Source organism: Halapricum sp. CBA1109, from assembly GCF_009741825.1.
In the GTDB taxonomy this organism is placed as follows: Archaea; Halobacteriota; Halobacteria; order Halobacteriales; family Haloarculaceae; genus Halapricum.
The window spans coordinates 1-44854 of sequence record NZ_WPCA01000007.1 but is presented as its reverse complement, the minus strand read 5'-3'; the positions used below and the strand labels follow the sequence as shown (position 1 = coordinate 44854).

At 65.6% G+C, this 44854-nt stretch carries 29 protein-coding genes and 4 pseudogenes; 17 read left to right on the top strand and 16 right to left on the bottom strand.

All coding sequences use genetic code 11. From position 1 onward, the window contains the following. Positions 1-231: 231 nt before the first annotated feature. The 8 genes from GJ629_RS01830 to GJ629_RS01795 all read right to left on the bottom strand — a co-directional run bounded on the left by GJ629_RS01830 (position 232) and on the right by GJ629_RS01795 (position 10593). On the bottom strand, positions 232-582 hold the full coding sequence (locus GJ629_RS01830; protein WP_157511482.1) for a MarR family transcriptional regulator: 351 nt from the start codon (positions 580-582) through the stop codon (positions 232-234). Positions 583-607: 25 nt separating this feature from the next. Beyond that, positions 608-1348, bottom strand: coding sequence for an NRDE family protein (locus tag GJ629_RS01825; protein WP_370515751.1), 741 nt, complete (start codon positions 1346-1348; stop codon positions 608-610). A 32-nt stretch (positions 1349-1380) separates the two neighbouring features. Next, positions 1381-2412 (bottom strand): FAD-binding oxidoreductase, encoded by a 1032-nt coding sequence (locus tag GJ629_RS01820; RefSeq protein WP_231754435.1) that lies wholly within the window; start codon positions 2410-2412, stop codon positions 1381-1383. Positions 2413-2594: 182 nt separating this feature from the next. Further along, positions 2595-5066, bottom strand: coding sequence for a DNA gyrase subunit A (gyrA, locus tag GJ629_RS01815; RefSeq protein ID WP_157511480.1), 2472 nt, complete (start codon positions 5064-5066; stop codon positions 2595-2597). Next, positions 5063-6976, bottom strand: coding sequence for a DNA topoisomerase (ATP-hydrolyzing) subunit B (gene gyrB / locus GJ629_RS01810; protein ID WP_157511479.1), 1914 nt, complete (start codon positions 6974-6976; stop codon positions 5063-5065). Before gyrB ends, gyrA begins: the two co-directional genes overlap by 4 nt. 131 nt (positions 6977-7107) lie before the next feature. Next, a complete protein-coding gene (locus GJ629_RS01805; protein WP_157511478.1) occupies positions 7108-8193 on the bottom strand; it encodes a sugar ABC transporter permease in 1086 nt (361 codons plus the stop codon). Continuing rightward, a complete protein-coding gene (locus GJ629_RS01800) occupies positions 8190-9239 on the bottom strand; it encodes a carbohydrate ABC transporter permease (protein ID WP_157511477.1) in 1050 nt (349 codons plus the stop codon). Before GJ629_RS01800 ends, GJ629_RS01805 begins: the two co-directional genes overlap by 4 nt. 61 nt (positions 9240-9300) lie before the next feature. After that, entirely contained in the window at positions 9301-10593 is a 1293-nt protein-coding gene (locus GJ629_RS01795) for an extracellular solute-binding protein (protein ID WP_197428380.1), read from the bottom strand. 304 nt (positions 10594-10897) lie between these two features. On the opposite strand from GJ629_RS01795, the gene GJ629_RS01790 reads away from it, so the two are divergent. Further along, on the top strand, positions 10898-12100 hold the full coding sequence (locus GJ629_RS01790) for an ABC transporter ATP-binding protein (protein WP_157511476.1): 1203 nt from the start codon (positions 10898-10900) through the stop codon (positions 12098-12100). Between the two features lie 4 nt (positions 12101-12104). Here GJ629_RS01790 and GJ629_RS01785 read toward each other — a convergent pair. The 3 genes and pseudogenes from GJ629_RS01785 to glgP form a co-directional block, all read right to left on the bottom strand. Beyond that, positions 12105-14134, bottom strand: a pseudogene (locus GJ629_RS01785) (glucan 1,4-alpha-glucosidase). 129 nt (positions 14135-14263) lie between these two features. Next, positions 14264-14425: a hypothetical protein gene (locus tag GJ629_RS15955; RefSeq protein ID WP_197428379.1), complete on the bottom strand. Its 162-nt coding sequence runs from the start codon at positions 14423-14425 to the stop codon at positions 14264-14266. Then, positions 14404-15960, bottom strand: coding sequence for an alpha-glucan family phosphorylase (glgP, locus tag GJ629_RS01780; protein WP_197428377.1), 1557 nt, complete (start codon positions 15958-15960; stop codon positions 14404-14406). The genes GJ629_RS15955 and glgP overlap by 22 nt, the downstream gene beginning before the upstream one ends. A gap of 356 nt (positions 15961-16316) precedes the next feature. Between glgP and GJ629_RS01775 the strand changes: the two genes are divergently transcribed. Continuing rightward, positions 16317-18206, top strand: coding sequence for an alpha-amylase family glycosyl hydrolase (locus tag GJ629_RS01775; RefSeq protein WP_157511475.1), 1890 nt, complete (start codon positions 16317-16319; stop codon positions 18204-18206). 58 nt (positions 18207-18264) lie between these two features. Here the strand turns inward: GJ629_RS01775 and malQ are convergent. Next, positions 18265-19757: pseudogene (gene malQ, locus GJ629_RS01770) on the bottom strand (4-alpha-glucanotransferase). Positions 19758-19972: 215 nt separating this feature from the next. Between malQ and GJ629_RS01765 the strand changes: the two are divergent. The 7 genes and pseudogenes from GJ629_RS01765 to GJ629_RS01735 all read left to right on the top strand — a co-directional run bounded on the left by GJ629_RS01765 (position 19973) and on the right by GJ629_RS01735 (position 31701). Continuing rightward, the gene (locus GJ629_RS01765) at positions 19973-21034 is read left to right on the top strand and encodes a TrmB family transcriptional regulator sugar-binding domain-containing protein (protein WP_157511474.1); all 1062 of its coding nucleotides are present in this window, start codon (positions 19973-19975) and stop codon (positions 21032-21034) included. Between the two features lie 170 nt (positions 21035-21204). Continuing rightward, entirely contained in the window at positions 21205-22533 is a 1329-nt protein-coding gene (locus GJ629_RS01760) for an amidohydrolase family protein (protein WP_157511473.1), read from the top strand. Positions 22534-22607: 74 nt separating this feature from the next. After that, positions 22608-25021, top strand: a pseudogene (locus tag GJ629_RS01755) (DNA topoisomerase VI subunit B). Further along, entirely contained in the window at positions 25018-26115 is a 1098-nt protein-coding gene (locus GJ629_RS01750) for a DNA topoisomerase IV subunit A (RefSeq protein ID WP_157511472.1), read from the top strand. Before GJ629_RS01755 ends, GJ629_RS01750 begins: the two are co-directional and overlap by 4 nt. A gap of 74 nt (positions 26116-26189) precedes the next feature. Continuing rightward, complete coding sequence (locus GJ629_RS01745; RefSeq protein WP_157511471.1) at positions 26190-27941, top strand: type II/IV secretion system ATPase subunit; 1752 nt, start codon at positions 26190-26192, stop codon at positions 27939-27941. Continuing rightward, on the top strand, positions 27938-29890 hold the full coding sequence (locus tag GJ629_RS01740; RefSeq protein WP_157511470.1) for a type II secretion system F family protein: 1953 nt from the start codon (positions 27938-27940) through the stop codon (positions 29888-29890). Before GJ629_RS01745 ends, GJ629_RS01740 begins: the two co-directional genes overlap by 4 nt. Beyond that, the gene (locus GJ629_RS01735; RefSeq protein ID WP_157511469.1) at positions 29887-31701 is read left to right on the top strand and encodes a PKD domain-containing protein; all 1815 of its coding nucleotides are present in this window, start codon (positions 29887-29889) and stop codon (positions 31699-31701) included. The genes GJ629_RS01740 and GJ629_RS01735 overlap by 4 nt, the downstream gene beginning before the upstream one ends. A gap of 9 nt (positions 31702-31710) precedes the next feature. Here GJ629_RS01735 and GJ629_RS01730 read toward each other — a convergent pair whose 3' ends face one another. Genes GJ629_RS01730 through GJ629_RS01720 form a run of 3 tightly spaced genes read right to left on the bottom strand, consistent with a single transcriptional unit; the run spans position 31711 to position 36704 of the window. After that, complete coding sequence (locus tag GJ629_RS01730) at positions 31711-32460, bottom strand: MBL fold metallo-hydrolase (protein WP_157511468.1); 750 nt, start codon at positions 32458-32460, stop codon at positions 31711-31713. Positions 32461-32497: 37 nt separating this feature from the next. Further along, entirely contained in the window at positions 32498-35077 is a 2580-nt protein-coding gene (locus GJ629_RS01725; protein ID WP_157511467.1) for a type II secretion system F family protein, read from the bottom strand. A gap of 1 nt (position 35078) precedes the next feature. Beyond that, positions 35079-36704, bottom strand: coding sequence for a type II/IV secretion system ATPase subunit (locus GJ629_RS01720; protein WP_157511466.1), 1626 nt, complete (start codon positions 36702-36704; stop codon positions 35079-35081). A 761-nt stretch (positions 36705-37465) separates the two neighbouring features. Here GJ629_RS01720 and GJ629_RS01715 point away from each other — a divergent pair. Further along, positions 37466-37891 carry a DUF5793 family protein gene (locus GJ629_RS01715; RefSeq protein WP_157511465.1) on the top strand — a complete coding sequence of 142 codons (426 nt, stop codon included), beginning with the start codon at positions 37466-37468 and terminating at the stop codon, positions 37889-37891. Here GJ629_RS01715 and GJ629_RS01710 read toward each other — a convergent pair whose 3' ends face one another. Continuing rightward, entirely contained in the window at positions 37892-38638 is a 747-nt protein-coding gene (locus tag GJ629_RS01710; RefSeq protein ID WP_157511464.1) for an NAD-dependent protein deacylase, read from the bottom strand. A gap of 171 nt (positions 38639-38809) precedes the next feature. Here GJ629_RS01710 and GJ629_RS01705 point away from each other — a divergent pair, with 171 nt between their 5' ends. From GJ629_RS01705 to GJ629_RS01675, 7 genes and pseudogenes are all read left to right on the top strand, one after another. After that, entirely contained in the window at positions 38810-39007 is a 198-nt protein-coding gene (locus GJ629_RS01705) for a hypothetical protein (RefSeq protein WP_157511463.1), read from the top strand. 180 nt (positions 39008-39187) lie between these two features. Next, positions 39188-40342, top strand: a complete 1155-nt coding sequence (sucC, locus tag GJ629_RS01700) for an ADP-forming succinate--CoA ligase subunit beta (RefSeq protein ID WP_157511462.1) — start codon at positions 39188-39190, stop codon at positions 40340-40342. Positions 40343-40421: 79 nt separating this feature from the next. Further along, positions 40422-41294 carry a succinate--CoA ligase subunit alpha gene (gene sucD, locus GJ629_RS01695; RefSeq protein WP_157511461.1) on the top strand — a complete coding sequence of 291 codons (873 nt, stop codon included), beginning with the start codon at positions 40422-40424 and terminating at the stop codon, positions 41292-41294. A gap of 60 nt (positions 41295-41354) precedes the next feature. Beyond that, positions 41355-42740, top strand: coding sequence for a hybrid sensor histidine kinase/response regulator (locus GJ629_RS01690; RefSeq protein WP_157511460.1), 1386 nt, complete (start codon positions 41355-41357; stop codon positions 42738-42740). A gap of 107 nt (positions 42741-42847) precedes the next feature. After that, on the top strand, positions 42848-43081 hold the full coding sequence (locus GJ629_RS01685; protein WP_157511459.1) for a transcriptional regulator: 234 nt from the start codon (positions 42848-42850) through the stop codon (positions 43079-43081). Between the two features lie 115 nt (positions 43082-43196). Continuing rightward, complete coding sequence (locus GJ629_RS01680) at positions 43197-44108, top strand: ABC transporter ATP-binding protein (protein ID WP_157511458.1); 912 nt, start codon at positions 43197-43199, stop codon at positions 44106-44108. Between the two features lie 2 nt (positions 44109-44110). After that, positions 44111-44854: pseudogene (locus GJ629_RS01675) on the top strand (PrsW family intramembrane metalloprotease); the annotation flags it as partial.

Sequence of the window (44854 nt, the reverse complement as noted above, 5' to 3'; positions counted from 1 at the left end):
GCGGCGGCCCCGGCGGCCCCGGCCCGGGCGGCCGCGGCCGCGAGGAAGGCGGCGAGGACAACGAGGAAGTCGTCCGCGAACTCCGAAAGCTCCGGGACGAGGTCCACGACCTCCGGCGGTCGGTCGACCGCGTCGCCGACGCACTGGAAGACTGACGCGCGGCGCCGTCTTCTCACTCGCGTTCGTTCGAGTACTCCACTCAGTGCCGTCTACCCGCGAAAAACAGCCGCGTTACTCCTGATAGGCGAGGTTCATAACCCACTGCGTGAACGTGTCGCTGTGTGGGTCGACCTCCTCGTCGCCGATGTACGGCGAGAGCTGATCCCCGGCCATCAGAAGCGAGAAGTCCAGATCCTTGGCGGTCGGGGAGAGGTAGTAGGTGTTGTGCCCCTCGTAGACCGTCTCCTCGCGGTCGATCATCTCCTTTTCGACCAGCGACTCGACGATGCGGCTCCCCTTGCGGGAACTGACGTCCAGTTCCTTCCAGAACTCGCTCTGGTGGATGCCGCCGCTCTCGCGGACGAGGGCCAGTCCGCGCAACTCGTCCTCCGAGAGGTCCTCCTCGGACGGTGTCGCACTCATACACTCCCCTCGCAGTCGCACTCGCTTAAATTTGGCTCTCGACGGGCCGGTAGGCCGTCTCGCAGGGCGGCCCGTCCGCGAACCGATAGCTCGCCCCCTCGGACCCTATCGAGAGCAGCGACGACGACCGCGTCCCGAAGCCCTCGCCGTGGATACAGACGCCGTAGGAGTGGTCGCTAAGTGCCGCTCCCGCACGGTCGAGCCACGCGCCCGCCGACTCGCCGGGGTCGGGCGCCAGCGCCGCCCGGAGCGTATCGAGGTTCGCCGCCTGCTCTTCGGCGTGTTCCCGGCGCCGTCGTGGAATCGCGTACTGTCCGTCCGCCCCGGTGTTGCCGACGACGTGGACGCCGGGGTCGAGATTCCGTATCCGAACGCCGCCGTCGTACTCCACGAACAGCGCTGCTGTCGGGTCCGCGACGACGAGGTTGAACGCCTCGTAGGTCCGCCGGTCGAGTTCCTCCTCGACGTGGCGGACGGCCGCCTCGGCGCTCTGGTAGCGTAGCGCGTCCCTGACCAGCAACCCACGCGAGCGCTCGCCCGGCAGGTCGCTGTCGGTCCAGCGGTTCGTGACGGCGACGACCACGTCGGCCTCGTTGTATCCGATCCACGTCCCGCCGGCCTCGCCGTCCGTCGGCGCGAGTACCCGCGGGTCCGAGTCGACGATAGACGGTGGCTCGCTGGGTCGGTCGAGGGCCTCGTCGCGGTTGGCCGCGACGGCGACTGGCGTGTCCGGGAACGCCTGCCACGCGAAGACGATAGTACACACGTCCTCCAGTAGGTGCTCCGCGGGCCTAAACCCTACCCGAACCCCTCGTACTGCATCTCGGCGTCCTCGAATCCGACGGCCCGCCCGGCTCTGACCAGCACCCGCACCATCGCGCTCATTCCGCAGGCGTACAGTTCGGACTCGGCGGGGTCGATGCGCGCGTCGACATCCTGCCGCGGCCGCGCCGACCGGTAGGCCGACAGCGACGACGGCAACTCGACGTCCGCGATGGCGTCCGACTCTATGTACGCCAACAACACCTGCTGGACGTAGTTGGTCTCGCCGTCCCACTCCGTCAGCAGTCGCTCGCGGCTCAGCGTCGGGACGTAGTGGAAGTGGTCGTACTCGCGGTCGTAGGCCCTGAACTGCGCGTCGTACGGCAGGTCGTCCTCCCAGCCACATCCCAAAAATAGCCAGATGTCCCGCGGGTCGCCGTCGACGGTGTCCCACCCCTGCTCGAAGGTGTAGTCGATCATACTCTTGAACGGCGCGACGCCCGTCGAGGTGGCGAGAAAGACCATATCCTTCTCCGAGGGGTCGTCCAGCACCATCTCGCCGTTCGGGCCGCGGACGACTACCGAGTCCCCCGACTTCGAGTGGACGAACAGTTCGCTCGTCAGTCGCCCGCCGGGGACCCGCCGGATGCACAGTTCGAGTTCGTCCTCGCTGGGGGAGTTCGCGATGGAGTACGCCCGCGGTGTCCCGTGAGCCCGCAGCGTTACGTACTGCCCCGGAACGAAGTCGATGGGCGGGTCGACGGCGACCCGAACCCGGGTCAGGGAGGGGTACGGTCGCTCGAATCGCTCGGCCAGCGTCCGGATGGCGTCGATGCGCTCTTGACTGGCGTCGGCCTCTCTGAGTCGCTCGTAGAGCCGTCCCCACTCGTAGTCCGCCCCCGAGTCGACGGCCCTCAGCCACGACGGGTCGCCGACCGACCGGGACAACTGGTCGCGGACGGCGGCGAGTATCTCGTCGTTGCGGCTCTCGTCCATCGCTTCGACCAGCGTGACCGTCCCGTCGTCGGTCACCAACCGCATCGACTCGGCGCGTTCGTGCTGGCTCATATGCCGCGACACGTCCATACTCCCGCTTGGACGGCACCCGTGGTAGTGTTTCCCGTCGGTCACTCCGTCGTCCCGTCAGCCGGGAGTACGTCCACGCTGGCGACGCCATCCCACTTTTTCCCGGGGTTCGCTCCGCTCACCCCGGCCAAAACGTGGGGAAAACCGCACCGCACGCGGGACCGTCAGTCCGCGGTACCGCTGTCCGAGGGAAGCACGTCCACGCTGGCGACGCTGTCGCCCTCCTCGACTGTCATGATGACGACGCCCTTGGTGTTGCGGCCGACCGTCGAGATATCCGCGACCGGACAGCGCATAATCTGGCCCCGGTCGCTCATCACGACGATGTGGTCGTCCTCGGAGACGGCCTTGACGGACCTGACTGGGCCGTTGCGCTCGTCGGTCTTGATGTCGATCAGTCCCTTGCCGTAGCGGGACTGGCGGCGATACTCCGAGAGGGGCGTCCGCTTGCCGTAGCCGTTGGCGGTGACGGTCAACAGCGACCGCTCGTCGTCGTCGCTGGTCGCCACCAGTCCCGCGACCGCGTCGCCGTCCTGTAGGTCGATGCCGCGGACGCCGCGCGCACTCCGGCCCATCTGTCGGACCTCGTCCTCGTCGAAGCGGATGGTCATCCCGCCCTCGGTGGCGACGACGAGGTCCATACTCCCGTCGGTCACCTCGACGTCGACGAGTTCGTCGTTGTCTTCGAGTTTCGCGGCGATGATCCCCGTCGAGAGGATGTTCTCGAACTCGGCGGCACACGTCCGCTTGACGTAGCCGTGCCGGGTGACCATCGTGATACACTCCTCGGCGTCGAGGTCGTCCGTCGGGACGACGGCCGTCAGTTGCTCGCCGTCGTCCAGATCGAGCAGGTTCACCGCCGACTTCCCGCGGGCGGTGCGGGACATCTCCGGTATCTCGTAGGTCTTGAGCCGGTAGACCTGCCCCCGGTTGGTGAAACACAGGAGGTAGTCGTGGGTGTTGGCCCGGAAGACCGTCGTGATCCGGTCCTCGTCTTTGGGGTCGCCGCCGATGATCCCCTTGCCGCCCCGTCGCTGGGGGTCGAACTGTGCGGCCGGCATCCGCTTGATGTAGTCGTCGGCGGTCATCGCCACGACCACGTCCTCCTCGGGGATGAGGTCCTCGCGGGTGACCGTCCCCTCGTCCTCGAGGATGGAGGTCTTGCGGTCGTCGCCGTAGGTCTCGGCGATGTCCCGGAGTTCGTCTTTGATGACCGAGAGCAACTCCGACTCGCTGTCGAGGATGGTCTCTAATCGCTCTATCTCGGCCTGAACCGACTCGTACTCGGACTCTATCTCGGCGGCCTCCATCGAGGTCAGCGACCCCAGTTGCATCCGGACGATGTGGTCGGCCTGATCGACCGAGAAGCCGTAGGCCTCCCGTAGTGCCTCTTTCGCGCCGTCGCGGTCCTCGGCGTCGCGGATCAACTCCACCACGTCCTCGGCGTTCTCCAGCGCTTTCAGCCGACCTTCGAGGATGTGTGCGCGGTCCTCGGCCTCCGCGAGGTCGTACTCAGAGCGCCGCCGGACGACCTCCTTTCGGTGGTCGATGTACTCCGCCAAGGTCTCTTTCAGCGTCAGCACCTGTGGCTGGCCGTCGACCAGCGCGAGGTTGATCATCCCGAAGGTCGATTCGAGGTGGTGTTCGAGCAGTTGGTTTTTGACCACCTCGACGTTCGCGCCGCGTTTGCACTCGACGACGACGCGGACGCCGTTGCGGTCTGACTCGTCGCGGAGGTCCGCGACGCCCTCGATGATCCCCTCGTTGACGTCGTCGGCGATTCGCTCGACGACGCGTGCCTTGTTCTCCTGATAGGGGAGTTCGGTGACGACGATGCGGTCGCCGCCGCTCTCGCGTTCCTCGACTTCGAACTCCGCGCGGACGGTCAGGCGACCCCGGCCGGTGGCGTAGGCCGAGTAGATAGCGTCCTTGCCGACGACGTTCGCGCCCGTCGGGAAGTCCGGTCCCTTGATGTACTCCATCAGGTCGGCCACCTCGGCGTCGGGGTTGTCGATGAGGTGGACCGTCGCGTCGATGACCTCCTGTAAGTTGTGCGGCGGAATCTTCGTCGACATCCCGACGGCGATACCGGTCGAGCCGTTGACCAGCAGGTTCGGGAACGACGATGGGAGGACCTCCGGTTCCGTCAAGCGGTCGTCGTAGTTCGGCGAGAAGTCGACCGTGTCCTTCCCGATGTCGGCCAGCAACTCCTCGGCGATGGGGCTCATTCGGGCCTCCGTGTATCGCATCGCCGCCGCCGGGTCGCCGTCCATCGATCCGAAGTTCCCCTGTCCGTCGACGAGGGGGTACCGCATCGAGAACTCTTGTGCCATCCCGACGAGGGTGTCGTAGATGGCGCTGTCGCCGTGGGGGTGGTAATCCCCCATCGTCTCCCCGACGATGGAGGAGGACTTCCGGTGGGACGACCCCGAGGAGACGCCCATCTCGTGCATCGCGTAGAGGATACGCCGGTGGACGGGTTTGAGGCCGTCGCGGACGTCCGGCAGCGCCCGGCCCGCGATGACGCTCATCGCGTAGTCGATGTAGCTCTGCTCCATCTCGTCCTCGATGCGGACCCGTTCGACGCGTGCGGCCACATCCTCGTCGGGCCCCGGGTCGGGTACGTCCGAACTCATATGTCCACCCACTCCGCTTCGGGGCTGTTCTCCTTGATGAACTCCTTGCGCGGTTCGACGGCGTCACCCATCAACACCGAGAACATCTTGTCGGCCGCGGCGGCGTCTTCGATGGTGATCTGTTTGAGAAACCGGTTCTCCGGGTCCATCGTCGTGTCCCATAGCTGCTGGGGGTTCATCTCACCGAGGCCCTTGAACCGCTGGACCTGACTCGGGTTGCCGTTGCACTTCTCGGCGACTATCTCGTCGCGTTCGGCGTCGGTCATCGCGTCGTAGGTGTTGCCGTTGTAGCGAATCCGGTACAGCGGCGGCCGCGCGGCGTAGATGTGGCCGCCCTCAAGCAGCGGCCGCATATGTCGATAGAAGAAGGTTAGCAGCAGCGTCCTGATGTGTGCGCCGTCGACGTCGGCGTCGGTGGCGAATATCACCTTCCCGTACCGGAGGTCGTCGACGTCGAACTCGTCGCCGACGCCCGTCCCCAGCGCCGTGATGATGTTCCTGATCTGGTCGTTCTCGAGGATGCGGTCGAGGCGGTGTTTCTCGACGTTGAGTATCTTCCCGCGGATGGGTAACACTGCCTGAAAGTCCGGATTCCGGGCCTGCTTTGCGCTCCCGCCGGCGCTGTCCCCCTCCGCGATGAACAGCTCGGCCCTGTCGGGGTCTTTGGTCTGGCAGTCGGCCAGTTTTCCCGGTAGTGCTGTCGACTCCAGAGCGCTCTTGCGGCGGGTCAACTCCTCGGCCTTCTTGGCTGCCTTCCGGGCCTTTGCGGCCTCGACGGCCTTGGCGACGATGGCCTCGGCCGTATCGGGGTGTTCCTCGAAGTACGTCCCCAGATGCTCGTGGACGGCCGACTCGACGATGCCTCGGACCTCGCTGTTGCCGAGTTTCGTCTTCGTCTGGCCCTCGAACTGCGGGTCGGGGTGTTTGACCGAGATGACGGCCGTCAGCCCCTCCCGGATGTCCTCGCCTTTCAGCGTGTCGTCTAAGTCTTTCAGGAGGCTGTTGTCGGTCGCGTAGTCGTTGACGATGCGCGTCAGCGCCGTCTTGAATCCCCGTGAGGTGTGTCCCACCTCGCGGGTGTTGATGTTGTTGGCGAAGGCGTGGATCGACCCCTGTAGTTCGTCCGTCGCCTGCATCGCCACTTCGACGTGGATGTCCTCCTCGGCGTCCTCGAAGTACACCACGTCGCGGTGGAGTGGTTCTTTCGTCTCGTTGAGGTACTCGACGAACTCCTTGATCCCGCCCTCGTAGTAGAACCGCTGGTCGGCGTCGTCGCGTTCGTCCTCGATGATGATTTCGACCCCGGAGTTCAGGAACGCCAACTCCCGGAGCCGTCCCTCGAGCGTCGAGAACTCGAAGTCCGTCGTCTCGAAGATGCCGGTGTCTGGCCAGAACCGAATCTCGGTCCCGGTGTCCTCGCCGGGACCGAGGTCACCGACCCGTTGTAGTTCGCCCTGTGGCTCGCCGGCCTCGTAGGACTGTTCGAAGACGCCGCCGTCGCGCCGGACCGTCACGTCCAGCCGTTCCGATAGCGCGTTGACCACGGAGACGCCGACGCCGTGGAGGCCGCCCGAGACCTGATAGGACTTGTTGTCGAACTTCCCGCCGGCGTGGAGGACGGTCATCACGACTTCGACCGCGGGGAGCTCGTACTCCTCCTGTTCGTCGACGGGGATACCGCGGCCGTCGTCGGTGACCGTCACCGACCCGTCGTCGTGAATCGTCACGTCGATGCTGTCACAGTGCCCCGCCAGCGCCTCGTCGATAGCGTTGTCGACTACCTCGTAGACGAGGTGGTGGAGCCCGCGTGTACCGGTCGTCCCGATGTACATCGCCGGCCGCTTGCGGACCGCCTCCAGCCCTTCGAGGGCTTGTATGGAGTCCGCCCCGTAGTCGCTCTCGTTGCTCATACCCGGTGTTCACTCCCCCGAGTCTTAAATCCCACGTGCGCGCGCGTGGGATGACAATTGTAAGGCTGTTCGTACTGCCCCTCTGCGGGTGGTCAAAAAAAGCGCGTCGTCCGGAGAAGAGGTCGCCGGTGTTAGCCGGACATTCCGCCGAACGAGAGCCCCTGCTCGATGTACCGCTGTGCGAAGAAGTACACCAGCATGATGGGCATCCCGAACATCAGCGCGAATGCCGAGAACCGCCCCCACGGGACGCCGAACTCGTCGATGAGTGCGAACAGTCCGACCGGGAGCGTGAAGTTCTCGGCTTCAAGCAGCGTCGCCGCGACGATGTAGTCCATCCACCCGGCGAGGAAGATGAAGATGAACACCGTCGCGAGCCCGGCTTTCGACAGCGGGATGATGATCTCGTAGACGATCCGCCAGGACGGCGCACCGTCGACGATTGCGGCCTCCTCGTAGGAGGTGGGTATCCCGTCCATGTAGGTCTTCAACAGCCAGGTGTTGAACGGCACCGTCGTCGCCGCGTAGTAAAACGACAGCGCGAGTTTGTTGTTGTACCAGCCCATCCCCGAGAAGATGGCGTACAGCGCGATCAGGACGGCGATACCGAGGCCGCCACCGATCTGCGTCAGGAGGATGTACAGGTACAGCATCTTCTTCCGCCCGACGAAGCTCCGACGGGACATCGCGTACGCCCCCGGAATGACGACGGACATCGCGACGGTGACCGTCCAGAAGGAGACGTACAGGCTGTTCTGGAAGTAGCCGAGGAAGTCCGACTGCTCGCCGCCGGCAATCGCCTTGCCGTTGAAGACCATCTCACCGCCGATAGCGGGAACGGGGAACTGGAACAACTCCCCGATCAGCGGCGCGTTGACGACGATTGTCTGTGGGACGGTTATATTTCCTATCGCCCACGCGAAGTTCTCGATGGCGATCACCGTCGGGATGATGCCCGCCCCGTCGGTCGAGAACAGCGACGCGTTCGGGTTGAACGCCATCGTCGCGATCCAGTAGATCGGGAACATCAGCGCGATGACCAACGCTGCCGCGCCGGCCGTCGAGATGAGCGTCCACGCGACCCATTTGGGCGGAATCTTCCCCTCTTGGAGCCCGTTTATCGTGTACCGTATCTCTTTGGCCAACCGCACCGGCGCGGTGACCCCGTTCCTGATGTCTTGGTACACGCTCTTTACGATGCCGCTTGCGATACTCATTCGTTAGCCTCCTCTGCGAGTTTGCCTTTCTTGACCGCGATGAACATGAATATGCCCATGAAGAACACGGCGGTCAGACTGATCGCCCCACCGACGCCGTAGAGGTTCTCACGGAACGCCTCCTTGTAGGCGTACACCATCAGAATCTCGTTGACACCGTCACCGGCGGAGTTGTTCGGTCCGCCCTCGTTGAACACCCACGGGATGAGGAACTGCTGGAAGGACGCCGCCGCCGTCAGGATGGTCCCGAACATCACGGGCCGCTTGATCGCCGGCAGGATGACGTGCCGAAGCCGGGAGAAGAACCCGGCTCCGTCGACCTCCGCGGCGTCTAGGAGGTCACCGTTGACGTTCTGGAGTGCACTGACCGTAATCAACACCATGAAGGGGTACGCCAGCCACATCTCGGTGACGAGATACCCGAAGAAGGCCGGCCACCGCTGGTTGAGCCACGAGACCGTCCCGAGCCCCAGCGCCGACAGCAACTGATTCGCGAGCCCGAACCGGGCCGGGCTGAACACCGACCGCCAGACGGTGATCGCGAAGATGGGCGGAATCCCCATCGGCATGATGATGATCCCGCGCATCATCCGCTTCCCGCGGACGCGGTTCCCGGTCATCACGAGCGAGATACCGATGCCGATAGCCACCTTCATGGCGACGCTCAGGATGACGAACAGCCACGTCACCAAAAACGAGTTCCAGAACGTGCCGTTGAACAGTGCTATCGGATTGCTCATCAGGAGGTCGAACACTCCTCCGTTGAGCGCCTCTTGACTGAACAGCAACTCGAAGTAGTTCGTGAAGTATACGAACTCCGCTTCCCCTATCGGGACGAGCCCGAGTATTCGGTTCCCTCCACTGAACAGGTTGCTGGGCTGGGCGTTCGTCATCGACAACAAGAACACGTATCCCATCGGGATGAGCATGAACGCCGACCACATGAACAGCCCCGGGAGAACCATGAATATCGCCTGGTTCTCCGAGAGTTTAGACTGGAGGTCGCTATTCCTGAAACGCTGTGCTACGTCAGAGACGGTACTCATGGGTCCTATTAATACCAATTAATCGGTGTTAGTTAAGGGTTGTGCGTCCGGTCTGTCGTGGTCAGCTACTCCACGACTCGCGGATGTTCTCCGCGGCTGTCTCGAGGTTGTCCTCGAGGTTGCCGTTGCCGTTGAACGTCGACGTGACGGCGTCGCCGTACGGCCCCCAGACCTGGTCCATCTTGGGGTTTTTCGGCATCGGATACCCGTTCTGGACCTGCAGTGCGAACGTCTTGACCGCTTCGGGGAGCTGGTCCTGACCGGCGAGTTTCGTGTGGACCGGGACGAAGTTACCCTCGTTGGCGTGGCGGAGCAGTTCGGTCTCGTTGGAGGCGAACCACTCGGCGTAGTCACGCGCCGCGCCGGCGGCGCTGCCGTTGTCCATCTTGCTGGCGAAGTACATGAGCTTGACCCCAGTGTACGGGCGGAACTGCCCGCCTTCGGGGAGGCTCGGCATCGTCGTCAGGCCGAGGTCGACGGCATTGGAGTCCTGCAGACCGGCGACGTCCCACGGACCACTGATGTAAAGCGGCGCGTTGCCCTCCTGGAAGACCGAGAGCTGCGCGTCTCCGCCGGGGTCGTTGGGCATGTACGGCGCGAGGTCGTCGATCACGATGCGGAGGCCCTTGATGACCTCGTCGGTGGTGAGGCCGAGAGTGTCCTCCTCGCCGTTATAGACCTCTTCGCCGTAGGCCTGTGCGAACCCGCTGACGTTGTACGGGTTGATCGCGTACCCGAGCCCGTACGTACCGTTTTCGGGGTCGTGGTACTCCTCCATGATCGACTTCATATCCGAGAGGGTCTCGGGCGGTTCGTCGACCATCTCCTTGTTGTACATTAGCGTGACCGTCTCGGCGGCCCACGGGACACCGATGCGCTTGCCGTCGTACGCCGACGCCTCGAGAGCCACCTCGGTCAGCATACAGTTCGGGATGTCGATGTTGCCCGCTTGGTCTGAAAGGAAGCCGTTGGCGTCGTAGTTGCCGGCGCGGTCGTGGGCCCACTCGAAGAGGTACGGACCGTCGCCGCTCGGAATCGAGGACTGGAGCTTCGCCTGGAAGTTCGACTGGGGAATCCGTGACAGCGTCAGCGAGCTGTCGGTGTTGTTCTGCCAGGAGCTCTTGGCGTCCTCGAGGAGGCTCGTCCCGCCGTCCGTTCGGGCGTGCCACAGCGTGACCTCGCCGGAGCCCTCGTCCGGCTGGATGGTGCCGTAGTCTTCGAGGTCACACGGGAGGTCCGAGGTATCGCCGCCGAGACTGAGCGTCGTCGGGTCGTCCCCGCCTTCCTCGGTCGTGTTCCCGCTCCCATCTCCACCGCACCCTGCCAGTAGGCCAGCGGCCGACGTCCCGGCCATTGCCTTCAATAGTGTTCGACGATCGTATGCCATGGTGTGAACAGACGAAGGGTTATGTCTTCACCTATTTAATGATTACGAACAGATCAGGGGCCGCTGTAGCCCCTCTATCGGGCGATACGCGGTTCTATGTATTAATTACGGGTGTTCTTAAAATCTGAGTCCTGCTTCGAATCACGGGCTGCCGGTATGCCTATATATCACGAGGGTGCCGGGGTTATAAACCGTCGGGGCTATCGTCGGCCGGCGGCCGTGCGCACCGCTAGGGCAAGAGTTATATCATAGACTATGTTGCACCTAGGTAATGGCACGCGTCGAGCTCAAGAACCTCCGAAAGGAGTTCGACAGGGGAACCATCGTCGCCGTCGACGACGTCAGCGTCGAAATAGAGGACGAGGAGTTCATCACCGTCGTCGGCCCGTCCGGGTGTGGAAAGACGACGACGCTCCGGATGGTCGCGGGCCTCGAGCGACCGACCAGTGGCTCGGTCATCATCGGTGACGAGGACGTCACCGACATCCACGCGAAAAACCGGGACATCGCGATGGTCTTCCAGAACTACGCGCTGTACCCCCACAAGACCGTTATGGACAACATGGAGTTCGGGCTCCGGATGAGCACGGACCTCACCGAGGAAGAACGCAAGGAGAAGGTCCGCTGGGCGGCCGAGATGATGGGCATCGAGAGCCTGCTCGAGGACACGCCCGACGAACTCTCCGGCGGGCAGAAACAGCGGGTCGCGCTCGGGCGTGCGATCGTCCGTGACCCCGAAGTGTTCCTGTTCGACGAACCGCTCTCGAATCTGGACGCCAAGCTTCGGACGCTGATGCGGACCGAGGTCCAGCGCCTCCAGAACGAACTCGGCGTCACGTCTATCTACGTCACACACGACCAGGAGGAGGCGATGACGATGGGCGACCGGATTCTCATCCTCCGGGACGGCAAGAAACAGCAGATCGGTGCGCCCAAGGAAGTGTACAACAACCCGGCCAACGAGTTCGTCGGTGGCTTCATCGGCTCGCCGAGTATGAACTTCATCGACGTCGTCATCGAGCAGACCGACGACGGGATGATCCTCGCGGGCACGGACGACGAGTTCCGGTACAACATCGGTCCCGACGCTATCGACAACTTCGGCGTCCTCCAGAGCGGCGGCGAGTACATCCTCGGCATCCGACCCGAGGACGTGTTCCCGGCCGAACCGACCGACCAGAACACTGTCGACGCGCTGGTGGAAGTCGTCGAGCCTATCGGCAGCGACAACTACCTCTACCTCGACCTCTCCGGCGAACTGGACGAGGGAATCACCCGCGACGAGGACGAACCGGACTTCATCGCGCGCGTGGACACGGACTTCGAACCGGAAATCGGTGACCACGTCGAGATAACCTTCTCCGACCCGGACCTCCACCTCTTCGATCCGGCGACCGGCGAGTCGGTCCTCTACGACAAGAACCAGGGCAAGACAGGCGGCGTCGCGACCAAGTCCGGCGCGGCCGACGACTGAGCCTCTACTCCTTTCGCTGTCCGAGTCTGTCTAGCTGTGCCACCGTCGCTATGCGGATGGCGTGGGGCCACCCCAGTGGCGTCGCACAGTCGGGCGTCCCGTCGTCGAACACCTGTTCCGGAAGGTAGCCGTTGTCAAGCACCAGCGACCCGTCGTCGTCGACCGCGGCGAACAGCGACCGCGACCGGTCGTAGTACTCGCTCGCCCGGTCGTCGCCGAGAGTCTCCAGTAGTTCGCCCAACTGTGCACAGGCGTTTGCCCCCCACGCCGTCGAGACGGTCCAGACTTTCTCGTCGTCCTGGACGCGCCGTCGCCACTCGTCACCCTCGAACCGGTAGAGTCCGCTGATAGCGTCCGTCTCGCGGTGGAGCCCCGACAGCGAGTTCTCGAAGTGAGTAACCAGTCGCTCCAGCCGTCGGTCGTCAACGTCGGCGACGGCGGCGTACTCCCGGTGAGCCTCCGCCAGCGCAAGCGACCCCGAATCGAGTCGTGCGTCGAGAGTCCCGTCTGGCCGCTCCCGGAGTGCGAAGATGCCCTCCTCGGGAACCCACAACTCGTCGAGGCCCTCGTAGACGGTCTCGGCCCCTTCTCGGGCCTGCTCTCGGAGGGCGTCACCGATAGGGGCACGGGCCACAGAGGCGTACCCCTGCAGGAACGTCGCCGCGGTGTGGACGAACCGTCCGGTCATGTTCTCCCACGCGTTCTGACACTCGATGGGGAGGCCGTCGTCCTCGACGGTTCCGTCGAGGCTGTCGACGGCGAGGGCGAGCGCCGACGCCACGTCGTCGGCCCGTTCGGGGTCGCCGATGCGGAGGTACGCCCCGAGGAAGGAGGCGACGCTGCCGGTCTGGTCGGCCTGATAGTCGACGTCGTCGCCGGCCTCCAGTCGGGCGTGGGCCCACCCGGGCGCGACGTTGCCGTTGTGCGCCCACACGCGGTGGGGCCAGGAGCCGTCATCGAGTTGGGTGTCGAGGTAGAAGGCCGCGCTGTCGGCCAACTGTGCGTCCAGTCCGACCCCGAGGTGGTCGTCGCTTCCAGCAGGAAGCGGGCTATCTCGGAGTCGTCGCGGAACCACGTGTAGCCGTATCCGCCGGTGTAGACGTAGAAGGGATCCATATCCGGGCCGGCGATGTGGGCACCGGTTTCGGCCGAGAGCAACTCCAGCACGCGGAGGTCCGCGACCGCGAGGTCACGGCGTGGGACGCTCTCGGGGACTGCGACCGCGTGCTCCCGGGCGAGTGATGCGAGCGAGTCGCGGTCGCCGTGCTCCGCCGCGGCCGCCCTGACCCGGTCGAGGGCGTCGCTCCGGGCGTCGTCCTCGGTGTCGACCAACAGCGAGACGACGGTGGTCGAGGCCGTCCCGTCCTCTACGTCGAGGGGTACGTCGAGGACGACGGTCCCGTTGAGCAGGGCGTCCTCGTACTTCTCGCCGCCGGTTTGGGAGCGTGGGTAGGTGACCGTCTCGGAGAAGGCCGCGAGCTCGTCGAACTGCTCGGGCAACTGGCCGTAGACGGCGTCGACGCCCGTGCTCGCGGTGACGAAGTTGTGCTGGCGGTCGTGGTGGACCTCGACGGCGTCCTCGTGTTCGAGTTTGCCGAGGCGGCTCTCCTGCTGTTCGGGCGTGAGATCGAAGAACGCCTGCAGGCTCGGAGTCTGTGGGAACTCCCCGTCGACCTCGAAGTGGGTGTAGTGGAGTGCGCCGACGGTGAGGTCCGTCTGGGTGACGGTGAAGCGGCCGCCGTCGTGGACCGTCTCGACCATCGCGGTGTCGCCGACGTACCGCTGTGTCGTCGTCTCGATGTCGTCGAACCACGCGCGACCGTCCAGCGTCTCGACGCCGAACCGGGAGCGTTCGACACCGGCGAGGCCCGAGACGGGGTAGGAGTAGTCCCGATGCCACCCCTCACGGGAGACGTAGACGAGGCGTTCGTCGAGTCCGGAGAAGGTGCCCTCGACCGACCGGCGCTCGCCCGGGAACTCCCGGGCGCTGTCGCGTCGCCGCTTGTAGTCGTCTATCGCGCTACGGAGCGTCATGCTGGTTGGTCCGGTAGAGACTGTCTTAAGACTGGCGTCAGGTCGATATCAGACCCCGGAGTGTTGCCGGTCGGATACCGACGGCTATCGGTTCGTCGCTCGAAAAAATCCCTGGCCGCGGTGGCCGCGCTAGCTCGTGTAGGCGTCGAGCACGTACTCGCGGGCCATCCGTCGGGTGTGGTAGTAGGGGCCGTTGAACGAGATGGTGTTTTTCATGATCGTCGTCCACTTCTCGCGGTCGTTGTAGTACATCGGGACGACGGTGTTCTCTAGCTGGTCGTAGAGATCCATCGCGTCCGTGCGGTCCTCGTCCTCGGCGGCCGTCTCGTCGGGTTCACTCTCCTCGGGCTCGGGTCCGATTTTCCAGCCGGTCTCGTTCTCGATGTGGCCCTCGACCCACCAGCGTCGAGCGTGCCGAGCTGGGGGATGCCGTTACAGGCAGCCTTCATCCCGGAGGTGCCACAGGCTTCCAGCGGCCGTCGCGGGTTGTTGAGCCACACGTCGACGCCTTGGGTCAGCTTCCCGCCGACCTCCATATCGTAGTCCTCGACGTAGACCACGTCGATGACGTCGTCCAGTTCCCACGCGTTGTGGAAAATCTGCTGGATGAGGCTCTCGCCGTCGGTGTCGCCGGGGAAGGCTTTCCCGGCGAAGATGATCTGCAGGTCGCCGACCTCCTCGGCGATGTGGCGTAGGCGCTCGTGGTTGTAGAACAGCAGGTCGGCGCGCTTGTAGGCCGTCGCCCGCCGGGCGAACCCGAGCGTGAACGTCTCGGGGTCCAGATCCGAGCCCGTCCGCTCGTTGACGAACTCGATGGTCTCCCGTTTCTGGTCCATGTGGGTCTCCCACAGTTCCTCGTCGGGGATGACCATCGCGTGTTTGAGCTTGTAGGGGTTCTCCTGCCAGCCCTCCAGATACTCGTCGTACAGGTCGATGTAGTCCTCGCCGATCCAGAAGGGCACGTGGATCCCGTTGGTGATCGCGTCGATGTCGTACCCCGGGAACATGTTCCGCGAGACCTCCTGGTGTTTCTTGGCGACGCTGTTGGCGTACCGCGAGAGGTTCAGCGCGAGGAGGCTCATGTTGAGGTTCTCCTCGTGGCTGTACTCCCGCAGGGTCTCCTCGGGGACGAACTCGCCGAGGACCTCGTTGACCATCTCCCAGCTGAACTCGTCGTGGCCGGCCTCGACCGGCGTGTGCGTCGTGAACACGCACTGCTCACGAACGGCCTCGGGGTCGAGGTCGTTCTGTTTGAGCAGCTCCAGCGTCAGGAGGGCGGCGTGGCCCTCGTTCATGTGGTACGTGTCGACCTCGTAGCCGAGTTCGTCCAGAATCTTCGTCCCGCCGATGCCGAGGACGATCTCCTGAGCGAGCTGGAAGTCGTCGCCGTGACCCGGACCGTACAGGCGCTTGGTGTACTCCTGTGCGTCGGGGTCGTTGGCCTCGACGTTCGTATCAACGAAGATGATCGGGACCGTGTGGTCGGTCTTCTCGGACTCGACGTCGTAGCGCCAGGCCGTCACTGTCACGTCGCGCCCGTAGACCGGGACCGTGACCTCGACGTCCAGCTTCTCACAGTACTCCTCGACCGGCCACGGGTCCTCCTCGCTGATCTGTGACCCGTCGTCCTCCAGCGTCTGCTTGCAGTACCCACGCTCGTTGAGCTGTGAGACACAGACTGCCGGAAGCTCCATGTCCGCGAACGACCGGATCGTGTCTCCGGCCAGCACGCCCAGACCGCCGCTGTAGGTCTTGACGTCGTTCTCGATACCGATTTCCATCGTGTAATACGCGATCCGTCCGTCCAGATTGGATGCCGACACCATATGCGACCTCTTCGTGAAGCTAAGTACAGTCCTCCCTAAAACCCTTGTTGTTTTATTACAACAATGATAAAACTGTGCAAGAGGGCCTCTGCGTACAGATATGCCGAAAATAGTGTGCGAGACGGCGGCACACATCTCCCGGGGCTGCTATAGGTGTCGACCTCGCCCGATCCGTGGTACTGCTCCTCACTGATGCTCTTTGGCTACTGTCTCTCGCGTGTCTGTAAGGGTCTTTCGGGTTGGATTTGTGGCAGAGACCCCGCTATCCTGCAGTATTGATTGCGCCATCCCGGAACATTCATTGAGTATGCGGTTAACCTTTCACACATATGCACCATCCAGGTCCGCCACGGTTTATGGCAGTCGGAGAAGCCCAAGAACTCGCACCCCGGGACCCCGATCCCGAGGCGTCCTACGACTGGTCGATCCTCGATGCCCCCGAGGACAGCGACCTCGTCCTCGGTGACGGGGACGTCGAGACGTTCGCTCCGGACGCCGCCGGCCTCTACACGGTCGGGCTGGAGGCTCCGGACGGCAGCCACGAACTGACCGCCCGCGTCTACCCCGGCGAGAAGGCGATCACCCAGCGCCCGGGCCGTAGCGGATACAGCGGTTACAGCGGCTACAGCGGCGTCAGCGGCTCCGGCGTCTCCGGACTCAGCGGGAGCGGGAGCGGCGCCGGCTCCGGTCTCGGCTCGAGAGACGGCCAACCGGGCCGTCCCCGGATCACCCTCCACGGCGAACAGGTCGGTGACGAAATCGTCCTCACCGCCGAGACCGACACCGCCCCGGGCGCGCCCGACGAGGACCTCGCCGTCGAGTTCTACGTCGACGACCGCGACGACCTCGAGAACTTCGAGAGTGAGGGCCACGAGGCCCGCGTCTCCCTCGCGGACATCGACGGCTCCGTCCGCGTCCACGCCGTCGCCGTCGGCAACCAGTACAGCGTCCCCGACACCGCCGAACTGTACGCAGACGGCGGCGTCGACCGCCTCAACGAACCCCCGGAGTGGACCGACGGGATGTCCTGTTATGAACTGTACGTCCGCGGGTTCGTTGAACCCGAGGACGACCAGACGGTGTTCGAGGCGATCACCGAGCGACTCGACTACATTCAGGACCTCGGTCTGAACACGCTGTGGTTCACGCCCGTCCTCCAGAACGACGACTTCGACCACGGCTACAACATCACGGACTTCTACTCCATCGCCGACGACCTGGGCGGCGAGGAGCAGTTTATGGAACTCGTCGAGGCGGCCCACGACCGCGGGATGAAGGTCCTGTTCGACCTCGTCCTCAACCACTCGGCCCGCGAACACGAGTTCTACCAGCGAGCCGAGGACGGCGACCCCGAGTACCGCGAGTGGTACGAGTGGGAAGACGAGGACAACGACGTCCCCGGCACCTACTTCGACTGGCCGTACATCGCGAACTTCAACTACGACACTCTCGCGGTCCGTCGTCACCTGCTGGACGCCGTCGAGAAGTGGGCCGAACACGTCGATGGCTTCCGCTGTGACATGGCGTGGGCCGTGCCGCGCCCCTTCTGGCAGGAGATCCGCGACCTCACGAAGGCCCAAGACGGCGAGTTCCTCCTGATGGACGAGACCATCCCCTACGTCGCGGACTTCCACAACCTCTGTTTCGACGTCCACTTCGACGCGGGGCTGTACTTCGATCTGGTCCAGATCGGCACGGGCGACCAGCCGGCCGATCAGATCTTCGACTCCATCCAGAACCGCTACTCCGTGGGCTTCCCGAACCACGCCGGCTTCCTCACCTACATCGAGAACCACGACGAGACCCGCTACATCGAGCAGTGCGGCGAGGACGCCGTCCGCGCGGCCGCGACCGCCTCGTGGACGCTGCCGGGCATCCCGATGGTCTACGCCGGTCAGGAGATCGGCGAACGCCAGCGCCGCGGGCACACCCACTGGGAGTACACCAACGAGGGCCTGCAGGACTTCCACCGTGACCTCGCCCGCACGTGGAACGAGATTGACGCCCTGAAGGTACAGGCCGACTTCGAGGCCATCGACTACGAGAGCGACAACGACAGCGTCACCGCCTTCGCCCGCGACGGCGAGGACGGCCGCTACGTTGTCGTCCTGAACTTCTCGGGCGAGGCCGAGGTCGTCGGCCTCGACGAGGAGGTCGACGCCGTCGACCAGATCACCGGCGAGAACGTCGCCGCCGAGGACGGCGTCACCGTCGAGGACGCCGTCGTCCTGCCGGCCGCGAACTGATCGGTCGCCGCCCTCGTTTCTTCGCCGTTTGTGCCGCGAAAAGAGACGGATCGCCGCGTTATTCGGTCAGCCGGTCGGTCTCGTCGGTCAACGCGTACAACTGCTGGGCGGTGTCGTCGGTCAGTTGCTCCTCCCGGACCCGCCAGTTCCAGTTGTCCTCCTCGGTGCCGGGCACGTTGAACCGCGCCTCGCTGCCGAGCCCGAGGATGTCCTGTAGCTGTGCCAGCGAGATGACCGAGTTCGAGTCCCAGATAGCGCCGAGGATGTCCCAGTTGATGTCGCCGCCCTCGTAGTCGACGGCGTAGTCCAGACAGTCCTGCTGTTCATCGTCGAGGTTCTCGTACCAGCGTTGACGGTGTCCGTGTCGTGGGTGGAGGTGTAGGCCACGGAGTTCTCGTCGTAGGAGGCCGGATGATAGCGGCTCTCGGGGTCACACCAGTCGGCGAAGGGCGCGACGTTCATCCCGGGGAAGCCCAACTCCGTCCGGATGCGGTCCATCTCGTCGGTGACCTCGCCGAGGTCCTCGACGATGATGGGCAACTCGCCCAGCTCATCGCGGACGGCGTGGAAGACGTCCTCGTGGGGGCCGTCGACCCACTCGCCCTCGCGGGCCGTCTCGGCGCCGGCGGGAATCTCCCAGTAGCTCTCGAAGCCTTTGAAGTGGTCGATGCGGAAGACGTCGACCCGTTCGAGCAGGCGCTCGAACCGCGAGACCCACCAGTCGTAGTCGTTCTCGGCGATGCTGTCCCAGTCGTAGACGGGCATCCCCCACAACTGGCCGTCGTCGGAGAACTCGTCCGGGGGGACACCGGAGACGTACTTGGGTTCGCGCTCCTCGTCGAGTTTGAAGCTCTCGGGGTTGGCCCACACGTCGGCGCTGTCTAAGTCGACGTAGATGGGCATGTCGCCGACGAAGCCGACGCCGCGGTCGTTGGCGTACGCCTTCAGCGCGCTCCACTGCTTGTCGAACTGCCACTGAAGGAACCGTCGGTACTCGATGGTGTCTGCTAGTTCCTCGCGGTACTCCGCGAGGGTGTCGGAGTCGCGCATCTTGCACTCCTCGGGCCATTCGAGCCAGCCCTTCCCGTCGAAGTGCGACCGCAGCGCTCGGAACAGCGCGTACTCGTCGAGCCACGCGCCGGACTTCTCCTTGAACGCCTCGAATGCCTCGCGGTCGGCCTCGCTGGCGTCGGCCTCGAAGTTCTCGAAGGCCGTCTCCAGACGGTCCTCCTTGAACTCCCGGACCGGGCCGTACTCGACCGTCTCGGGGTCGAAGTCGGGGCGGTCGATGTCGTCGAGGTAGCCGTCGGCCGCCAACTCGTCGAGGTCGATGAAAAGCGGGTTGCCGGCGAACGCCGAGTACGACTGATATGGGGAGTTGTCGTGGAGGGGAATCGTCGGTCCGAGGGGGCAAAACTGCCACAGCGACTGGCCGGACTCGGCCAGGTAGTCGACGAACGTTCTGGCCGGTGCTCCGAGGGTTCCGATCCCGTCCGGGCCCGGCAGCGACGCGATGTGCAAGAAGAGTCCGCTCTGTCTTTCGAAGTCCATCCGTACTAACGGGCTTCGTTGAGGCGGGACTTGAAAGTAGCCGGTTTGGATCCGTTCGGCCCGCAGGGATGAGGAAAGATTACAAACAATATATGTATTCGGAGGGTGTCAGTAGTAGGTGTAATGTGGGTATCCGTACTGTTCAGTAACTGTCGGCCGGCGGGACGCGTCCGGGGAGTCGGCCGTCGGGTCACGCTGTCGGGGAGCGTGTGGCGATGAACGAAGCCACACTAGAGAGCCGTCTGAAGCAGTTCGGCCTCTCCGAGAAGGAAATAAAGACCTACCTGACCATCTTGGAGAACGGGGAAGCCAAAGCGAGCACCATCGCCGACGACACCGGCGTCTCCAAGCGCTACGTCTACAGTATCTGCGAGAAACTGGAGGACCGCGGGTTCGTCGATGTCAACGACCACGTCGTGCCGACGATGATCAGCGCACGACCGCCCGAGGAGGTCATCGAGTTGCTGTCGAGTCGCTTAGAGGAGATCGAACCCGCACTTGATCAGCGCTTCTCGGAGACGGCGGCCCGGAAACAGCGTTTCGACGTGATCAAGTCCCGCGTCACGGTGATCAAGCGCGTCCGGGAGTACATCGAGAGCGCCGAACAGGAGATTATGGTCGCCATCCCGGAGGGGTACCTCCCGGAAGTCGCCGACGAACTCGCGGACGCCCGCGAACGCGGCGTGATGGTTCTGTTGTTGATCAGCGACGTCGACGAACCGGCGTCGATCCTCGACGGGCAGGACCGACAGGTCTCAAGCGTCGTCCGCGCGTGGAGTCGCGGCCTGCCGATACTGGTCGCGGCGGACGAACAGATGGGCATCGCCTCGCCTGCCGAGATGGTCACACGCTCGAACAGCGACGACCGCGCCATCGCCCTCGTGCAAGGACAGATCGTCCCGATCATCGGCGGGTCGTTCCTGGCGAACTACTGGCCGTTCGCCGAGGAACTGTACGTCGCCGATCCGGTCGCGTTGCCACAGGATTACGGAAGTTTCCGCCACGCAGTCCTCCAGGCGACGTTGCACGACCGCGCCGAGGCGACCGTCTACGCCCGGGCGACCGCCCAACGCGTCGGCGAGGACGAGGAGTTCCGGACCATCTCCGGGACCGTCGTCGACACCCATCAGGGACTGGTCGAACCCGCGACCAACACCATCCCGATCCAGCACTCGCTGGTCATGGAACTGGACGGCGAACGCGTCACCGTCGGCGGCCCCGACTCGTTCCTCGAGGACTACGAGGCCCGCAAGGTGACGCTGGACCACGGCGACTGAGCGTCTTCCGTACTGTTCGGAAGACTACCTCCGAGTACGTATAATTAAAGGATAAGCGTCTTTTGATCTCTTTTCGTCACGCCATATGCTACAATGGCCGACGGAATATGCAGAATACGGTGTAGAAGAAAACGATTGATAATAGGCCGTCTACGGGAGGGAGACAGTTCGTGAGCGGACACGACGACCACGACGGCTGCTGTGGATCGCGGTCGAAACGGCTGACGCCGGCGATGCGTGAGCGGTTCGAGCGCGTCTACGCCCCGGAAGAACTCGGCGGCCGGCGGCGGTTCTTGCAAGCGCTCGGTGGTGCCGCCGCAGCCGGGATACTCGCCGGGTGTTCGTCCTCCGACGCGTCGACGTCCACGGCGGGGCCGGCGTCGCCATCCGGCTCCACGACGACAACCGACGAGTCGGTGACGACGGCCACGGCGGACAGCGACGCTGCCGACGCGACAGTCGTCGAGGGGACGCTCGTCCTCGGCGAGGAGATGGACGTGACCGAGGGCCGTATCCGGATCGAGGACGGACAGATCGAATCGATCACCGAGGAAGGGGTCGACAGCGACCGACTGATCGCCCCGGCCTTCGTCAACCCGCACACGCACATCACGGACGCGACCGCCAAAGACGGTGAACGCGCCCGGAACTTCTCGTGGTTCGAACTGTTCATCGATCCCGGCCTGAAAAGCGAGATCAACGACGCCGCCACCCGTGAACAGAAGCGTACGGCGATGGCACAGACGATGCAGTTTATGCGGGCCTCCGGGACGGGGACGTTCGTCGACTTCAAAGAGGAGGGCATCCCCGGCATCGAGGACCTGAACATGGTCGACGAGGGAACCGCTGTCGACGCGGTCGGTCTCCTAACGGGAGCCATCGACGAGGACGCGGACCTCGAAGCCGAGATAGAGAAGGCCGACGGGTACAACACGTACGCACCCTACGGAGAACAGGCCGAACGGGCCCGCGAGATATGCGACGACCTCGACAAAGTGTTCGCGCTCCACTCTGGCGAACCGGACGCCGACGACATCGACGCCAGTCTGGCGCTGAACCCCGACTACACCTCACATATGGTCCACGCCCGCGAGCAGGACTACGAGACGCTCTCGAACGACGACATCGGCGTGGTCGCGCTCCCGCGGTCGAACCTCGTCATCCTCGACGAACTCCCGCCGCTGGAACGCCTCCACGAGGCGACGACTGTCGCACTGGGGACGGACAACGTGATGCTCAACGCCGCGTCGATGCTCAGGGAGATGGAGTTCACCAGCAAACTGTTCGACGTCACGCCGACGGAAGTACTCAAGATGGCGACGATCAACGGCGCGCGCCTCTCGAAGCGTGCCGACCGGATCGGGTCGATAGAGGAGGGCAAACGCGCCCGGTTGACGGTCTTCGACACGTCGATGGAACTGAAAAACGTCGTTGACCCCATCGCCGGCATCGTCCGCCGGGCGACCGCCCGCGACGTCGAACGGACGATCCTTCGCTGAGTCCGCTACCGTCGGTTTTCACTTTCACCCCGGCACCGAACACTCTTTACGTCAGGGGTGGCAGGGTATCGACAATGACACCGATGCAGTCGACGCTCGGCGACCAGGGGATCGCCGAGGAACTGGCCGAGAGCCAGCGACAGATCTCCATCGCCGAGTTCTTCGAGAAGAACAAGCATATGCTCGGGTTCGACTCGGAGGCCCGGGCGCTCGTGACGGCGGTCAAAGAGGGAGTCGACAACTCCTTAGACGCCTGCGAGGAGGCTGATATACTTCCTGATATATTCGTCGAAATATCGGATAAAGGAGACTACTACCGACTCGTTATAGAGGACAACGGTCCCGGTATTACCAAAGAACAGATCCCGAAAGTATTTGGAAAATTACTGTATGGATCTCGTTTTCACAAGCGGGAGCAGTCGCGCGGTCAGCAGGGGATCGGAATCTCCGCGGCGGTGCTGTACTCCCAACTCACCAGCGGCAAGCCCGCGAAGATCACCTCGCGGGCCCGCGGTCGGGAGGACGCCCAGTACTTCGAGTTGATCATCGACACCGACACGAACGAACCGGAGATAAGCGTCGACGAGACGACCACGTGGGACCGTCCCCACGGCACCCGCATCGAGATAGAGATGGAGGCGAACATGCGGGCCCGCAAGAGCCTCCACGAGTACATCTCCCAGACGGCGGTCGTCAACCCCCACGCCCGCATCGAGTTCGTCGAACCCAGTCTGGACGAACCGCTGAAGTTCGAACGCGCCGATGACGCCCAACTCCCCGCCGAGACCGAGGAGATTCGACCCCACCCCCACGGTGTCGAACTCGGGACGCTGTTGAAGATGCTCGACGCGACCGATTCGTACTCGGTGTCGGGCTTTCTCCAGGAGGAGTTCACTCGGGTCGGACAGAAGACAGCCGACGGCGTCCTCGACAGTTTCCGCGACCGCTATTTCGGCCGCGAGATGGCGTGGCGGCCGCCGCAGGTCCACGAGGACGTCGACGTCGAGGCCGCGGTCAGGGCGGCCGTCGCCAACAAGGGCAAGGAGGCGACAAAGGCCTTCTCGTCGGCGGTGGCCGAGGTCGTCGCCGACGGAGACCGCGTGGCCCACAGCGAACTCCGGGACATCGTCGCGGCGGCGGCCGACGACGTCGAGTCGGAGTTCGGGACGACGTTCGGGTCGACCGTCCGCGAGAAGGCCCTCGACGCGGGCTGGACCGCGTTGCTGGGCGGCGAGGACGACGAGGCGGTCCGCGACCGGCTCTCGGCGGACCTGTACGGCCTCGTCGATGCGGCCACCTCGACGCGGAAAGACGACGCAACCGTCGAGGGGGTCGCCGGCCGCTTGGCGTCGGCGTTCGCCCGGGCGGAGGACCGCCGCCACCGCTACACGCACGCCGACCTGCAGGACGTGGTCGACCGGGCCGCCGACAACACCGAGGAGTACGACGACGTGACCTTCGGTGAGACTGCCCGCGAGAACGTCGTCGAGGCGCTGTGGTCGGCGATGGTGACCGTCCCGGACGACGTGCCGAACGTCTCGGACATCGCGGCCGACCGCGACGCCGCCTCGGAGTTGCTGGAGGCGATGCGGGCGACGGACATCATCGCGCCGCCGACGGGGTGTCTGGCACCCATCACCGAGGACCTGGTGCTGTCGGGCCTGAAAAAGGAGTTCGACGCGGACTTCTTCGCGGCGGCGACCCGCGACGCGGCGGTCCACGGCGGCGACCCGTTCATCGTCGAGGCGGGCATCGCCTACGGCGGCGACCTCGAAGACGGCGGCGCGGTCGACGTGATGCGGTTTGCCAACCGCGTGCCCTTGTCTACCAGCGCGGGGCGTGTGCGACGACGGACGTGATCAAGAACATCAACTGGCGCAACTACGGGCTGGACCAACCGGGCGGCAGCGGTATCCCCAACGGCCCGGCGGTGATCATGGTCCACGTCGCCTCGACGAACGTGCCGTTCACCAGCGAGTCCAAAGACGCCGTGGCCAACATTCCCGAGATAGAGAGCGAGATCGAACTCGCCATCCGGGAGGCCGCCCGGGACCTCAAGAGCTACCTCAACAAGCGCCGCTCGATGCAACAGCGCCGGGAGAAACAGGACAAACTGGCGACCATCCTCCCGGAGATGGCCGAGAAACTCGCGGAGGTGACCGGTCGCCCGGCCTTGGATATCGACGACTCGATAGCCCGGATTATGAACAACGTCCTCGTCGAACGAACCGTCGAGTCGGAGACGGCGACCCTCTCGGTCGAGAACAACACCGACACCAACGCCGACGCTGAGATCACGGCCATCGTCGCCGAGGACCCCGGTGAGGTCACGGACGCGACGGTGCTGGATATGGACGAGGAGTACTACATCAAGTGGTCGCCGACGGTGGGTAGCGGCGAGACGGCCACGCTGGAGTACGGGACCGACGCCGACACGGAGATCGTCGTCGAAGGGATCGACGAGCAGAAACTGACGGTTCAGTCATGAGCACGGACACACCACAACAGGCGGACGCGCGCGAGCGGTTGCTCGCGCTGGCGGCGGAGTTCTACGACCAGTTCGAGGACGGCGACGTCCCGCGGATGACGCTGCCGACCCGGACCAAGAGCAACATCGAGTACGACGAGGACAGCCACGTCTGGGTGTACGGCGACCGCACCTCCACCCGCAGCGCCAAGTCCATCAGCGGCGCCCAGAAGCTTCTCAAATCGGTGTACACCATCGAGTTCCTCGCCAACCAACTGGAGGAGGGACGCTCCTCGACGCTGCGTGAGTTGTACTACCTCAGCGAGTCGTGGGACGTAGACGAGGCGCAGTTCTCCAGTCAGGACGAGTCCAACCAGATGATCGAGGACCTCGAGATCGTCTCGGGCGTGACCCGCGAGGACTTCCACATGCGCCCCGAGGAGTCCGGGGCGACGCTGATGGGGCCGTTGTTGCTCCGCGAGCAGACCCGCCGCGGCGAGCGTGAGATCCACTGTCAGGAGGACGTCGGCGAGGGCGGCTACCAGATTCCGAACAACCCCGACCAGATCGAGTTTCTGGACAACGACGCCGACTTCGTCCTCGCGGTGGAGACCGGCGGGATGCGCGACCGACTGGTCGAGAACGGCTTCGACGAGGAGTACAACGCCCTCATCGTCCACCTCAAGGGCCAACCGGCCCGGGCGACCCGCCGGATCACCAAGCGCCTCCACGACGAACTGGACCTGCCGGTCACGGTGTTCACTGACGGTGACCCGTGGTCCTACCGCATCTACGGGTCGGTCGCCTACGGGTCGATCAAGTCCGCCCACCTCTCGGAGTATCTGGCGACGCCACAGGCTCAGTTCGTTGGCGTCCAACCGTCCGATATCGTGGAGTACAACCTCCCGACGGACCCGCTTAGCGACTCAGACGTCAACGCCTTAGAGTCGGAACTGGAGGACCCGCGCTTCCAGACCGACTACTGGGAAGAGGAGATAGAGCTTCAACTCGACATCGAGAAAAAGTCCGAACAGCAGGCGCTTGCCTCCTACGGGCTGGACTTCGTCACCGACACCTACCTGCCGGAACGACTCGACGAGATGGGCGTCCTCTGAGTCGCGGCCATCGGTGGTGTCACGCCGAGAGGCACAACTTCTTTGGTCGGATAGCCGCGATTGGTTGGTATCATATGGCAGACTCGGGATGGTCCGACGGACAGGTCGAGCCAGAAACCGCGTGGGAGGACCGGATCGACGACGGCGGTCCGGCGGACTCGGAGTCGGACGCACAGATCGGCGAGGAGGATCCGGTCGTCCTCACCGACGACGGGTCCGACCTCCCGCCGCCCGAGGAGTCGGTCATCGAAGACGTGGTGGCGTACTTCGACGACCACGAGAGCGAGTTCGCCACGACGCCCGACCGATCGTTTCTGGAGTCGGACTTTTTCGACTTCGACTACCGCGAGGGCGTCCGCGAGGTCGAGCGCTACTGGGTGAACGAGCCCTACGCCTACGTCGCGGTCCTGTACGACGAAGACACCGACGACCACCGGTATCACGCCGTCGAGCCGACGCTCTCGGAGTACGAGCGCTACGTCCGGGAGGACATCATGGCCGACCTCCGGGACGTGTTGATGCACGTCGACCCCGACACCGACACCAGAGAGCGCCTCACGAGCGAGCTGAAGACGCTGATGGGCCGGTACGCCCACGACGCTCCGGCGGGGTCGCTGTACAAGATCAGGTACTACATCCAGCGGGACCTGCTTGGCTACGACCGTATCGACCCGATGGTCAGGGACCGGCGGCTGGAGGACATCTCCTGTGACGGCGTGGACGTGCCGGTGTACGTCTACCACCGTGACTACCGGGATATGGAGACCGGCGTCGCCTTCGGCGAGCAGCGGCTGAACTCGCTGGTCGTGCGGCTGGCCCAGCGCAGCGACAAGCACATCTCCGTCGCCGACCCGATGGTCGACGCCAGCCTCCCCAACGGCTCGCGCGTCCAGTTGACGCTGGGCCGGGAGGTGAGCACGCGCGGGTCGAACTTCACCATCCGGCAGTTCTCGGACGTGCCGCTGACGCCCATCGACCTGATCCAGTGGGGAACCTTCTCCGTCGAGACGATGACGTACCTCTGGCTGGCTATCGAGAACAACCTCTCGCTGCTGTTCGCGGGCGGAACGGCCTCCGGGAAGACCACGAGCATGAACGCCGTCTCGATGTTCATCCCCCGCAAGAACAAGATCATCTCCATCGAGGACACCCGGGAGATAACCCTCCCCCACGACAACTGGATCCAGAGCGTCACCCGGGAGGGCCGGACCGCCGACAGCGGCACCGTCTCGATGTACGACCTCCTGCAGGCGGCGCTGCGACAGCGTCCGGAGTATCTGCTGGTCGGCGAGATACGGACCGAACAGCAGGTCGCGCTCGCCTTCTTCCAGGCGATGGCGACCGGCCACGCGGCCTACACCACGATGCACGCCGACTCCCCGGAGACGGTGCTCTCGCGGTTGGAGAACGAGCCGTTGAACGTCCCCCGCCAGATGATCCGCGAACTGGACATCGTCGCCATCCAGCGCCAGATATTCGTCGGCGACAAGCGGGTCCGGCGAAACACCGAACTGGTCGAGATAGACCGCGCCGAAGGCGGCGGCGTCGACACGAACCAGGTCTACGAGTGGAGTCCCGACACCGACAGCATCCAAGCGACCAACCGCTCGCGGCAGCTCCGAGAGATAATGTATATGAACGGCTGGGGTCCCGAACGCCTCGAAGACGAACTCAGACAGCGCGAACGACTCCTTCGGTACCTCGTCGAGCACGACATCTCGGACTACGAGTCGTTCCGACGGCTCGTCTGGCAGTACGCCAGCGACTCCCGGAAGGTGATGGCGGCGCTGGACGACGATGACGTCGACCGCCTCCTCGATACATGATCGACCGGACGAACTCGTGGCTGATCCGCCGTACCGGGTGGCTCTACGAGCCGCTTCGCCGCTGGTTTGCCGACAGGGAGGGTCGCCACCAGGGCCTCCGGACGTCGCTCAACAGCGCCCGGGTGCCGGCCACGCTCAGCGGCTATCTCGCCCGGTCGGCGGTGTTCGCCATCCTCGCGGCCGTGGCGGGTGCCGTCACCGGCCTGCTCGCGGCCGTCGTCCTCGCTCGGACCGGCGTCCTCGCCGGACTGACCGGCCCGGACTGGACGGGCGGCGTCGGGGCGTTCGTCGGCCAGTACCGGTTCGTAGTGGTCACGGTCGCGTTGCCGGTCGTGCTCGCGTCCGCGTTCGGCCTCGGCGTCTGGTGGCTGCGGTATTCGATTCCGCGACGACGCGCCCGGGCCCGAGCGCGAACGATAGACCTGATGCTCCCCCACGCGGTCACGTACCTGTACGCGCTGTCCCGCGGCGGCGTCGACATCGGGACGGCCATCGAACGGCTCGCCGACTCGGAACCGACCTACGGCGAGGTGGCCCGGGAGATGGGGATGGTCGTCAACCACACGGAGTATCTCGGCGCGGACTTCATGCAAGCGCTCCGGGAGACCGCCGAGGTGACGCCCAGCACCGCGCTATCCGACTTCTTCGAGGACCTGCTGAGCGTCGTCGAGTCCGGCGGGGACGTCGAGTCGTTCCTCCTGGAAAAACGCGAGGAGGCCATACAGGAGGCCCGAAACGCACAGGACTCCTATCTGGAGAACATGTCCCTGTTCGCGGAAGTCTACGTCACGGTCGCGGTCGCGGGGGTGTTGCTGGGCCTGATCCTGCTGATGGTCATCGGCATCCTCGGGTCGCCGACGCTGTCGATAGTGAACGCCCTCGTCTACGCCGGTATCCCCGCCGTCTCGCTGGTCGCTATCCTCGCGCTGGACCTGCTCCGGGGGCCGTTCTCGCAGTTCCGGGCGACCCGGACGGACATCGGCCCGGAGCGACCCGACCGGCCGGACGACCCGGACGCCGCTTCGTACGCCCGTCGGAAGCGCCGGTACGCCCGCATCGAAGCGGTCCGGCATCCGTTCCGGACGTTCCGCTCGCGCCCGACGGCCGTCCTGTATCTCACCGTCCCGGCGGCGCTGGCTGTCGCGGCCGCGCTGGTCTGGACGGGAGCCGTCGAGCCGACGGTGACCGCGCTGTACGACTCGCCGGTCGCCGTGACGACACTGCTGTTCGTGGTTCCGTTCGTCGTCGCCACGGCACCGCTGGCCGCGTTCCACGAGCGCAGACAGCGCCGCCTCGACGCTATCCACCGGCGGTATCCGGACCTTTTGTCGTCGCTGTCAAGCGCCAACCGGATGGGAATCAGGCTGACGGAGGCCATCGACAACACGACCGAGCGGACCGACGACGTCCTCGCGCGGGACCTCTCGTCGCTCAACAACGAGATCGGTTGGTTCAGTGAACTCGGGGTCGCGTTCCGCCGGGCCGCAAACCGTGCCAAGACTGGCATCGAGGTGCGGACGCTCCGGCTGATCGCCGACAGCAACGACGCCAGCGGGAACCTCTCGGAGACGCTGAGCGTCGCCTCGCGGGACGCCCGGACCCAGCGGGAACTCGTCCGGGAACGCGTCCGGGAGCTGTCGTCCTACACCGTCGCGTCGGCCGTCTCGTTTCTGGTCTTTCTGGGCGTCGTCCTGATCGTCGATCAGTTCTACTTTCAGGAGGCCGTGGCCGTCAGCCAAGCCGCCCCGACCGAGGGCCCGGAGCTCCCGGCGACCCTCTCGAGTATCGACGTCGAAGGGTTCGAACTGGCCTTCTTCCACTCGGCGCTCGTCCAAGGCCTGTGTGTCGGCCTCGTGACCGGGAAGCTCTCGCGCGGGTCGGTTCTGGCCGGCCTGAAGTACAGCCTGCTGTTGGTCGTCCTCACGGTCGCGGCGTTTACGGTGATATGATGTACGGACTCACACTCCGGCGGGCGGCGGACAGGGCGGCCGACCGACGCGGGCAGTCCGCCGCTATCGGCTTCGTCCTCATGTTCAGTATCGTCCTGTTGCTGTTGGTCGTCCTGCAGGTCACTGCCGTCCCGACGTGGAATCAGGGCGAGGAGTTCGACCACAACGAGCGGGTCCAGGACAGCCTCGAACAGTATCGTGACGGCCTCTTCCGGACGGCCGATACCGGTCGTCTCACCTCCGAATCGGTCGAACTCGGCACCCGCTACCCGACCCGGCCGTTCCTGATCAACCCGCCGGACCCGTCCGGAACCGTTCGGACGACCGCGCCCGGAACGATCACCGTCGCCGGCGCGAACGCCACCGGCGACGCGGGGGCCTACTGGAACGGCACGCCGCGGACGTTCACCACGCGCCACCTCGCGTACAGTCCGGACTACAACGAGTACGGGACGGCCCCGACGACCGTCTTCGAGAACTCGGTGCTGTACAACCGCTTCGACGAGCGCTCTCTCCCGATCACGCCAGAGCGTCTCGTCAGGGGTGACGACATCACGGTCGTGGCGCTCAACGGCACGCTCGACCGCGGCGGGTCCGGCACCTACGACCTGGAGGCGGTCCCGCTGAGCACCTCCGAGACAGTGACGACCGTCCGCTCGAACGGCGACCTCGAACTGTCGGTGCCGACGCGGCTCTCGGAATCGACGTGGCGTGACCTGCTGGCGGCGGAACTTGACACCAACGACGGCCGCGTCGACGCCGACTCGCTGTCCGTGACGCCCGGGGACCCCTACGATATGCTGACGCTGACGCTGGTCCCCGGGACGTACGACCTCCGGATGGCCAAGATTGGCGTCGGGTCGCGGCTGGACGAACCCGACGCCCACTACATCACGGCCGAGGGGCCGGCCGAGCGACAGGTCACCCCGGGCGCGGCCGAGCGTCTCACCTTCGTCGTCCGTGACCGCTACAACAACCCCGTCAGCGGCGTGCCCGTCGACGCCTCGAAGCCTCCGGGCGCGGTTGGGAACCTCACGGCCGTCGACCCCGTCACGGACTCCGACGGTCGGGCGGTGTTCCGCTACGAGGGGACCGACCCCGGAGCGGCGACGGTCACGGCCAGCTTTGACAACGACACGGACCCGATGCGGACCGCGTCGGTGTCGCTCACGACGAGCGGAGGGATTCCGGGCGGCGATGGGACCACGGGCGCCAACGCGTCCCTCGGCGTCGAGTGGGTCGCGCCGAGCAACGGCACGGACGACCGCTACACCTTCGACGCCGGGGCGAACGACGGGACGGCGACGCTGACGGTCGAAAGCGAACCGCTCGTCGCCGGGATGGACGTCTCCTATCTCGTCGACAACGAGAGCGTGGGCACCGTCGCGCCGGAGTCGGGGACGACCGGGCCCGACGGCCGTGACTCGGTCACCTTCGAGGCCGCCGACGACGGGCCGGTGTCGGTCTACGCGGTCGGCGGCGGCGACGCCGACGAGATGGTGATCACGGTCGACAACACGACGACCGGGGCGAACGCGGCCCCGACGCCGAGCATCGCCTACTCGCCCTCGCGGCCCACGACTCGCTCGCCGACCGAGTTCGACGCGAGCGGTTCGACCGACCCCGACGGCTCCATCGTCTCCTACGAGTGGGACTTTGGCGACGGGACGACGGCGACCGGCGAGACGGTCAGCCACACCTTCCCGAGTCCGGGACAGTACACCGTCACGCTCACCGTGACCGACGGCGACGGGGCGGTCGAGACGATAACGGAACGTGTGTCGGTCAACGCTGGCCGCGGCGGTGGCTGAGGCTGGCGGTCACCCGCTCTCGTCTAACGCGACCGGGACGCCCGCCCGCGCAACGTCGGTGGCGAACGCGCCCGAATCGGTCTCCAGCGCCTCGAAGGTGTTGTAGTGTATCGGGACGACCAACTCGGGCCGGAGGTCAGCCGCCAGTCCGGCGGCCTGCTCGCGGTCCATCGTGAAACTGCCGCCGATGGGCGGGAGCAACACGTCGACGTCCAGTTCGGCGTGACCTTCCAGCACGTCGGTGTCGCCCGGCCAGAACACCGTCAAATCGCCCAGCGCGAGCAAGAATCCACAGCCAAAGCCCTCAGGGTGGTAGGGGTCGCCGCTCGGCCGGACGTGGTCGCCGTCGGGGTCGTTGTACGCCGGGACGGTCCACATCGGGACGCCGTCGACCGAGAGGTCCTCCTCTTGGCTCACCCGGCGCAGGTCGTAGTCCAACTCGACCGGGCGGCGCACGTCTCGGTCGGTGTCGCGTCGGTTGACGCCCTCGAAGACGACGACGGTGGCGTCGTCGTCGGCGACGCGGTCGATGGCGTCGTCGTCGTAGTGGTGGACGTGCGTGACACAGACGATGTCGCCGTCCTCGGGACGGTAGTCACGGCTCGGCGGGTGGGCGATACCGGGCGTGTCCGGCTCCCACTCGCCGGTCAGGACGCCGTAGCGGCCGGGGTCGAGGTAGGCGACGACGTCCTCGTGTTCGAGTCGAACGGTCGCGTAGCCGAGCCACTCGATACTGAGTTCGTCGTGGACGATGGTCATACACGGAGGATGGCGGGCCGTCGGTAAAGTGTCTCCCCTACCGCACGGGACGTGCCCGTATCGCGGCGGGCGGGAGACGGTCGGCGGGCGTCGTCCCGTTGTCGGCCGTCGTCGTACTCGCTCCGTCGGTCGACGGCGCGTCGTCCGCTCCGTCGTCCGTCTCCGGGGTGTAGGTCACTTCGGCGGACACCGACACCTGGAAGCCGGCCTCGGGGTAGGCACCGTCGGTGGCGTTGCCGTCGAAGGCCTCGTTGTCGTTTTCGTCCAAGTGGGGGACGGCGTAGACCGTCACCAGGTCGCGGGACGGCGGGCGGTCGAGTTGGATCCGCACGTCGGTGTGCGTGCCCGCCGGGAGGTACTCCGAGTGGCCGAGCATCTCGCCGTCGGTCCCGCCCTGCCGGAGGACGACGAAGCCGCCGTCAGAGAGCGAGGCCGACTGGACGGTCATCTCCTCCCCGGCGGTCGTCTGGTCGACGAAGTCCATCGACGCGACGGGCGAGGAGAGCAATAGGAACGCGACGTAGGCGATGCCCAGCATCGCGGCGGCGTGTTTCGCGCCGTCTTTGACCGTCCCGTCGCCGAGTTGCCCGGCGATGAACCCCGAACAGATGGCCTGTATCATCGCGGCGTGGAAAAAGACGAGCGTGTAGGCGGCCTTGTCGACCGATCCGATCCGGGCGAACTGCTCGACGTTGACGCCCAGTCGGTTGGTGCTGTCCGGCGTCGGGACGGTGTTGGGGAGGCTCGGCACCAGCACCTCCTTGACCGCGACGATGATGACGAGGAAGACGGCGAAGGAGATGTAGATGACCACGAGGTAAGTGAACATCTGCTGGCGGCGCTGGCGGCGCAGTCGCATGTCCGAGCGGGCCTGTTCGGAGGCGATGCGCAACACCGGCCCGAGGCTCCCGCTTGCCCGCATCGCGTTGGTCACCAGCGTCACGACGCGGGCGATAGAGGTCGTCCGGACCCGACGACCGAACCGGACCAGCGCCTCGTCGGTGTTGGCGCCCATCGTCACGTCCGCCCAGATGCGCTCTATCTCGCTCGTGAGGACGCCGAGGTCGGTGTCCCGGATCCGGTCGAGGCTCTCGACGATGGACATCCCGGCGTCGTTGAGGCTGGCGAGGCGTTCGAGCATCTCCGGGGTCGCGGCCTCGATGCGGTCGATGCGGCGCTTGTACAGTTGTCTGACGACGGCGAAGGTGCCCAGCAGGAACAAAAGCGCTTGGATGAGCACGTCGTCGAGGACTCGGATGCTGACTCCCTCGCTGGCGAGGGCCGCCGGACCCCGGAGGACGACCCACAGAAGCGCCAGCGGGACCGTCACGTAGAGGATGCGCGTCGGGTGCCACAGCACCGTCTGTAACGGCTGGCCGAGGATGCGTTTGACCCGTCGGAGTCGGTCGTACAGCGCCAGTTGGGCGAGGTTCTGCTGGATGCCGGCGGTGGTCCCGCCGTCGGGGCTGGTCGTCTTGGTGTCCGGGGCCGTCAGGCTCGGGTCGCGACCGGTCGCGTCCGTCTCCGGGGCCGTCGTGCTGGGACTGTCCGTCTCCAGTTCGGAGACGCCGGACTCCCGGGCGACGCCGAGTTGTTCGAGTTTCTGCATCAGGAAGACGACGAACCCGGCGTTGGCGAGGGGGATGATGAGGTAGACCAGCAACTGGATGAAAAGCAGGGTGTCGGTGGTCGTCAGCCCGAACACCAGCAGGATGGTGATGAGGAACAGCGACCCGGCGACCAGCGTCGTCACGTACGCCTCGGCGATGGTCGCCAGTAGTTCGAGAATCTCCTCCTGCCGTTCCTCGGCGTCCTCCTGGAAGCGGTCGTACTGCTGTTCGAGGAACGCCGGGAGGCTCTGGCCGCTCTGGAGCACCGACGCTAGGTTCTCGGTGAAGGTCTTCCACTTCTCGCTGGGCGTCCGGTAGCTCACCCGGCGGACGGCGGTGATGATGTCAGTGTTGAAAAGCGTCATCTCCCGGACGCCGACGTTGACCTCCGCGGCGGCCTCGCCGTAGATGCTGGTGTTGTCACCGAGCGTCCGCATCACCGTCGGGAAGGCCGTCCCGCCACGAGAGAGCGCGTACATAAAGGCGACCGTCCGGGGCAGGGCCTCGTTGATCGAGCGCCGGCGGACCTCGGCGGTGCTTTTGGGCAGTTGCCACCGCATCACGTAGGTCCCGGTCGCGCCGAGGCCGCCCAGCACGAGCCCGGAGACGACGTACAGCGCCGCCCGGGCCTCCGTCGAGAGGACGATTTCGAGGTTCGGGTTGCCCAGCACCTCTCCCATCACCGAGGGAAGCTGTGCCAGCAGTGCGGTGACCGCCGGGAGGACGATCAGGACGCCAGCGATGAGGTACACCCCGACGATACCGAATATCCCGCCGACGACGACGGTGTACAAAAGCGTCTTGGCGGTGTAGACGCGGTAGGTCGTCTCCGAGTAGGCGGCCTGTAGGGTCCGGCGGCGCTCGACGGAGTCGGTGACGAACCGCCCGAACCAGAGGCTGGCCAGTCGGGAGAGGACCCGGTCGAACGCGGGGACGACCGCAGCCAGCGAGAGCAGTCCCGCGAGGGCGGCCGCGACCGCCAGCGGGAGGTAGCTGGTGACGGCCATGCTACTCCTGCACGTCTGTCTCGACGTCGCTCTCGGCTATCTCGTCCATCAGTCCGTCCTTGTCGGCGTAGTAGTAGTTGACCATCGACGTGAACCGCCGGTAGTCGGTGATGTCCTGCTCCTGGAGGTACGCCAACACCCGGCGGCGGTCACGGAGTTCGCTCAGCAGTTGCGAGCGAGTCCACCCGCGGTCGTCGGCTATCTCCTCCAGCAGGTCGGAGTTGCGCTGACGGAAGCTGTCGTCGTCGGCCTCCCACGAGAACGTCTGGGAGTAGTCGAGTTCGCCGGTCCGCTGGTCGATGCCCTCTATCTCGGCCAGCGTCTGGATCCGACGGACTCGCTCGTCGTCGTGGCGGGTCAACACCTGCACGCAGAGCAAATCGAGGCTGGCGACCATCGGCCGTGGGACGTTGATGGGGTCGTTCTCCAGCCTGTTGATGACCGTCTGGACCGAGTCGGCGTGCATCGTCGAGTAGGTGGTGTGGCCGGTGTTCATCGCCTGGAACAGCGTCACGGCCTCCTCCCCGCGGACCTCGCCGACGATGATGTACTCTGGTCGGTGGCGCAGCGCCGACCGCAGCAGGTCGTACATCGTGATGTCCGTCTCGTCGAACCGTTCGCGGGTGACCGAGGACAGCCAGTTGTCGTGATACAGCGACAGTTCGCGGGTGTCCTCGATTGTCAGTACCTTCGCGCGCGGCGGGATGAACATCGAGACGGCGTTCATACTCGTGGTCTTGCCCGCGGCGGTCCCGCCGGCGAAGATGAGCGACTTGTTGGACTCGATGGCCAGCCACAGAAACGCCAGCATCCGGCGGTCGACGGTGCCGTAGTTCAGCAGGTCGACCGGCGTGAACGGTTCGTCGGCGTACTTCCGGATGGTAAAGGCCGACCCGCGCGGCGTGACCTCCTTGCCGAGCGCGAGTTCGATACGGGAGCCGTCGGGCAGCGTCGTCGAGACGACGGGGTCCGAGACGGAGATGTGCCGGCCAGAGCGCTGGGCCAACTGGATGACGAAGTTCTGGAGGTCCCGTTCGTCGAAGGTGACCGAGGTGCCGATGTCGGTGTACTCGTCGTGGTAGACGAAGATGGGCAGGTCGGCCCCGTCACAGGAGATGTCCTCGATGGCGGGGTCGTGCATCAGCGGGTCTATCTTCCCGTACCCCTGGAACTGCCGGTAGAGGTAGTAGAACAGGCGGTAGAACGTCTCGACGTCGACGTCGACGCCGTACTCCTCCAGTCGGGTCTGTAGCTCCTCGGCCAGCGCCGACTCGGGGTCGTCGCTGAGGTCCTCGCGATACAGAAGCGGGTCGCGGATGTCCTCGAACAGCCGTTCCAGCAGGTCCCGTTCGAGTTCCGACAGCGTCGGCTCGACGACTTGGTAGTGGTACTCGTTCTCCTCGCGGTCGAGGTTGATCGAGACGAAGGCGAAGGGGGCGTTGACCCAGTAGCGGTCGACCTCTTCCATCCCTGCTCGGCCGTCGAAACTCACCAGTGGCTGGTGCCGGTTGGGGTCGTACCGCTCGACGTCGACGGTCGAACCGGTGATAGCGCGGGCGGTTCGACCCAGCCACGAGCGGAGACTCCCGAGCGGTCCGCGGTCGATGGTCGACTCGGAATCTGCCATGATGGGGGGTCGGGGGTGGGTCCCCGAGCGTCGTTGTCACAGGGATACCGCCCCCAACTACTTAAATTGGCAACCCCCGTCGGGCGCTCGGTCACGTCCGTTCGACGCGGAGCAACGCGACCGACAGCGCGCCGATGATCAGGACGCGACGGGGATAGGGATGCCGCCGAGGTCACGGTCGAGAACGTACAGCGCCGAGCGGCGGCGCCGGCCACCGCGGCCGCGCCGAGGAGGCCGCCGACCAGCCGGACCGGGTCGACCGAACTCCGCTCGGTGAACCCCTCCTCGTCGCGGTAGAGCGCGATGCTGACGGCGAGCGCGACCAGCAGCGCACCCGCGGCGACGAGCCACGCGACGCTCCCCAGTAGCATGAACCCGTCGTACGTCGAGACGGCGCCCAGCGGCGTCGCGACGTAGACGTCCGCGAGGACGTTCGTCCCGGGGTACAGCTGGTCCATCACGCCGTCGGGGCTGGTCCGGCGGCCGTCTATCTCGAGGACGACGGGGGCCCGGAACTGGAGTTCGAACAGCGACAGACGGACGATGGTTATCGTGCTCTCTAGGGGCTGTGTCGGGACCGACGGGTGGTAGACGACGTTCCACGGGAGTACCATCGAGAGCCACGCCGACACGACTGCGAGTTCGCCGGCGTACTCCGATTTGACCCAAGCCATTACCCGTGAACGTGCGGGCCGGCGGCCTAAAGCTGTCGCTGTCGGCGTTACGTTCTTCCGAACAGACGCCGTACGAACCATCATCGAATGAGGCGCGAAGATCTCACCGTCACGATAGAAGACGGCACTCCCCCGACGCTGCGCGTCACCTGTACGGGCGCGGCCGAATCGTTCCGGGCACGCCTCGCGGACGACGGCGAGGCCCGCGACGCGACCGACCTCGACGTCGCCTACCGCCGAACGCCCGAGGAAGCCGACCACGACGGCGTCGTCGGCGTGACCGACCGGCTGACCGGCGCGTTCGTCTTCGAGGCCACCGCCGAGGCGGACGCGATAGCCACCCTCGTCACGCAGGCGACGGCGACCGACGGGGACGACCCGTACTACCGACTCAGTATCGAACCCGGCGACGACGACCCTCTCGTCGCCGAGAAACAGACCCTTCTCGTCTACGACAGCGACGGCAGTCTCGACCGGTCGGCCAGCCTCATCCCCGGCAGCGTCGAACTGTGATCACACCCGGTCGGCAAGCGCCGGGAGCGCCTCCGTCACGTCCGCGCGGATGTCGTACTCGGCGCGGCCCGAGACTGGCGTCGATTCGAGATTGATCACCGCGAGCGCCGCGCCGGACTGCTGTGCCCGCTTTGGCAACCCGGCCGCCGGCTGTACCGTCAGCGACGACCCCACCGCCAGCACCACGTCCGCCCCGCCCAGCAGGTCGTAGGCCTCCAGTAGCGGGTCGTCGGGCATCGACTCCCCGAACAGGACCACCGCCGGCTTGAGGACGCCGCCGCAGTCACAGGTCGGCGGCCGCTCGCCCCCGCGGGCGCGTTCGACGACCGGACCGGCCGGCTGCCGCGCCTCGCAGTCGACACACTCCACCTCGCGGTTGCTCCCGTGGAGTTCGACCACGCGCTCCGTGCCGGCCCGCTGGTGGAGGCCGTCGACGTTCTGGGTGACGACGCCGTCTACGTGGCCGGTCGTCTCCATCGCCGCCAGCGCCTCGTGGGCGGCGTTCGGGGAGACGTCGCCGTCGCCGAGCATCGCCGCCCGGAGGTCGACCCGGTCGGCCCAGAACCCGGCCGGGTCGGCCTGGAACCGACGGAAATGGAAGTCCCGCTGGTCGAACCGCTCCCAGATACCGTCCTCGCCGCGGAACGTCGGCACGCCCGAGGGCGCGGAGACGCCGGCCCCGGTGAGCGCAACTGTCCCGTCGGCGCTCCGTATTTCCGCCGCCAGTGCGTCGAGCACCTCGTCCATACCCGGTCGTAGGTCCCGGGGCAGGAAGTCGACTCCGGTGGCGTGCCGCCCGCCGGTTTGGCCGTCTTCGCTCTCGTATCTCTAGCATTTTATAACGTATAGTTACTGGAGGTCGGCAATTATCGTGGTAAAATGTGCTTATACGTATAGAATCCTAAACTCCGTCAACTGATGCTCGATCGATCACGCGACGACGGCGAGAAGCTACCGTCGCCGTATAGAACGACTGACAGCCCTGGGACCGCGCCCGGCGAGATTCGGGTGTGTGAGATATGCGGCAACCAGCGGCGCTGTTTCGACCGCTTCGATATGATCACCTGCCAGTCGTGTCAGGACACTTATCTCCCGTCGAAGGGGCTGCTGCTTTGACATCCTCCCCGCCCTGAAGGGCGGGGCTTTCTCCTCGATTCTCCGTAACCGCCCGACGCCGATACTTTTGACCGCCCGTCCCGTTTTTGGGCCCGAAGATGACCGCCCGTCGACCGTGTGTGGGTCGGTCGCAGGTCGAAAGACCGGGATTTAAGCACGCGCCAGTCCGGGGTTCGTGTGATGAAGCTTCACGAATATCAGGCCAAGCAGGTCTTCTCCGAGGCGGGGATTCCGACACCCCCGTCACAGCTCGCCCGGACTGCCGACGAGGCGGTCGCGGCGGCCGAGGAGATCGGCTACCCGGTGGCGATCAAGGCACAGGTACAGGTGGGCGGCCGCGGGAAGGCCGGCGGTATCAAACTCGTCGACGACGCCGAGGAGGCCCGGGAGGCCGCCGAGGACATCATCGGGATGGACCTCAAGGGCATCCACGTCGACCGCGTCCTCGTCGAGGGCGCCGTCGACTTCGTCGACGAACTGTACGTGGGCGTGACGATGGACCGCGGCGAGGGCGAACCCGTGGCGATGGTCTCGACGCGCGGCGGCGTCAACATCGAGGAGGTCGCCGAAGAGGACCCCGAGGCCATCGCGCGCGAGCACATCGACCCCGCCTTCGGGATGCACCCCTATCAGGCCCGGAAGGTCGTCTACGAGGCTGGCGTCGACCGCGAGGTCGCAAACGACGTGGCCTCGATCCTGCGGACGCTCTACCAGTTGTGGGACGACCGCGACGGCGCAGACGCCGAGATCAACCCGCTGATGGTCACCAGCGAGGGTGAGGTCGTCGCCGCCGACGCGGTGATGAACATCGACGACGACGCCCTGTTTCGCCAACCCGAACTGGCCGAGATGGAGGACGACGTGGCCGACGACGACAGCCTCGAAGCCAAGGCCGAGGAGTACGGCTTCGACTACGTCCGCCTGTCGGGCAACACGGGCATCATCGGCAACGGTGCCGGCCTCGTGATGACGACGCTCGACCTCGTCGACCACTACGGCGGGTCGCCCGCGAACTTCTTGGACGTCGGCGGCGGCGCCAAGGCCGACCGCATCGCCAACGCCCTGGATATGGTGTTCTCCGACGAGAACGTCGACGCCGTCGTCTTCAACATCTTCGGCGGCATCACCCGCGGCGACGAGGTGGCGAACGGCATCAATCAAGCGCTCGAACAGTTCGACGAGATACCCAAGCAGGTCGTCGTCCGCCTCGCCGGTACCAACGCCGAGGAGGGGATGGAGATTCTGAACGAGGACCTCGTGACCGTCGAACACACACTGGAGGACGCCGTCCAGCGTGCCGTCCAGTACGCGGATGAAGCGGAGGCAGAACAATGAGTTCTATCAGACGATTCACTACTCACGACGTTCGTAGCACTGCGACTGATAACTTCATTCTCACCACGGGGTGGTTCGAATGAGTGTCCTAGTCGACGAGAACACGCGCGTCGTGGTACAGGGAATCACCGGCGGCGAGGGGAAGTTCCACACCGAGCAGATGCTCGAATACGGGACCAACGTCGTCGCCGGCGCGGTGCCGGGCAAAGGCGGACAGGAAGTCGCCGGCGTCCCGGTGTACGACACCGTCCAGCAGGCCGCCCGCGAGGAGGACGCCAACGCCTCGGTCGTCTTCGTCCCGCCGGCGTTCGCCGGCGACGCCTGCTTCGAAGCGCTGGACGCGAAGGGACTGGACCTCGTCGTCGCCATCACCGAGGGCATCCCGACACAGGATATGAGTCGGGTCTACCGAAAACTGCGCGAGACCGACACCCACCTCGTCGGACCGAACTGTCCGGGCGTCATCACGCCGGGCGTCGCCAAACTCGGCATCCTCCCGGGGAACATCTTCTCGTCGGGCAACGTCGGGCTCGTCTCGCGGTCGGGGACGCTGACATATCAGGTAGTCGATAATCTCACCGACCGCGGGCTGGGGCAGACGACCGCCATCGGTATCGGCGGCGACCCCATCATCGGGACGGACTTCATCGACGCCTTAGAGCTGTTCGAGGCCGATCCCGACACCCACGCCGTCGTGATGTGCGGCGAGATCGGCGGCGAGGACGAGGAGGCGGCCGCTCGCTTCATCGGTGAGCATATGGACACGCCGGTCGCTGGCTTCATCGCCGGCCGGACGGCGCCGCCGGGCAAGCGGATGGGCCACGCCGGCGCCATCGTCTCCGGGTCCGGGACGGGGACCGCCGAGAGCAAGATCACCGCCTTGGAGAACAACGGCGTGCCGGTCGGCGACACGCCCGAGGAAGTCGCCGACCACGTCGAGGACATCCTGTAGGTCGCTCGCGGCCCGTCTCCGAGCGAACTTTGATTACCACGACTCCACAAGGTAGCCCCAATGACCGACACCGGCAGGGGCATCCGCGTGTTGCACGTCGACGACGACCCGAGTTTTCTGGAGGTAGTCGCTACGTATCTGGAGAACGAGGACGAGGACCTCACGGTGTTCACCGAGGATACCGCCGCCGACGGGGTCGACCGGATCGAGGCCGACGACATCGACTGCGTCGTCAGCGACTACCGGATGCCGGAGATGGACGGCCTCGCCTTCCTCGAAGCGGTCCGGGAGGCCCACCCGGAGATACCCTTCGTGCTCTACACCGGTCACGGGAGCGAGGAGATAGCCAGCGAGGCTATCTCGGCCGGCGTCACCGACTATATGCAGAAAGAGACCGGCACCGACCAGTACACGCTGTTGGCCAACACTATCCGGAACGCGGTCGAACACCAGCGGACGGAGACGGCCCTAGAGGAGAGCGAACAGCGCTACCGGACCCTCGTCGAGCAGAGCCACGACGGCATCTACATTATGTCGGACCGGTCGTTCGTCTTTCTCAACGACCGCGTGTGTGAGATAACGGGCTACGACCGCGAGTCGCTGCTGGGGGTAGACGCCTTCGAGTTGCTCCATCCCGACGACCGCGACCGGGTCGGGGAGATAGCCGCGCGCCGCCGGGCCGGCGAGGACGCGCCCCAGCGGTATCAGGCTCGTATCACACGCGAGGACGGCGAGGTGCGCCACTTGGAGTTCAGCGTCCGACAGATCACCTACGAGGGCGAGTACGCCGTCCTCGGCTCGGTCCGGGACGTGACCGAGCGCCACCGACAGGAACAGCGACTCGAGGAGTACGCAAGCATCGTCGCCCACGACCTCCGGAACCCGCTGAACGTGATCGCCGGCCGGATCGACTTGGCACGCGAGACGGGCGAGGATATGCACTTCGACGCCATCGAGCGGTCGGTCGACAGTATGGAGACGCTACTGGAGGATATGCGCGACCTCGCCAGCGCCGGTGTCCCGGTCCACGAGGCCGGGATCGTCGAGACGGCGGCGGTCGTCGAGGCGGTCTGGTCGGACCTCGACACCGACGGAGCGACGCTGACCGTCGGCGACGACCTTCCGGCGGTCGAGGCCGACGCCGACCGGATCGAACGGTTGGTCGCCGAACTGCTGTCGAACCCCGTCGTCCACGGCGGCGAGGGGACGGCCGTCCGCGTCACGGTCGAGGGGGACGCCATCGTCGTCGCCGACGACGGCGACCCCATTCCCGAGGGAGAGCGCGACCGCGTGTTCGAGGCGGGGTACACGACCGACACCGACCGGACGGGGTTCGGCCTCGCCATCGCCCAGTGGATCGCCGACGCCCACGGTTGGGACCTCTCGGTCGCCGAGAGCGACGGCGGCGGCACGCGGGTCCGCCTCTCGGGGTTGGCCACTGTCTGAGACCCTACCGGCCGTCCGTCTCTCGGTTTCTCCGGCCCGTGTGTGCCGTTCCCAGCGGCTGTGAACGTTCCGGTGTTTCTATATGGGTCGGTGTCGAACTTCAGATTATGACGCACACCTGCCGGAACTGCAAACGGACGTTCGGAACGGAACTGGAACTGGAACTCCACCGGGACACCTGCTCGGCGGGGCAACTCTACTGTTCGGCCTGCGGTGAGCGGTTCACCGAGGAGGCGGCGACACGCGACGGCTGGACGTATCGATGCCCCACAGCCGACTGTGACGGTACGGATATCGGCGACGATATCCACCGCGTATCGGACGCTCGTATCGAGGCCTGACGGCCACTGTTCGGCGGTGTGTTCGCGGTTCCGGTAGGCGTCTCCTCGGTCGCTGTTCTCGCGATTGATAGGCGGGTGCAAACTATACGGTCACCCAGACAGTAGACCGGGACGAATGATAGAGGCCCGTGACCTCCGGAAGGAATACGGCGACTTCGCGGCAGTCGAGGGGAGCACCTTCTCGGTCGAGCAGGGCGAGGTATTCGGCATCGTCGGCCCGAACGGCGCGGGCAAGACGACGACGCTGAAGATGCTCGCGGGGCTGATCGAACCGACCGAGGGGAGCGTCTCCGTCGCCGGCTACGACGCCGGCGAGACGGAGATGCGCTACCGGTTGGGGTTTCTGCCCGAGGAGTCTCCCCTCTACGAGGAGATGACCGCTCAGACGTACCTCCACTTCTTCGCGGACCTGTACGACGTCGACGACGAGACGGCCCAGCGTCGCATCGACGAGACGCTGGACGAACTCGACCTCGAACACCGCGAGCGGCGCATCGGCGATATGTCCAAAGGGATGAAACGGAAGGTCGCCATCGCCCGGTCGCTGATCAACGATCCGGACGTGCTGATCTACGACGAACCGGCCTCGGGGCTTGACCCGTTGACGACGAACTACATCATCGAGTTCACGAATCGCCTGAGCGAGGAGGGCAAGACCATCGTCTTCAGCGCGCACAACCTCTACCACGTCGAGACCATCTGTGACCGCGTGGCGATTATGAACGACGGCGAGATAGTCGCTTCGGGCGACCTCGAACAGTTACAGGCCGAACACGGCGAGACGACCTACCACGTCTACACGACCGTCGAACTCGAAGACAGCGTCGCCAAGAACGGCCGCTATCACCGGGTCGTCGAGTCGATGGACGCCGTCGACCGGACCCGCGAGGCGGCCGAGGCCGCCGGCGGGAAGGTCGTCGACATCAGGACCGAGGAGTCGAGTCTGGAGGAGGTGTTCCTCAACGTCGCCGAGGACCAACGGGCGGCCGCGGCGGAGCAGACGCCACAGCCCGAACCGGAGGCCTGAGCGTGCGGCCGCGCAAGATACTCCGCATCGCGCGCTGGGAGGTCCTGAAAAACGCCGGGAGCCTCGACCGCAAGACCGTCGCCATCGTTCTCGCGACGGCCGCCGTCGTCGCACTCGTCGCGCCGGCGGTCGCCAGTCAGGGCGTCGCGCTGGACGACGGCATCTACCGGGTCGACGTCGACGAGGACAGCCCGCTGTACGACGTCGTCGAGAACGACTCGACGTTCGCCGTCGCAGCGGACGGGACCGAACTCGGCGCGGGCGCCGACCTCGTCGTCAGGGACGGCCCCGGCAGGCGCGTGGCCGTCGACACCGCGAACTCCGACAAGGGGCGGGCGGCGCTGACGGAGCTACGCGACAGCATCGGCGCGTACAACGACGCGGTGATGACCGGGGAGGGGAACCAGTCCGCCGCGTTCCCGGTGACGGTGACGCTCCAGTACGTCGAACGCGACGTGACCGTCACGCTCGGCGACGGGAGCGGGCCAAACGATACCGACACCAACGACACCGACGGGTCCGGCGGTGGCGGCGGGGACGGAACCCCCGGCGGTGGCGGGTCGAGCGGCGACGGCGGTAGCGGCGCCGCAGGCGGTGGGTCCGGCGGCGGTGGCGGTAGCGGCGGTGGCGGCCTCGGCGGCTTCGCCGGTCTCGCCGGCAGCGGCACCCAGAGCGGGTCGCCCTCGGACATCTCCCCGCCGTTTCCTTCCAGTCGCTGGTGCTCGCGTTCGTGTTCGTCCTCCCGC

Coding starts and splice junctions, on each gene's coding strand:
- GJ629_RS01830 (WP_157511482.1), bottom strand. CDS start 582: ATGAGTGCGACACCGTCCGAGGAGGACCTCTCGGAGGACGAGTTGCGC.
- GJ629_RS01820 (WP_231754435.1), bottom strand. CDS start 2,412: ATGAGCCAGCACGAACGCGCCGAGTCGATGCGGTTGGTGACCGACGAC.
- gyrA (WP_157511480.1), bottom strand. CDS start 5,066: ATGAGTTCGGACGTACCCGACCCGGGGCCCGACGAGGATGTGGCCGCA.
- gyrB (WP_157511479.1), bottom strand. CDS start 6,976: ATGAGCAACGAGAGCGACTACGGGGCGGACTCCATACAAGCCCTCGAA.
- GJ629_RS01805 (WP_157511478.1), bottom strand. CDS start 8,193: ATGAGTATCGCAAGCGGCATCGTAAAGAGCGTGTACCAAGACATCAGG.
- GJ629_RS01800 (WP_157511477.1), bottom strand. CDS start 9,239: ATGAGTACCGTCTCTGACGTAGCACAGCGTTTCAGGAATAGCGACCTC.
- GJ629_RS01795 (WP_197428380.1), bottom strand. CDS start 10,593: ATGGCCGGGACGTCGGCCGCTGGCCTACTGGCAGGGTGCGGTGGAGAT.
- GJ629_RS01790 (WP_157511476.1), top strand. CDS start 10,898: ATGGCACGCGTCGAGCTCAAGAACCTCCGAAAGGAGTTCGACAGGGGA.
- GJ629_RS15955 (WP_197428379.1), bottom strand. CDS start 14,425: ATGGATCTCTACGACCAGCTAGAGAACACCGTCGTCCCGATGTACTAC.
- glgP (WP_197428377.1), bottom strand. CDS start 15,960: ATGGTGTCGGCATCCAATCTGGACGGACGGATCGCGTATTACACGATG.
- GJ629_RS01775 (WP_157511475.1), top strand. CDS start 16,317: ATGGCAGTCGGAGAAGCCCAAGAACTCGCACCCCGGGACCCCGATCCC.
- GJ629_RS01765 (WP_157511474.1), top strand. CDS start 19,973: ATGAACGAAGCCACACTAGAGAGCCGTCTGAAGCAGTTCGGCCTCTCC.
- GJ629_RS01750 (WP_157511472.1), top strand. CDS start 25,018: ATGAGCACGGACACACCACAACAGGCGGACGCGCGCGAGCGGTTGCTC.
- GJ629_RS01745 (WP_157511471.1), top strand. CDS start 26,190: ATGGCAGACTCGGGATGGTCCGACGGACAGGTCGAGCCAGAAACCGCG.
- GJ629_RS01740 (WP_157511470.1), top strand. CDS start 27,938: ATGATCGACCGGACGAACTCGTGGCTGATCCGCCGTACCGGGTGGCTC.
- GJ629_RS01735 (WP_157511469.1), top strand. CDS start 29,887: ATGATGTACGGACTCACACTCCGGCGGGCGGCGGACAGGGCGGCCGAC.
- GJ629_RS01730 (WP_157511468.1), bottom strand. CDS start 32,460: ATGACCATCGTCCACGACGAACTCAGTATCGAGTGGCTCGGCTACGCG.
- GJ629_RS01725 (WP_157511467.1), bottom strand. CDS start 35,077: ATGGCCGTCACCAGCTACCTCCCGCTGGCGGTCGCGGCCGCCCTCGCG.
- GJ629_RS01720 (WP_157511466.1), bottom strand. CDS start 36,704: ATGGCAGATTCCGAGTCGACCATCGACCGCGGACCGCTCGGGAGTCTC.
- GJ629_RS01715 (WP_157511465.1), top strand. CDS start 37,466: ATGAGGCGCGAAGATCTCACCGTCACGATAGAAGACGGCACTCCCCCG.
- GJ629_RS01710 (WP_157511464.1), bottom strand. CDS start 38,638: ATGGACGAGGTGCTCGACGCACTGGCGGCGGAAATACGGAGCGCCGAC.
- GJ629_RS01705 (WP_157511463.1), top strand. CDS start 38,810: ATGCTCGATCGATCACGCGACGACGGCGAGAAGCTACCGTCGCCGTAT.
- sucC (WP_157511462.1), top strand. CDS start 39,188: ATGAAGCTTCACGAATATCAGGCCAAGCAGGTCTTCTCCGAGGCGGGG.
- sucD (WP_157511461.1), top strand. CDS start 40,422: ATGAGTGTCCTAGTCGACGAGAACACGCGCGTCGTGGTACAGGGAATC.
- GJ629_RS01690 (WP_157511460.1), top strand. CDS start 41,355: ATGACCGACACCGGCAGGGGCATCCGCGTGTTGCACGTCGACGACGAC.
- GJ629_RS01685 (WP_157511459.1), top strand. CDS start 42,848: ATGACGCACACCTGCCGGAACTGCAAACGGACGTTCGGAACGGAACTG.
- GJ629_RS01680 (WP_157511458.1), top strand. CDS start 43,197: ATGATAGAGGCCCGTGACCTCCGGAAGGAATACGGCGACTTCGCGGCA.